This is a genomic window from Corynebacterium yonathiae, assembly GCF_027570195.1.
In the GTDB taxonomy this organism is placed as follows: domain Bacteria; phylum Actinomycetota; class Actinomycetes; order Mycobacteriales; family Mycobacteriaceae; genus Corynebacterium; species Corynebacterium yonathiae.
On sequence record NZ_JAKMUZ010000009.1, the window covers coordinates 1 to 56931 of the forward strand.

Annotated in this window: 55 protein-coding genes (1 of these 55 only partly in view); 35 read left to right on the forward strand and 20 right to left on the reverse strand. The window is 60.6% G+C overall.

The annotated features are described in order from the left end of the window. Positions 1 to 99: 99 nt before the first annotated feature. From obgE to L8V22_RS05705, 16 genes are all read left to right on the forward strand, one after another. On the forward strand, positions 100 to 1632 hold the full coding sequence (gene obgE, locus L8V22_RS05630) for a GTPase ObgE (protein ID WP_238801411.1): 1533 nt from the start codon (positions 100 to 102) through the stop codon (positions 1630 to 1632). A 60-nt stretch (positions 1633 to 1692) separates the two neighbouring features. Then, positions 1693 to 2925 (forward strand): glutamate 5-kinase, encoded by a 1233-nt coding sequence (proB, locus tag L8V22_RS05635; protein WP_238801412.1) that lies wholly within the window; start codon positions 1693 to 1695, stop codon positions 2923 to 2925. Positions 2926 to 2958: 33 nt separating this feature from the next. Continuing rightward, a complete protein-coding gene (locus L8V22_RS05640; protein WP_238801413.1) occupies positions 2959 to 3888 on the forward strand; it encodes a D-isomer specific 2-hydroxyacid dehydrogenase family protein in 930 nt (309 codons plus the stop codon). Then, positions 3888 to 4793 (forward strand): D-isomer specific 2-hydroxyacid dehydrogenase family protein, encoded by a 906-nt coding sequence (locus L8V22_RS05645; RefSeq protein WP_238801414.1) that lies wholly within the window; start codon positions 3888 to 3890, stop codon positions 4791 to 4793. Before L8V22_RS05640 ends, L8V22_RS05645 begins: the two co-directional genes overlap by 1 nt. Beyond that, positions 4793 to 5365, forward strand: a complete 573-nt coding sequence (locus L8V22_RS05650; protein WP_238801415.1) for a DUF1707 SHOCT-like domain-containing protein — start codon at positions 4793 to 4795, stop codon at positions 5363 to 5365. Before L8V22_RS05645 ends, L8V22_RS05650 begins: the two co-directional genes overlap by 1 nt. Positions 5366 to 5376: 11 nt before the next feature. Beyond that, the gene (locus tag L8V22_RS05655) at positions 5377 to 6645 is read left to right on the forward strand and encodes a glutamate-5-semialdehyde dehydrogenase (protein ID WP_238801416.1); all 1269 of its coding nucleotides are present in this window, start codon (positions 5377 to 5379) and stop codon (positions 6643 to 6645) included. Positions 6646 to 6656: 11 nt separating this feature from the next. Further along, complete coding sequence (locus L8V22_RS05660) at positions 6657 to 7613, forward strand: cutinase family protein (protein ID WP_238801417.1); 957 nt, start codon at positions 6657 to 6659, stop codon at positions 7611 to 7613. After that, positions 7610 to 8227, forward strand: coding sequence for a nicotinate-nucleotide adenylyltransferase (gene nadD, locus L8V22_RS05665; protein WP_238801418.1), 618 nt, complete (start codon positions 7610 to 7612; stop codon positions 8225 to 8227). The genes L8V22_RS05660 and nadD overlap by 4 nt, the downstream gene beginning before the upstream one ends. Positions 8228 to 8391: 164 nt before the next feature. After that, positions 8392 to 8835, forward strand: coding sequence for a ribosome silencing factor (gene rsfS / locus L8V22_RS05670; protein WP_179387589.1), 444 nt, complete (start codon positions 8392 to 8394; stop codon positions 8833 to 8835). Between the two features lie 6 nt (positions 8836 to 8841). Next, positions 8842 to 9540 (forward strand): histidine phosphatase family protein, encoded by a 699-nt coding sequence (locus L8V22_RS05675; protein ID WP_238801419.1) that lies wholly within the window; start codon positions 8842 to 8844, stop codon positions 9538 to 9540. Then, on the forward strand, positions 9540 to 10415 hold the full coding sequence (locus tag L8V22_RS05680) for a DegV family protein (protein WP_238801420.1): 876 nt from the start codon (positions 9540 to 9542) through the stop codon (positions 10413 to 10415). Before L8V22_RS05675 ends, L8V22_RS05680 begins: the two co-directional genes overlap by 1 nt. Positions 10416 to 10514: 99 nt before the next feature. Next, entirely contained in the window at positions 10515 to 11207 is a 693-nt protein-coding gene (locus L8V22_RS05685) for a ComEA family DNA-binding protein (protein ID WP_238801421.1), read from the forward strand. Positions 11208 to 11225: 18 nt separating this feature from the next. Further along, on the forward strand, positions 11226 to 12638 hold the full coding sequence (locus L8V22_RS05690; RefSeq protein WP_238801422.1) for a ComEC/Rec2 family competence protein: 1413 nt from the start codon (positions 11226 to 11228) through the stop codon (positions 12636 to 12638). Between the two features lies 1 nt (position 12639). Further along, complete coding sequence (holA, locus tag L8V22_RS05695; RefSeq protein WP_238801423.1) at positions 12640 to 13617, forward strand: DNA polymerase III subunit delta; 978 nt, start codon at positions 12640 to 12642, stop codon at positions 13615 to 13617. 10 nt (positions 13618 to 13627) lie between these two features. Continuing rightward, positions 13628 to 14017 carry an ankyrin repeat domain-containing protein gene (locus L8V22_RS05700; protein WP_238801424.1) on the forward strand — a complete coding sequence of 130 codons (390 nt, stop codon included), beginning with the start codon at positions 13628 to 13630 and terminating at the stop codon, positions 14015 to 14017. Next, positions 14014 to 14661: a LysE family translocator gene (locus tag L8V22_RS05705; RefSeq protein WP_238801425.1), complete on the forward strand. Its 648-nt coding sequence runs from the start codon at positions 14014 to 14016 to the stop codon at positions 14659 to 14661. Before L8V22_RS05700 ends, L8V22_RS05705 begins: the two co-directional genes overlap by 4 nt. On the opposite strand, the gene L8V22_RS05710 is transcribed toward L8V22_RS05705, so the two are convergent. Both L8V22_RS05710 and L8V22_RS05715 read right to left on the reverse strand, forming a co-directional pair. Beyond that, positions 14658 to 16007, reverse strand: a complete 1350-nt coding sequence (locus L8V22_RS05710) for a type II restriction enzyme (protein WP_238801426.1) — start codon at positions 16005 to 16007, stop codon at positions 14658 to 14660. The two genes, L8V22_RS05705 and L8V22_RS05710, sit on opposite strands and share 4 nt — an antisense overlap. Beyond that, a complete protein-coding gene (locus L8V22_RS05715; protein WP_238801427.1) occupies positions 16000 to 16842 on the reverse strand; it encodes a DNA adenine methylase in 843 nt (280 codons plus the stop codon). Before L8V22_RS05715 ends, L8V22_RS05710 begins: the two co-directional genes overlap by 8 nt. A 330-nt stretch (positions 16843 to 17172) precedes the next feature. On the opposite strand from L8V22_RS05715, the gene L8V22_RS05720 reads away from it, so the two are divergent. Next, the gene (locus L8V22_RS05720) at positions 17173 to 17751 is read left to right on the forward strand and encodes a TetR/AcrR family transcriptional regulator (protein ID WP_238801428.1); all 579 of its coding nucleotides are present in this window, start codon (positions 17173 to 17175) and stop codon (positions 17749 to 17751) included. A gap of 260 nt (positions 17752 to 18011) precedes the next feature. Here the strand turns inward: L8V22_RS05720 and rpsT are convergent, their stop codons facing one another. Beyond that, positions 18012 to 18275 (reverse strand): 30S ribosomal protein S20, encoded by a 264-nt coding sequence (gene rpsT, locus L8V22_RS05725; RefSeq protein WP_238801429.1) that lies wholly within the window; start codon positions 18273 to 18275, stop codon positions 18012 to 18014. A gap of 227 nt (positions 18276 to 18502) precedes the next feature. Beyond that, positions 18503 to 19039, reverse strand: coding sequence for a type II toxin-antitoxin system PemK/MazF family toxin (locus tag L8V22_RS05730; RefSeq protein ID WP_238801430.1), 537 nt, complete (start codon positions 19037 to 19039; stop codon positions 18503 to 18505). Between the two features lie 18 nt (positions 19040 to 19057). Between L8V22_RS05730 and lepA the strand changes: the two genes are divergently transcribed. Then, positions 19058 to 20908, forward strand: a complete 1851-nt coding sequence (lepA, locus tag L8V22_RS05735; protein WP_238801431.1) for a translation elongation factor 4 — start codon at positions 19058 to 19060, stop codon at positions 20906 to 20908. A gap of 108 nt (positions 20909 to 21016) precedes the next feature. Here lepA and L8V22_RS05740 read toward each other — a convergent pair whose 3' ends face one another. After that, entirely contained in the window at positions 21017 to 21997 is a 981-nt protein-coding gene (locus L8V22_RS05740; protein ID WP_238801432.1) for an HNH endonuclease signature motif containing protein, read from the reverse strand. 157 nt (positions 21998 to 22154) lie between these two features. Between L8V22_RS05740 and L8V22_RS05745 the strand changes: the two genes are divergently transcribed. The 6 genes from L8V22_RS05745 to L8V22_RS11680 all read left to right on the forward strand — a co-directional run bounded on the left by L8V22_RS05745 (position 22155) and on the right by L8V22_RS11680 (position 27992). Beyond that, entirely contained in the window at positions 22155 to 23531 is a 1377-nt protein-coding gene (locus L8V22_RS05745) for a M20 metallopeptidase family protein (RefSeq protein ID WP_238801433.1), read from the forward strand. Positions 23532 to 23573: 42 nt separating this feature from the next. Next, positions 23574 to 24794, forward strand: a complete 1221-nt coding sequence (locus L8V22_RS05750; RefSeq protein ID WP_238801434.1) for a sensor histidine kinase — start codon at positions 23574 to 23576, stop codon at positions 24792 to 24794. After that, the gene (locus tag L8V22_RS05755; protein WP_238801435.1) at positions 24791 to 25402 is read left to right on the forward strand and encodes a hypothetical protein; all 612 of its coding nucleotides are present in this window, start codon (positions 24791 to 24793) and stop codon (positions 25400 to 25402) included. Before L8V22_RS05750 ends, L8V22_RS05755 begins: the two co-directional genes overlap by 4 nt. Further along, positions 25399 to 26064, forward strand: coding sequence for a response regulator (locus L8V22_RS05760; protein ID WP_238801436.1), 666 nt, complete (start codon positions 25399 to 25401; stop codon positions 26062 to 26064). Before L8V22_RS05755 ends, L8V22_RS05760 begins: the two co-directional genes overlap by 4 nt. 66 nt (positions 26065 to 26130) lie before the next feature. After that, entirely contained in the window at positions 26131 to 27342 is a 1212-nt protein-coding gene (locus tag L8V22_RS05765; RefSeq protein WP_238801437.1) for a sensor histidine kinase, read from the forward strand. Further along, positions 27339 to 27992 carry a response regulator gene (locus L8V22_RS11680; protein WP_238801438.1) on the forward strand — a complete coding sequence of 218 codons (654 nt, stop codon included), beginning with the start codon at positions 27339 to 27341 and terminating at the stop codon, positions 27990 to 27992. Before L8V22_RS05765 ends, L8V22_RS11680 begins: the two co-directional genes overlap by 4 nt. Before the next feature lie 6 nt (positions 27993 to 27998). Here L8V22_RS11680 and L8V22_RS05775 read toward each other — a convergent pair whose 3' ends face one another. After that, complete coding sequence (locus L8V22_RS05775; RefSeq protein ID WP_238801439.1) at positions 27999 to 28379, reverse strand: hypothetical protein; 381 nt, start codon at positions 28377 to 28379, stop codon at positions 27999 to 28001. 169 nt (positions 28380 to 28548) lie between these two features. Between L8V22_RS05775 and L8V22_RS05780 the strand changes: the two genes are divergently transcribed. From L8V22_RS05780 to thpR, 3 genes are all read left to right on the forward strand, one after another. After that, positions 28549 to 29943 (forward strand): YeeE/YedE thiosulfate transporter family protein, encoded by a 1395-nt coding sequence (locus tag L8V22_RS05780; protein WP_238801440.1) that lies wholly within the window; start codon positions 28549 to 28551, stop codon positions 29941 to 29943. 85 nt (positions 29944 to 30028) lie between these two features. Then, entirely contained in the window at positions 30029 to 30151 is a 123-nt protein-coding gene (locus L8V22_RS05785) for a hypothetical protein (protein ID WP_005324145.1), read from the forward strand. 3 nt (positions 30152 to 30154) lie between these two features. Continuing rightward, positions 30155 to 30697 (forward strand): RNA 2',3'-cyclic phosphodiesterase, encoded by a 543-nt coding sequence (gene thpR, locus L8V22_RS05790; RefSeq protein WP_238801441.1) that lies wholly within the window; start codon positions 30155 to 30157, stop codon positions 30695 to 30697. Here thpR and L8V22_RS05795 read toward each other — a convergent pair. The 6 genes from L8V22_RS05795 to L8V22_RS05820 form a co-directional block, all read right to left on the reverse strand. Next, the gene (locus L8V22_RS05795) at positions 30694 to 32385 is read right to left on the reverse strand and encodes an FUSC family protein (protein ID WP_238801442.1); all 1692 of its coding nucleotides are present in this window, start codon (positions 32383 to 32385) and stop codon (positions 30694 to 30696) included. The genes thpR and L8V22_RS05795 overlap by 4 nt on opposite strands. A gap of 67 nt (positions 32386 to 32452) precedes the next feature. Next, the gene (locus L8V22_RS05800) at positions 32453 to 33907 is read right to left on the reverse strand and encodes an ATP-binding cassette domain-containing protein (RefSeq protein ID WP_238801443.1); all 1455 of its coding nucleotides are present in this window, start codon (positions 33905 to 33907) and stop codon (positions 32453 to 32455) included. Next, positions 33904 to 34725: an ABC transporter permease gene (locus L8V22_RS05805; protein ID WP_238801444.1), complete on the reverse strand. Its 822-nt coding sequence runs from the start codon at positions 34723 to 34725 to the stop codon at positions 33904 to 33906. The genes L8V22_RS05800 and L8V22_RS05805 overlap by 4 nt, the downstream gene beginning before the upstream one ends. Then, a complete protein-coding gene (locus L8V22_RS05810) occupies positions 34725 to 35693 on the reverse strand; it encodes an ABC transporter permease (protein ID WP_238801445.1) in 969 nt (322 codons plus the stop codon). Before L8V22_RS05810 ends, L8V22_RS05805 begins: the two co-directional genes overlap by 1 nt. Beyond that, complete coding sequence (locus L8V22_RS05815; protein WP_238801446.1) at positions 35690 to 37276, reverse strand: ABC transporter substrate-binding protein; 1587 nt, start codon at positions 37274 to 37276, stop codon at positions 35690 to 35692. The genes L8V22_RS05810 and L8V22_RS05815 overlap by 4 nt, the downstream gene beginning before the upstream one ends. A 39-nt stretch (positions 37277 to 37315) precedes the next feature. Then, positions 37316 to 38080 carry a GntR family transcriptional regulator gene (locus L8V22_RS05820; protein WP_238801447.1) on the reverse strand — a complete coding sequence of 255 codons (765 nt, stop codon included), beginning with the start codon at positions 38078 to 38080 and terminating at the stop codon, positions 37316 to 37318. Positions 38081 to 38279: 199 nt separating this feature from the next. Here L8V22_RS05820 and L8V22_RS05825 point away from each other — a divergent pair, with 199 nt between their 5' ends. Beyond that, the gene (locus L8V22_RS05825) at positions 38280 to 38816 is read left to right on the forward strand and encodes a hypothetical protein (RefSeq protein WP_238801448.1); all 537 of its coding nucleotides are present in this window, start codon (positions 38280 to 38282) and stop codon (positions 38814 to 38816) included. Here the strand turns inward: L8V22_RS05825 and L8V22_RS05830 are convergent. The 4 genes from L8V22_RS05830 to L8V22_RS05845 form a co-directional block, all read right to left on the reverse strand. Further along, positions 38813 to 39832, reverse strand: coding sequence for an LLM class flavin-dependent oxidoreductase (locus tag L8V22_RS05830; RefSeq protein WP_238801449.1), 1020 nt, complete (start codon positions 39830 to 39832; stop codon positions 38813 to 38815). The two genes, L8V22_RS05825 and L8V22_RS05830, sit on opposite strands and share 4 nt — an antisense overlap. 184 nt (positions 39833 to 40016) lie before the next feature. After that, entirely contained in the window at positions 40017 to 41417 is a 1401-nt protein-coding gene (gene brnQ, locus L8V22_RS05835; RefSeq protein ID WP_238801450.1) for a branched-chain amino acid transport system II carrier protein, read from the reverse strand. Positions 41418 to 41620: 203 nt separating this feature from the next. Further along, complete coding sequence (locus L8V22_RS05840) at positions 41621 to 42751, reverse strand: MalY/PatB family protein (RefSeq protein WP_238801451.1); 1131 nt, start codon at positions 42749 to 42751, stop codon at positions 41621 to 41623. 52 nt (positions 42752 to 42803) lie between these two features. Beyond that, positions 42804 to 44723: an ABC transporter ATP-binding protein gene (locus L8V22_RS05845; RefSeq protein WP_238801452.1), complete on the reverse strand. Its 1920-nt coding sequence runs from the start codon at positions 44721 to 44723 to the stop codon at positions 42804 to 42806. Between the two features lie 189 nt (positions 44724 to 44912). Between L8V22_RS05845 and L8V22_RS05850 the strand changes: the two genes are divergently transcribed. Continuing rightward, complete coding sequence (locus tag L8V22_RS05850; protein ID WP_238801453.1) at positions 44913 to 45461, forward strand: hypothetical protein; 549 nt, start codon at positions 44913 to 44915, stop codon at positions 45459 to 45461. Further along, positions 45458 to 45994, forward strand: coding sequence for an isopentenyl-diphosphate Delta-isomerase (gene idi / locus L8V22_RS05855; protein ID WP_238801454.1), 537 nt, complete (start codon positions 45458 to 45460; stop codon positions 45992 to 45994). Before L8V22_RS05850 ends, idi begins: the two co-directional genes overlap by 4 nt. 18 nt (positions 45995 to 46012) lie before the next feature. Here idi and L8V22_RS05860 read toward each other — a convergent pair whose 3' ends face one another. Then, entirely contained in the window at positions 46013 to 47317 is a 1305-nt protein-coding gene (locus tag L8V22_RS05860) for a carboxylesterase family protein (RefSeq protein WP_238801455.1), read from the reverse strand. A gap of 38 nt (positions 47318 to 47355) precedes the next feature. On the opposite strand from L8V22_RS05860, the gene L8V22_RS05865 reads away from it, so the two are divergent. Continuing rightward, complete coding sequence (locus tag L8V22_RS05865) at positions 47356 to 47571, forward strand: hypothetical protein (protein ID WP_238801456.1); 216 nt, start codon at positions 47356 to 47358, stop codon at positions 47569 to 47571. Next, positions 47564 to 47803: a hypothetical protein gene (locus tag L8V22_RS05870; protein ID WP_238801457.1), complete on the forward strand. Its 240-nt coding sequence runs from the start codon at positions 47564 to 47566 to the stop codon at positions 47801 to 47803. The genes L8V22_RS05865 and L8V22_RS05870 overlap by 8 nt, the downstream gene beginning before the upstream one ends. A gap of 36 nt (positions 47804 to 47839) precedes the next feature. Here the strand turns inward: L8V22_RS05870 and malQ are convergent, their stop codons facing one another. Further along, positions 47840 to 49963 carry a 4-alpha-glucanotransferase gene (malQ, locus tag L8V22_RS05875; RefSeq protein ID WP_238801458.1) on the reverse strand — a complete coding sequence of 708 codons (2124 nt, stop codon included), beginning with the start codon at positions 49961 to 49963 and terminating at the stop codon, positions 47840 to 47842. Between the two features lie 94 nt (positions 49964 to 50057). Here malQ and L8V22_RS05880 point away from each other — a divergent pair, with 94 nt between their 5' ends. The 3 genes from L8V22_RS05880 (at position 50058) to L8V22_RS05890 (ending at position 54438) form a co-directional block, all read left to right on the forward strand. Then, positions 50058 to 51890 (forward strand): AMP-dependent synthetase/ligase, encoded by a 1833-nt coding sequence (locus L8V22_RS05880; RefSeq protein ID WP_238801459.1) that lies wholly within the window; start codon positions 50058 to 50060, stop codon positions 51888 to 51890. Positions 51891 to 52142: 252 nt separating this feature from the next. After that, positions 52143 to 52823: a hypothetical protein gene (locus L8V22_RS05885; RefSeq protein WP_238801460.1), complete on the forward strand. Its 681-nt coding sequence runs from the start codon at positions 52143 to 52145 to the stop codon at positions 52821 to 52823. A 340-nt stretch (positions 52824 to 53163) separates the two neighbouring features. After that, on the forward strand, positions 53164 to 54438 hold the full coding sequence (locus L8V22_RS05890; RefSeq protein ID WP_238801461.1) for a hypothetical protein: 1275 nt from the start codon (positions 53164 to 53166) through the stop codon (positions 54436 to 54438). A gap of 443 nt (positions 54439 to 54881) precedes the next feature. On the opposite strand, the gene L8V22_RS05895 is transcribed toward L8V22_RS05890, so the two are convergent. Together L8V22_RS05895 and L8V22_RS05900 are read right to left on the reverse strand one after the other, a co-directional pair. After that, on the reverse strand, positions 54882 to 55754 hold the full coding sequence (locus L8V22_RS05895; RefSeq protein WP_238801462.1) for a hypothetical protein: 873 nt from the start codon (positions 55752 to 55754) through the stop codon (positions 54882 to 54884). A gap of 237 nt (positions 55755 to 55991) precedes the next feature. Beyond that, on the reverse strand, positions 55992 to 56931 hold the 3' portion of the coding sequence (locus L8V22_RS05900; protein ID WP_238801463.1) for a CNNM domain-containing protein. It continues 119 nt past the right edge of the window; the window shows 940 of its 1059 coding nt (coding positions 120-1059); its start codon lies off the right edge, out of view; it ends in the stop codon at positions 55992 to 55994.

Here is a 56931-nt window from a genome sequence, read left to right on the forward strand (position 1 = left end):
TAGCCCCACACACAAACAACTTGACACGCTCTTGGAGTCCAGCCCAAGATACGCATTACACTGAGTAGGACAACTATTCAATGCACGGAGGATTTGACCATGGCACGTTTTATTGACCGCGTTGTCCTGCACCTACAAGCAGGTGACGGTGGACACGGCTGTGTGTCTGTCCACCGCGAGAAGTTTAAGCCCTTAGGTGGCCCGGATGGCGGCAATGGTGGCCACGGTGGTGACATCATCCTCGAGGTTTCTGAGCAAATCCATACGCTTATGGATTTCCACTACCGCCCGCATATTAAGGCCCAACGCGGCGGAAACGGTGCTGGTGATATGCGCAATGGTGCCCGTGGCGAGAACCTGATTTTGGAGGTTCCGGCGGGCACGGTGGTGCGCACTGAGAAGGGTGAAACTTTGGCGGACCTTACCGTTCCCGGAACCCGGTTCGTGGCCGCAGAAGGCGGGTTTGGTGGTCTGGGTAATGCCGCATTGGCTTCAAAGAACCGCAAGGCACCGGGTTTCGCTCTACAGGGTGAGCCGGGCCAGGCACACGATCTGATCCTCGAGCTGAAATCCATGGCGGATGTAGGGCTGGTGGGCTTTCCATCCGCAGGTAAGTCCTCGCTCATCTCGGTGCTGTCGGCCGCAAAGCCCAAGATCGGTGATTACCCCTTTACTACACTGCAGCCGAATCTCGGCGTGGTAGATATGGGAGATAGCTCCTTTACTATCGCGGACGTACCGGGCCTTATCCCCGGCGCAGCCGATGGCAAGGGGCTCGGGCTAGATTTCTTGCGCCATATTGAGCGCACCGCGGTGCTTGCTCACGTGGTGGATACCGCCACCATTGAGCCCGGCCGTGATCCGGTCTCTGATATTGAGGCGATGGAAAATGAGCTGGCAAAATACCAGGAGGCTTTGCAGGAAGATACTGGTTTAGGAGATTTGCGTGAACGCCCTCGCGTCATCATTTTGAATAAGGCAGATATACCTGAGGCTGAAGAGCTCGCAGAGTTCGTTAAGGATGACCTCAAGGAGAAATTCGGCTGGCCCGTCTTCATTATCTCCGCGGCGGCCCGCAAAGGCCTAGATCCGCTGAAGTATAAGCTGATGGAGATGGTGACCGAGCACCGCAAGGCCCAGCCATTGCCAAAGAAGGATAAGAACCACACCGTTATTCATCCCAAGGCGCAGGGCCATAAGAAGCATACCGGCTCCTTTGCTGATTTCACCGTGAAGGCCGATCCTGAGGTCGAGGGTGGCTTTATTGTTGAGGGCAAGAAGATTGATCGCTGGATTACCCAGACTGACTTTGAAAATGATGAGGCAGTAGGATTCTTGGCTGACCGCTTGGCCAAGGCCGGCGTGGAAGATGAGCTGCGCGAACAGGGGGCTGTGGAAGGCTGCCCGGTGACTATCGGTGGTATTACCTTTGAGTGGGAGCCGATGACCGGCGGTGATCCGACGATGGCTAGCCGCGGTGAAGACGCCCGCCTTAAGGGAACCGCCCGTGCTTCCGCAGCGGAGCGCAAGCGCGCCTCGCAGGCGCGCCGCGGTCTTATTGATGAATACGATTATGGCGATGATGAACAGGTCACTCGCGAGGGCGCTAACCGCGATAGGTGGCAGGGCTAGTTTCCAGATCCCCCTATTCTTGGGGTGTGCTGGAGGGTGGGCTTTGTAAACTCGGTTGGTATGTCTTCTGATGAACAGAAAGAGTCCATCCTTCCACTTCCGGTAGAGCCTTTTGCCGGACCTACCGCTGATACCCCTTTTCCGGAACCTCGCGTTGAAAACCCCACTGCTTCGGGGTTTGAGTCGGATCTTCGTCACGACATCGCGCACGCCAAGCGCGTCGTAGTAAAGATTGGTTCCTCTTCTCTCACGGATGAGAACTTCCGCGTTTCCCAGGAAAAGATTGATCACATCGTTGATGCCGTCCATGCGCGCATGGGGCGCTCCGATGTCATTATCGTCTCTTCCGGTGCGGTTGCCGCCGGTATGGGGCCGCTGGGCCTGCACCAGCGGCCGACCGATTTGGCTACCAAGCAGGCTTCGGCGTCCGTCGGCCAGGTGCACTTGGCCTATGTGTGGGGCCAGTCCTTTGCGCGTTATAAGCGCACCATCGGCCAAGTCCTCTTGACTGCCTCCGATACCGGACACCGCGATCGTGCCCGCAACGCGCAGCGCACCATCGATCGTCTCCGCCAGCTGCGTACCATTCCTATCGTCAACGAGAATGACGCCGTGGCTACCTCGGAGATGCACTTTGGCGATAACGATCGCCTCTCCGCGCTGGTGGCCAACCTGGTGGGTGCTGATGCGCTCTTCCTCTTCTCCGATGTGGATGGCCTGTATGACAAGAACCCGGCCGAGCCGGACGCTAAGTTCATCGATGAAGTGCGCACCGGCAAGGACTTGAAGGGCGTTGTAGCTGGCGATGGCGGCAAGGTGGGCACCGGTGGTATGGCCACCAAGGTCTCTGCAGCCCGCCTTGCAACCCGCGGCGGCATTCCGGTGCTGTTGACCTCCACGGATAATATTGGCCCCGCGCTTGCCGACGCCTCCGTAGGAACCGTCTTCCACACCCGCGAGGAACGCCAGCTTTCCGCCTGGAAGTTCTGGGCACTTTACTGCGCAGATACCGGCGGAGCCGTCCGCCTCGATGAAGGCGCTAAACAAGCCGTGACCGAGGGCGGTAATTCACTGCTGGCCGTGGGCATTACCGATGTGCAAGGCGAGTTCACCAAGGGCGAAATCATCGATATCCTCGGTCCGAATGGCGAGGTCATCGGCCGTGGCGAAGTCCGTTTCGACTCCGAGGAACTGCACGGTATTAAGGGAAAGAAGATGGAAGAACTTCCTGAGGAGCAGCGCCGCTCAGTTGTTCACGCCGATTACCTCTCCAACTTCGCCTCCCGTATTTAAACCCAAGTCCCTGATTCCCCGTATGGTTGGGGCATGAAATATTTCATGGGTCCGGACACCTGGCAGCCGATGGTAGAAGATATCGAGGCTGCCGGGCACGAACGCGTAAATAGCATTGAAGATGCCGAGGTCTATATCAACAATGCGCCCAACCCGCGCCGCATCCCCGAGATGCCGGAGAACATCGGTTGGGTGCAGCATTGTTTTACCGGTGTAAACCAGCTCATTGATGCCGGCGTCATCACCCCAGACGGCGTACCGTGGTGCAATTCCGCCGGCGCTTTTGCCCAGCCGGTGGCCGAATCTGCACTTGGCCTGGCACTTTCACAGGCGCACCACCACAAAGCCTTCGCCCAGGCCGCTTCGTGGTCGGTAGCGCAGGAGCTGGATAAAACCCAGGCGTGGCTTTATAACCAGCAAGGACCGAAGAAGGTAGCGATCTTTGGCGCTGGGGGCATCGGCAAGCAGCTTATTAAGCTTCTTAAACCGTTTGGAGTGCACATTACCGCGGTTAATCGCTCCGGCCGCGCCGTGGAAGGCGCGGGTGAAGTCGTGCCCATGGATCGGGCAGAACACGTGTGGGGCGAGGCGGATTTCATTTTCTGCATCCTGCCGGCGACCAAAGACACCGAGGGGCTTATCGATGCCGCCACGTTCCGCGCGATGAAGCCTTCCGCCATCTTTATCAACGTCGGCCGCGGCAGCACCGTAGTAACTGATGATCTAGTGGCGGCCCTGCGCGATGGCGAGATCGCCGGTGCCGGCTTGGAAGTTATGGATCCCGAACCACTGCCTGATGGCCACCCGCTATATGGCCTGCCTAATTGCACCATGACGCCGCACATGGCTGCTTCCGCGCACGTGGCGCAATATCACCTCGGTGCTATCTTCAACGCCAACGCTGCGGCGTGGGAGAGGGGAGAGGCCATGCCCACCCGTGTCGATGTGGAGGCTGGATACTAATGAAATACGCAATGCTGCCCACCCCGTGGGAGGAAACCTTGCACGCCCTGGATGCGGCGGGCCATGAGCGTGTTGCGCTGGACGACGCCGAAGTCCTCATCTTCAATGGCGGTCCGGATGACTTCCCGCAGCCCCTGCCACCGAGCGTGGGCCTCGTGCAGGTCCCCTTTGCCGGGGTGGACCACCTGCTCGACGTCATGCGTGATACCACCGCCCGCTGGTCCAATGCAGCAGGGCTCTATGATGCCACCGTGGCCGAATCCACTATCGGGCTCCTGCTCGCCCAGCTACACGCGCATAAACGCGTGGGAACCAGCTGGTCTAACCGTGCCGACGTCGAGGCTCATACCAGCTTTCTCTTTGAGGATAAGACGGTAGCGGTGGTGGGCGCTGGGGGCATCGGAAAGCGGCTTATTCGCATGTTGGCAGGTTTTGGTCCGCGCATCATTGCGGTCAATCGCTCCGGCAGCCCAGTGGAGGGTGCCGATGAAACCTTCGCTACCGCGGATATCGAGCGCGTGTGGCCGGCTGCCGATTATTTCGTGGCGCTTGCGCCGCTAACAGAGCAAACACACCAGCTTTTTGATGCTGCTGCCTTCCGCGCCATGCCTGACCACGCAGTGGTAATCAACGTCGGTCGCGGTCCGCTTGTGGACACCGAGGCTTTAGTCGAGGCCTTGCGCGAAGGGCAGATAGCCGGCGCTGGCCTAGATGTAACCGACCCTGAACCTTTGCCCGATGGACACCCGTTGTGGGAAATGCCCAACGTGGTCATTACCCCGCATCTGGCCAATCCGCCTTATTCGGTACGTCGCCGGATAGGGGTGCATACGGTAGGGGTTATAGAGCGTTTTGCTGCCGGTGAGGCTCTTCCCACGGAAGTAAATATCGAGGCAGGTTATTGATGGACACCCCGGATATTCCCGTTGGCGATGCCGAACGCAAAAGGGCCCTAGATGAGCTTGCCCAGCATTTTTCCAATGGGGATTTAAGCGATGTCGAATTCGACCGGCGTGGCAGCGCCATTGCAAGGGCTGCCACTCGCGCCGATATCGACTATCATCTTGCGGATCTGCCGGCGCTTGCACACACTGGCGCGCACGCCGACGAGCAACAGCCCCAGGATAGCGGCCTCGAGGACTCAGGTGAGCTCAACCCCAGCCCTGAAGAACTTGCAGACCTGCGCCGGCGTCACAAGAAAGTGCAGAGGGTCGACGCATTTTCCTGGAGCCTGCTTGTCGCGGTGTGCGTGCTCCACTTCTTTGTCGCTGACGTACCTTATTTTTGGGTGGTTTTTATCGTCTCTTTTGCGCTTTCAGCGGGCGCGCGCCAGGTATTTGATTTGAGCTTCTTCGAAGAAGAGCACCTCATGCTGCTCAAAGGAGAAGAAAAAGAAGAGCGCTGTGCTGCGGCCGAGCGACGCGGCGCAGGAAGGCCGAAGGAAGAAACGGCTGACACGCCCGTGGCCTTTCGTTAAGCTGGTATGACATGAGCAACACTGAACGTGAAGAAGTTCTGTCCAAAGCCCGTTCTGCCAAGGATGTCGCGCCTACAGTGGCGCAGCTGTCCACGCCGCGCAAGAATGAGATCTTGCAGCGCGCAGCCGAAAATCTTATTGCCCACACCGAAGATATTCTTGCCGCCAATAAGCAGGATATCGACGCCGGCCGCGAACGCGGCATGTCCGAGTCCCTTATTGACCGCCTGTCTCTCGACGCCGCACGCGTGGAAGGGATTGCCGGCGGCCTGCGCCAGGTAGCCGGCCTGCAGGACCCAGTAGGGGAGATCCTGCAGGGTCGCACCATGGATAACGGAATCCAGATGAAGCAGGTGCGCGTGCCGCTCGGCGTCATGGGCATGGTTTATGAGGCTCGCCCAAATGTAACCGTGGATGCTTTTGGCCTTGCCATTAAGTCCGGCAACGTGCCGCTGCTGCGCGGTTCCAAATCCGCGCGCAACTCCAACGCCAAGCTGGTAGAAATCTTGCAGAATACCCTTGCCGAGTTTGATTTACCGCGCGAGGCTGTGCAGCTTCTGCCGTGCGAGACGCACGATTCCGTCCAAGACCTCATCACCGCCCGTGGGCTGGTGGACCTGGTTATTCCGCGCGGTGGTGCAAAGCTTATTGAAGCCGTCGTTACCGGCGCCACCGTTCCCGCCATTGAAACTGGCACCGGCAATTGCCACTTCTACGTGGATGCTTCAGCCGACTTGGACAAGGCCATCGACATGGTCATCAACGGCAAGACCCGCCGCACTTCCGTGTGTAACTCCACAGAGTGCGTGCTTATTGACGCCGCATTGGAAGATTCCGCCAAGCTCCGCATCATCGCTGCGCTGCAGGAAGCGGGCGTGACCATTCACGGCGACGTCGCTGAGCTCGAGGCCTTCGGCGTCGAGGATGCCGTGCAGGCTACCGAAGAGGATTGGCGCGAGGAGTCGCTGTCCATGGATATCTGCGCCAAGGTGGTTGACGGCGTCGATGGCGCTATTGCGCACATCACCGAGTTCACCACTGGCCATACCGAGGCCATCGCCGCGCAAGACGCCGATGTCCTAGTGAAATTCGGCAACGAGGTGGATGCCGCAGCGGTGATGCTCAACGCCTCTACCGCCTTCACCGATGGCGAGGTCTACGGCATGGGTGCCGAAATTGGCATTTCCACCCAGAAGCTGCATGCCCGCGGCCCAATGGCGCTGCCGGAGCTCACCTCTTCTAAGTGGATCCTGCAGGGTACCGGTCAGACCCGTCCATAATTCTCCCCGCCATGATTCGATCTGCTTTCTTCCGTGCCGCCGTCGCCCTAAGCGCCTCGGCGGCGCTTGCCGTTTCTATAGCCCCCGCCGCCGCCACCGCGAATGCTGCCCCCGTCGTGCCCCAGGCAGCGGCACAATCCGCCCCATCACCGCAGCCTGCTGGGTGTCCCGAGTTCGTCGTTTTGGCTGCTCGTGGCTCCGACCAGAATGAGGAATACGGCGAGTATTTCGGACCGCAGCAGTATTCGCCGCATGCCGCGCCGTCGAATGGCTATGAAGGGGCAAACCTCTCCGCGCTTTTTCATCTAGTGGAAAAACGCCATCCCGGCACGATGGATAGAGTCCATGTCCTCGCCCTTGACCCCCAGGCATACCCGGCATCAATGAACCTGCCGCCGCTGGCGCAGGAAGGTGAGCAGTTGAATCCGCTCCAGCTTATTCGCCGCCTCGGTGGGGTAGTGATGGAGTATCCGTTGCACGAGCTGGCGTATTCGGTCACCGTTGGTTTTGTACATAGTTTGCGCACCGGCATGGCCAACGCTCCGCGCGTGGTGGAAAAGTATGAGCGCGAAACAGGCTGCCAGCCGCGCTATATTACGGCTGGCTACTCCCAAGGCGCCATTGTCGCTACCAGCGCGGAGCGCTACCTTGCGCAACGAGGCAAGCTCGCGGGGGCAGTTTACCTGGGCAATCCCCTCAGCCGTCCCCACGGTATGGCGGGCTGGCTACCGCAGCATTTGCTCTTACAACCTGCGGCATTGCCGGACTCGCGCCGCCTTAACTATTGCTTGGACGGAGACTTCGTTTGCGACCTGAACCTCGCCTCCGCCCACGACGCGTTGGCTACCAAGGCGGCTCGCCATGCTTCTTATTTTGTAGAGCCCTCGCTTGGCGACGCCGCTTTTGCCGACTCCCTCGCCACTTTGCTTACTCCCTCCTCGGCCGGGGACTATAATCACCACCCATGACTAGCCCACAGCGCATCGGCATCATGGGTGGCACCTTTGACCCCATTCACAATGGTCACTTAGTAGCCGCCAGTGAAGCCGCACATCGCTTTGCCCTCGATACCGTAGTATTCGTACCCACCGGGCAGCCGTGGCAAAAATCCCATCGCGAGGTTACCGCCGCCGAGCACCGCTACTTGATGACGATGGTGGCTACCGCATCTAATCCGCGCTTTACCGTCTCGCGTGTGGATATTGACCGCGAGGGGCCTACATATACCATCGATACACTGCGGGACCTGCGCGAACTTTTTCCAAAAGCGGAGTTTTACTTCATCACCGGGGCCGACTCGCTGGCCTCCATTATGAGCTGGCATAACTGGGAAGAGATGCTGGAGATGGCGCACTTCGTGGGCGTGACCCGCCCCGGCTATGAATTAAGCGCCGATATGCTGCCCGCCGATGCGCAGGAGGATATCGATCTTATTGATATCCCCGCCATGGCCATTTCCTCCACCGCGTGCCGCGAACGCGCCGCCCAAGGGCAGCCCGTGTGGTATCTCGTACCGGACGGGGTAGTGCAGTACATCACCAAGAATAATCTCTACGGTCCCAACCCAGATAAGCCTCTGTAGAAACTTCTGCGGCCTTTCCCAGATTTTGGGCACGGGCCTGCTAAACGTGCAAGAATAGAACTTTAATAGAGATAGTTCATATCGAAGAGATAGTTCATATCGAATGTACTCAGACGCGAAAAGGGAAGTTTTATACATTGTCTACTTCTGATCTTGCCCGTCGCATGGCAGAAACCGCGGCACACGCCGCGCAAGAAAAGTTGGCCACCAATATCGCGGCCATTGATGTCTCCGATGTCCTCGCAATTACCGAGGTCTTCGTGTTGGCTTCTGCGGATAACGAGCGCCAGGTGGGCTCCATCGTGGATGAAGTCGAAGATGAAATGACCAAGCAGGGCTTCGAACCGCAGCGCCGCGAAGGCAACCGCGAAAACCGCTGGGTACTCCTGGACTACGGCAATATCGTTGTCCACGTCCAGCGCAATGACCAGCGCGAGTTCTACGGCTTGGACCGCCTGTACCACGATTGCCCGGCACTGGAGATCGAGGGCATCGAAGCCCCGGAGCGGCCGGGTGAATGGACCAATGGCGTCAACCCACGTGAGGTTGATTCCATCGATGAGCTCCCACTGGCCGATAAGGTCCCGGGTGAGGACGAGGAGCTTTAAACCCGCATGAGCCGCCGCCTGATCCTGATCCGTCACGGACAAACTACCTATAACGCCACCGGCCGCATGCAGGGCCACTTGGACACCGAGCTGTCTGAGCTGGGCTATGAGCAGGCCCGCGCTGCCGCGCGCCTGCTCCAGGATCAGGGCGTGTCCAAAATCGTTGCCTCCGATCTCATTCGTGCGAAGGAAACCGCGCGCGTCGTTGCCGAAGCCCTCGGCGTGGACTTCAGCACGGATGCCCGCCTGCGCGAAACTCACTTGGGCCAGTGGCAGGGCAGAACCTCTGCCGAGGTAGACGCCGAGTTTCCAGGCGCGCGTGCTATTTGGCGCCACGACCCCACTTGGGCGCCGCCGGAGGGTGAATCCCGCGTGGATGTGGCCGAGCGTGCTCGCCCCGTTATTGATGAGCTCATGGCTGACTTCGGCGGCTGGGACCAGGGCCCCGTTCTCATCGTGGCCCATGGGGGTGCCATTTCAGCGCTTACTTGCCACCTGCTTGGCCTCGACCATGCGCAGTACGGGATCCTATCGGGGCTGAAGAATACCCACTGGTCGCAGCTGACCGCTCGCCCAGACTTTAACCCGGAAACGCCGCTGTCCTCGCTAGACTTCACCCCAGATAATGTGGGCCGCGCCCAGTGGTATTTCGACGGCTGGAATATGGGCGGCGAAGTCACCGGGGATGGCGGGGCGGATATCTAGTGGCGGTCCGCGTCATTACAGATTCCTCCGCGGGCCTGCCGCCGGAGCTAGCAGAGCAGCTATCCATCACCGTCATTGACCTCCACTTCATGGAACGCCACGGCAAGGATGGCCTAGAGCAATCTACCTCGGGGTTAAGCGCGCTGGAGCTGGCCGCCGCCTATGGCCGCGAAATGGAGCGCGCCCAGGATGATGGTGTGGTGGCCATACATTTATCTAAAGAGCTATCTTCTACTTATTCCGCAGCGGTGTCTGCTTCGGGCGTTTTCCCGCAGACTGTGCGGGTAATTGACTCCGGTTCGGCCGGTATGGCTATGGGTGCGGCCGCGATGTCCGCGGCTAAATTGGCCTCCCGCGGCGCCAGCTTGGAGGAGTGCTATGTCGCAGCTATCGACACCCTCAAGCGCGCGGCCACCTGGGTGTATCTGCATTCTACGGAGGACCTGCGCCGCTCTGGGCGCCTTTCCCCGGCCACGGCCATGCTTTCTACGGCGCTTTTGGCCACCAAGCCGATTATGTCCATTACTCGAGGCAAACTGGAGCTAGTGGGCAAGACCCGCACCCAGACCAAGGCCTTTACCAAGCTGGTGGACCTCATCGCCTCCCGCGCGGACGGGGAACCGGCCTTCGTCGCCATCCAGCACAATCACGCCGAAGGCGCGGCCGCCAAGCTGGAGGCGCTCCTTGAAGCGGCCCTGCCGCAGGGCTCGTCCTTTATCTGCACCGCGCTTAACGACGTCCTCTCCGTCCACGTCGGCTCCTCCGCCATCGGCGTATCTGCGGTGTTTAGCTCGGAGCCTCCCGCCGAGCCAGCGCATCCTCACACGCGTGGTCGACCACGCGCCTTCCCACCGCGCCGTTCTGTGGATAACTAGACCCAGTGCGCCGGGTTCGTTGACGTCCACAACAAGTTATCCACAGCCCGCCGCCGCTGTATCTACCGCCTAATGGCCTACGCATTTATTCTCAGCGCCATGGCGGCACCAAAGATCAGCGAACGACTCCGCGAATTTACCCAACCCACCGGCGAGGAAGAGCTCCTCGCCGTCGATTATCCTCGCCCGCGACTGCGCATCAGCCCGTGGCAAGCCTGCGCCGTGGCGGTCATCCTCGTCGTCGGTGTGGTGGTCTGGCTCGGCATCAGTGCACGTTCCGATAAATCCTCCGGCATGCCCGAGCCTGCGGCACTGAGCGGTGCGCCCGGCGCCGCCCCTAGCGAGGAACCTAGCGAAATCATCGTCTCGGTCATCGGCGAAGTAGCTGAGCCCGGCTTGAAGACCCTCGAGCCCGGCGCGCGCGTCGCCGATGCTCTCGACGCCGCCCAACCGCTCCCCGGCGCAGAGACCATGGCGCTCAACCATGCCCAGCGGCTTTCCGACGGCCAGCAGCTCCACGTCCTTCCCTCCGGCGCCGCCCCGCCTCCTGCACCCAGCGAACCCGGCCCAGCCGCCGCCAGCACCAGCGGGAGCGGCACCAGCGGCGTGAGCTTGAATAACGCCACCGCCGAGGAACTCACCGAGCTTAAAGGCGTTGGCGAGGTCACCGCGCAAGCCATAGTGGCCTACCGCGACGAGCACGGCGGCTTTAAGGATGTCGAGGAGCTCCTCGAGGTCTCCGGAATTGGACCAGCGAAGCTGGCGCAGCTCAAAGACCAGGTACAGCTCTAACCAGAGTTCGAGCGTGCGATGCGAGAATTACGCCTCGTCCCCGGCGCGGCCACCGCCTGGCTGGCTGTCATTGCCGTGCTGCTCGGCAGCCGTGGCTGGGCAATCTTCCTCATTGGGGCGGCCGTCGTGTTGTGCCTGTGTATGCGGCAATGGGGTCAAGCGCTTTTCTGCGGAACGGTCGCCACGGCTGCGGCGCTGGTTGCCGCAGCGCGCCAAGCCCGCGCCGCCGCCTTCGACCTCGGCACCGAAGTCACCGGCCGCCTGACCACCACGCCGACGCAGACCAGCACGGGTGGCTGGCTGCTAAAGCTCAAGGTGCCAGGGTATCCGACCCAGCTGCCGGTCTTTAGCTCGGAACCGGTCCCAGCCGTCGCGGGCGCTGAGCTCACGGCTAGGGTGGAGGTGGGGGAGTCGGATAGGGCGGGCGTCGGAAAGCTTAGTGCCAACGCCACGGATGTGCGGGTAACCGGTGAGCCTGCGGGCCTAGCCGGTTGGGCGGCCGAGGTGGCCGAGAATTTTCGCGCGCTAGTCCTCGATACCGTCGGGCCCTCCAGCCAGGGGCTCATACCCGGCATGGTACTCGGCGATACCGCGCTGCAAAGCGCCGCCGAGCGCGACCTGTATATCGCGACGGGGCTTTCGCACTTAAGCGCAGTATCCGGCGCTAATGTGGCCATCGTCTGCTCCGCGGCGGCCGTTGTCTGCGCCGCATTCGCGCTCGGGCCGCGCGCCCGCGTGGCCGCCTCTCTGTGCGCGCTGGCCACCTACGTTTTGCTCGTGGGGTTGGAACCCTCCGTCCAGCGCGCGGCCGTTGCCGGGGTAGTCGGCCTGCTCGCCGTTCTTAATTCCACGCGCATGGAGCCCATCCATGCTTTAAGCCTCGGCATTATCGCGCTACTCTTTGTGGATTCTGATCTCGCTGTGCATTTTGGCTTCGCCCTTTCCTGCGCGGCGACGCTCGGCATCGTGGCGCTTAGCCCGCTCATCTACAAGCACTTAGCCACAACCGGCTGGCCCGCCATCTTCCTGCGCGCGGTTGCTGTGGCCATTGCCGCCGATATCGTTACCCTCCCGCTAGTCGCACTCATGTCCGGTGAGGTCTCCGTGGTCTCCGTGCTGGCCAATATCCTGGTTGAGCCGGCCACCGTGTCGATTACCATCGTGGGGCTAATCGCCGCCATCTTCGCCCAGCTCGGTCCGCTCGACGTACTAGGTGCCGGCCTGCTCCGCCTCGTTGAGCCTTTCTCCTGGTGGATTAATACCATCGCCCACGGCGTGGCCCACCTGCCGGTGGTCACCATACCCGCCAGCCCACTTTTTACGCTGCTTGCCTACGCCTGGATCATCGCCGGCCTCCTCTATCACCGCCCTTGGCTTACCTTGGCGCTGACGCTGGCGGGCATCGCCTGGCTCGGCGTGGCCGCAGGCTAGAATGGCGGGCATGCCTCCAGTACACCTCATCCTCGGCGATGATGAATTCCTCACCGAACGCGCCCGCCTGCAGATCCAGCGCGCCGCGGCCGAGGAGAGTGGACCCACCGGTGCTCGCCCCGAGCTGACCAAGCTCAAGGCTTCTGAGGTCTCCGAGGGAGAAATCCTCGAGGCAACGAGCCCGTCACTATTCGGCGATAACCGCGTCATCGTCATCAGCGATTGCGAGCGAGCCGGCAAGGAAGTAATAGATATTCTGCTGCGCGCCTGCGCCAATCCCGCGCCGGGCATGACCATGGTCATCATCTACTCCGTGACGGCCAAGACGCTGAAGAAAAAGAAGAAGCAACCCGAGCTTGTGGCCAAGCTGCGCAAGATTGCCGAGGTCCACGAGGTCTTCTCGCTCTATCCCAATGAGCTGGGACAGTGGGCCACCCGCGAGTTTTCCAGCCATGGCGTGCGACCCACCCCGGACGTTATCCACGCCGTGCTCGAGGGTGTGGGCTCTGACCTGCGCGAGCTGGCCTCTGCTATCTCCCAGTTAGTTTCCGATACCGGCGGCAACGTCACTCGCGAGGCCGTGCAGAACTACTACGTCGGTGTGGCAGAGGTAGCCAATTGGGACATTGCCGACGCCGCTGTTGCCGGCCGCGTCGAAGCCGCCGTGTCCACCTGCCGACGCGCCCTTCAACTTGGTGCCAGCCCCGTAGCGATTGCCGCCGCGCTGGCCAATAAGGTCGGCGCCGTCGCTCGCCTGTACTCCGCGCGCGGGGACCAGTACTCGTTGGCTAGCCAAACCGGCTTGGCGCCCTACGTAGTAAAGATGACCCAGCCGGTGGCTCGCCGCTGGTCCGCCGATAATGTCACCAAGGCCGTCATCCTGGTCTCGGAGCTCGATGCCGCCGTCAAAGGCCAGGGCGGTGAGCCCGAATTCGCCATAGAGGCGGCCGTCAAACGAGTCGCGGAACTGGCGCGATAAGCTAGAAGCTATGTCTGAGACGCAAGTGCAAGAATTCGCCGGTCGGCTCTTCGACATGGCCCGCGAGGGCAATGTGGACCTCCTCGCTTATATCGACCACGGCGTAAATATCGACCTCGTCAACCAGGATGGCCAGTCCTTTATTATGCTCGCCGCCTATCATGGCCACGCCGAGCTGGTTACCGCACTTGCCCGCGCCGGCGCGGACGTCAATCTGCTCAATGACCGCGGCCAATCGCCCCTGGCCGGAGCCATCTTCAAGAAGGAAGACGCGGTCATCGACGCCCTCCTGGCCGCCCACGCCGATCCCACCGCCGGTCAGCCCTCCGCGGTGGATTCCGCCCGCTTGTTTGGCCGAGAGGACCTTCTCCCGCGCCTGGGAAGCGAGGCACGGGAGTGACCTGGACGTCCTTTTTTACCCTTCTTCTCATGAATTTGGTGGGCGTTGCCTCACCCGGACCGGACATTATCTTGGTGACCCGTTACGCCACCCGATCGCGTCGCCACGCTGTCGCTGCGGCCGCCGGTATCCAAATCGGCGTGCTTTTTTGGTGCGCCGCCACTGTTTTCGGTGCCGCCGCGCTGCTGACGGCTTTTCCGGAAATTTTGGGAGCGGTTCAGGCCGTTGGCGGCTGCTTCCTGGTGTTTATGGGCTCGCGCGCGCTGCGCAGCGGCATCGCCCAACGTGCTAACCCGCCGGTTGACCTAGAAGACGCCGCCGCCAAGCTGGGCCGCCTGCGCACCGCTTTCAAAGTCGGCCTAGCCACGAATATGTCCAACCCGAAAATCGTGCTCTTCCTCGCCGCGATGATTGCCCCGCTGCTGCCGGCCAGCCCGCCCATCTGGTTGGCCCTTGGGCTCACACTTTCGCTGTCGCTATCGGCTTTCCTTTTCTTCCTGGTCGTCGCCACAGTTATTTCCACCCACGCCGTGCGTCGCAAGCTCATCGCCGCCGGTCCGTGGATCGACATCGGCTCTGGCCTCTTTTTCATTATCGCCGGCATCGTCCTCATCGTGACTGGCGGGCAGAACCTCTTGGCCTAAAACAGGCGCGGGGTACCCTCGGCCACCGTATCGAGCACCCACTGGGTCCAGCGAGCAACGGTGGAGGCGCGCCGTCGGGACGTCGCCAAGCTCAGGCCCAGCCCGTCCATCCCCGCAATAATCTCCGCGGTGCTGGCGACTGTGCCGCGGGCTAGGCTCAGCTCAAGCACCTCGCGGAAAACCCGCCGCGCCGCCAGCGCCCGTATGAGTGCCGCATTCCGGGCGTCGCGCTGCGGCTGCTCGATAACCCGCCGCCCGCGCTCGGTGGGCTCCCAGGCTTCCTCCACGGGCTCCGCCAGCCCCAGGTAGCGCGCGGCGTTGGCATAATAATCCGCCTGCCGTGGGTCAAAGTCATAGCGCTGAGTAATCTCTGCCTTGCTCAGCGGCTGCAGCGCAATGAGTTCCAGCAGGTTAACCACCCGCTCAAAGCTATTGGCCTGTGGAAAGGGCACTGCCGGCTCGGCCTCGGGTTCTACCGCGCGCACAATGTCCAGCGCCGCCTGCGCATCCAGGTGGGAGGCCGACAGTGCGTAGCGGGCGCTATCGACTAGCACAATGCTGCGAAAATCCGCCGGGTCCCGAAATTCATAGCGGTACAGGTGGAAAATGCCATTGGAATAGACCAGATAAACCGGCACCACATTCTTGGCCAGGCGCTGTTGGAAGCGGCGGTAGGGAAAATATAGCTGCCGGATATTGAAATCATCTGATAGGTGGTTCTTCGCCTCTACCAGCACTAGGTGTTCGAGCGATTCGAAGCCACCGTCGATTTCCATCTGCGCGCGGTCTACCGCTACATCCACGCCCAAGTCCGGCAGCCGCACCTCTAACTCGCGCGTGGACATGCGTCCCGCTACCGTGGCCTGCAATGGTCCGCATCCCAGGAAGTCCTCTAGCATCCCGCTTGCCGACGCCCCATTGAGCGCTACCGCCTCCGAGCTCACCCCCTCCAACGAGAGGGTATCTAGCCCCGCCGGCAGCTCCAGCGTGCGTACCTCGCCGCGGAACGCTTCTGGAAACCTTTCGTACAGGTTGAACCGGCCCACTAAGTATTCGCTGCGGCTGACCGGCACGATGCCGAGCCGCAGGCGCTGAAAGATCCACGGCCTAGAGGTAGAAAAATCATGCTTGGCCATGAGCCGCGGCTGCCTGGCCGAGATCCTTTCCAATTCCCGGGCGCTAATGAAAAAATATCCGCGCCGCTCCAGCTCCTTGCCGTATTCCCCCGCCAGGATGCGTAGCCAGCCCCAGTCATTGACGCCGAGTTTCACCGAGTCCGGCACGTTGAAGCATGCCCGCAGCTTTTGATGCTCGCATTCCGCGTGCGGTTCCGTCCCGCTACTCACCGCTGACCTCGTAATTGCGCACCAGTACCTCATCGACCTTGCCACGCTTCGAACCCACCGAATTAATCGCCCGCGTCGCCCCCACAATGCCTACTTCATAGTCCGCATAAAGGTCTCGGATGAATTCGGTAGCCGAATTCGACAAGAGGAACTTTACCCCACGCCTATCCAAGTCATCGCAGACCTCTTTGAGACGCTCTTGCTCCCCGCGGTCAAAGCCGCCTTTTTGATAACCGGTAAACGAACTCGTCACGTTCACCGGGTCATAGGGCGGGTCGAAGTAAACAAAATCGCCCTCGCTTGCTTCTGCTACCGCCGCAGCGAAATCCCCTTGAGAGAAGGTGACATCATTATCCGCAAAATAGCCGTGTACCGCGCGCAACGTTTCCTCATCGCAGATGGTGGGGTTTTTATAGCGCCCAAACGGTGCATTAAATTGGCCGGCCGCATTTACGCGATACAGGCCGTTATAGCAGGTGCGGTTGAGATACAAAGTCCGTGCGGCACGCTCGAGAGGGGAGAGGCTGGCAAACCGCCGGGCGTCTCGGTCCACTGCGCGCAGTGCATAGAAAAACTCCGCCTCATTAGGGTAGCTCGCAAGTTCCTCAATGAGCTTGTCGACGCCGCCGCGCACCACTTCATATAAGTTAATAAGCTCACCATTGAGGTCGTTGACTCGTGCGCTGGCCGGTTCGAGAGAGAAAAGCACAGCGCCGCCACCGATGAAGGGTTCATAAAAACGCCGCGGGGCATCCGCCGGCAGGGCGGCGTGGATATGCGGCAGGAGCTGGCGTTTCCCGCCCGCCCATTTCACCAGTGGCTTAACGTTTTTCATCGGTGATTCATCTTAGCCGCCACACCGGACACAAGCACCATCGGGCTTTCGAACGCACGAGCGGGTAGATGGGGTGCACGGCCAAGTGGGGGTCAGGCAGTGTTGTCTAACGTCACAGTTTCTTCAAATAGTGCCGTGACGGGCGCAAATGCGCAGCCACGCCGGTGGGGAACCCTTCCGGTGCGAATGGTGGTTTCCTTAGTCGAATATTAAATAATAGAATCGCCCCAAAATCTCTTAGTTTGTAGGCAAAATTATATTTCCGCACTATGTCTTAGGGAAAGAAACGATACTGAAACTTTGAGAGCGTCGGGACAGAAAGGGGCATTTATGCCGCGTATATCAAAGATCCGAGTCGCTGCGCTCAAACTCGTCATCGAAAAAGGGTATGACGGGTTTACTATGGAGGAGCTCGCCCACAAAGTAGGCGTTTCTCGCCGCACCCTTTTTAATTACATTAAGGACAAAGAATCGGCAGTTTTGGGCCCCGAAATTTCAAAGGAAGTAGAGCTTCAATTCCAGAATTTCGCCGCCGGCCTGCCGACCGGAAGCCTGCGCGAAGATTTTAAAATCATGGTCATGGCTGAATTCAACCGCGCCGTCGGCGATGAATTCTTCCCCGAAATCTCCCAGCTAACGGCCCAGGCGCTAGCGGAGGATACGAAGCTGCGCAACCTGTACTACCAGCGTGATAGTCGCATGATCCAGCGCTTTCGCCAGGCCGTGCAAGCCCGCGAGGGCTGGAAGTCCTCCGATCCTCGTCTGACACCGACCGTCAACATCATCCACACCCAGTTCCTGACCGCCTTCGAGACCTTCATGGAAACCCGCGGCGGCACTTCGCTTACCGACGCCTTCCATAACGCCGGCGCCATTTTCGAAGACTACTTCAACGACGAACTGGCCTAGGCGTCCCCGGCTCAGCTTCCTGCCTTAGCTCTCCGCCTCCGCCCGCGCCTCGTTGCCTTCCAAGCCCCCACCTCTGCGCTCGGTCGGCTTTGCGTTCGGCTGCCTCGGCGCTCGACCGTTCTGGCAGCGGAACTGGTCTGGTGGTGCAACTGCTTGGTGGCGGAACTAGCCTGGCCGAGACGCTGACGCAGCCCGTTTTGGTAAAGAAAATCCCCCGGGGTGCTCCGTAGAGCTTGACCGGGGGAGAAGTGCAATGGCTCTTAGTCCATCTTATTGAACGCGGAAGCCATGCCGGACTTCTTATTGGCTGCAGTGTTGCGGTGGAAGACACCCTTGGACACGGACTTATCCAGGGCGCGGGATGCCACGCGCAGCTGCTTCTCAGCAGCGGCCTTATCGCCAGCGGCAACGGTCTCGCGGAACTTGCGGATCTCGGTACGGACGGCAGAGCGAATGCCCTTGTTGCGGCGGCGTGCCTTCTCGTTGGTGATAACGCGCTTCTGCTTGGACTTGATATTTGCCATGAAAAATACCTCTTAGTAATCGAAAGTGATTGACGTAGAAACCGACCTACTCGGACTACTCCCGCGGCCAGCAATTTCTAGCGCGCTCGGCGCTGGTATTCGAAAGGCGAACCCAAGGTCCTGCCCGCCCCGACCAACGCGCCCGGCAAGTAAGTAACCAACACACAATAGCAGTACCGAACCCGACCTGCCAAAACCCTCACTACGGCGATCTGGCCGTGCTGCGGCTACGCCCAGTGATAGCGCGCCCGTAGCCTATTCGCGATTCGTTCGAACCTGCGTTCTGGGAAAAGCGTGCCCTGGCGGCGCACCTGTTCCTCGGAAACTTCGAGTAGGCGGTCGAGTCGCACCCAGCAGTCGCACCCGGATTCGTCCCATTCGCCGGCGCCGATTTCTAACCAGGCGTCGTCAAGCGCATGCTTCGGGTTGGGGGAGATAAGCAACCCCATTACCGTGGTGCGGGTCCGGCCAACGACCAAAATGGCGCGCTCGCGCGGCGGGGCCTGCTTGCCCTCGGCCGGCACCCACACCCAGACCACTTCGCCGGAATCGGCTTGGCCGTCCATATCGGGGGTGAAAAATATAGAGCGGGGGTGGGAGGCGGTGGCCTCGATCCGGATATCGGCGGCCTTGCGCGGCTCGTGGAATTCATCCGACCTATCCAACCCCAACCGAGAATTGATGCGGGTCAGGCCGGTGTCTATGGGCTCGCGCTCGCTGATTCCCAGCGCTTGGCGCAGACGGGTGAGCATGGCGCTTTTCATGTCGACTATTGTAGACGTATGTCTGAAAACTTTGCGGCCACGACGTTTACGGATCCCGCCCGAATCCGAAACTTCTGCATTATTGCTCACATCGACCACGGCAAGTCGACGCTGGCGGACCGCATCCTGCAGCTATCCAAGGTGGTTGCGGAGCGCGATATGCGTGACCAGTTCCTCGATAATATGGATATCGAACGCGAGCGCGGTATTACCATTAAGGCGCAGAACGTACGCCTGCCCTGGGTGCCCCAGTCCGGCTCGGACGAAGGGGAGCAGATCGTCCTCCAGATGATCGACACTCCTGGTCACGTGGACTTCACCTATGAGGTCTCCCGCGCCCTTGAGGCATGTGAGGGCGCCATCCTGCTTGTCGACGCCGCTCAGGGCATCGAAGCCCAAACCCTCGCCAATCTCTACCTGGCGATGGAAAACGACCTGGAAATCATCCCGGTCCTCAATAAAATCGACCTGCCGGCCGCCGACCCGGAAAAATACGCGTTGGAAATCGCCAATATCATCGGCTGCGAGCCGGAGGAGGTGCTGCGCGTTTCCGGCAAGACCGGCGAGGGCGTGGTCGAGCTGCTAGATAAAGTCTGCGAGCTGGTGCCGCCGCCGTCCTCCGAGTTCGACGCGGATGCGCCGGCCCGCGCCATGATTTTTGACTCCGTCTATGACACCTACCGCGGCGTTGTGACCTATATTCGCATGGTGGATGGCAAGCTCACCCCGCGCCAGAAGGTCACGATGATGTCGACCAACGCCAACCACGAGCTACTCGAAATCGGCATCGTGTCACCCACGATGCAAAAATGTGAGGGCTTGGGGCCCGGCGAGGTGGGCTACCTGATTACCGGCGTGAAGGATGTCCGTGAGACCAAGGTCGGCGATACCGTCACCTGGTCCAATGGCGGCGCTGAGACTCCGCTCAAGGGCTATAAGGACCCGGACCCGATGGTCTACTCCGGTCTTTTCCCTATTTCCCAGGCTGACTTCCCAGACCTCCGCGATGCGCTGGAAAAGCTGCAGCTTAACGACGCCTCCCTTACCTTCGAGCCCGAAACCTCCGTCGCCCTCGGCTTTGGTTTTCGCTGCGGGTTCTTGGGCCTATTGCACATGGAAATTACCCGCGACCGCTTGGAGCGCGAGTTCGGCCTCGATTTGATTTCTACCGCGCCGTCGGTGACCTACCGCGTGGTGGCCGAAGACGGCGAAGAAAAGTGGGTTCACAACCCGTCTGACTGGCCCGAAGGCAAACTCACCGAGGTTTATGAGCCGGTGGTGAAGATGACCGTCATCGTGCCCGAGCAATTCGTCGGCCCCACCATGGAACTTTGCCAGTCCAAGCGCGGCCAGATGGGCGGCATGGATTACCTCTCTGAGGACCGCGTAGAGCTGCGCTACACCATGCCGCTGGGCGAAATCATCTTTGATTTCTTCGACATGCTCAAGTCCCGTACCAAGGGCTACGCCTCGCTGAACTACGAGGAGGCCGGCGAGCAGCTCGCAGACCTGGTCAAGGTCGATATCCTGCTCAACGGCGACCCAGTCGACGCCTTCTCCGCCATCGTCCACCGGGATTCCGCCCAGTGGTACGGCAATAAGATGACCAAGAAGCTTAAAGAGCTCATCCCGCGCCAGCAGTTCGAGGTGCCGGTGCAGGCGGCCATTGGCTCAAAGATCATCGCCCGCGAAAACATCCGGGCCATGCGCAAGGACGTGCTAGCCAAGTGCTACGGCGGCGATATTTCCCGTAAGCGCAAGCTGTTGGAGAAGCAGAAGGCCGGTAAGAAGCGCATGAAGACCTTGGGCTCCGTCTCGGTGCCGCAGGAGGCTTTCGTGGCCGCGCTGTCTACCGACGCCGACGATTAAAACACCACCTACGCACGCCGAACCCGCCTCACAGCCGCGGCTAGGTTGTGAGGTCGGTCAGCGTAATCGAGTAGTGTTTGGCTGAGTGATTTGGGCAGGTAACTTGGCCTATCGGGCCCACGGCGGGATCCACGTTATGCGTCCCCGTCTTCGCTCCAGTCGGCCGCGTACCGGCGGCGCGTTCGGGTCGTCGTCGTTGACGCCGTTGTGATACGGACACGCCACACTGAGATTCGCCATATTGGTCTCGCCGCCGTGTTTCCACGCCTGCAGGTGGTGAATCTGGCACTTATCAGCCGGATAGTTGCACTCGGCCCACGGGCAGGTGGGGTTTTCCGCACCTGCCATCAGTCGCTGCTTATCGGAGGCATGCCGCGAGGTGTGATACAGGTTCACCGGCCCCTCATAGGGATGGACGAGGGTGACGAGTCCGCATTCGGCAAGGCGCTTTTCCACCAGTTTGGCGCCACTGATTTCGGCCCCATTGGTCAACCGCAGCGTGATTTCCTCGCCTCCACCAGAAAGGATTTCATCTAATTCATCGAGCTGGATGATGATATTCGTCGTCGACGCAGGCCGGGCCGTGGCCTCACCGCGGAAGAAGATATTGCTTACGGAATCGAGCGGCTTGTCCTCGTTAATGCTGGCGTGCAGGTCAGCGATGAAATCAGAATCACCGGTGATGGAAAGAGTCGACGGACCGCCCTTGCGCCGGGTTACCCGAACCCCCTTCTCCGGTTGCCGCGGCGGATACATCTCCTTTAACCGCGTGCGAGCAAGGCGCTCCACATCCTGGTCAGTGGCACACAACTCCGAGCGCAGCGCCCACGCGTCCCGCTTGGATTTGGTGCGGGAGACGTATTTTTCGATGATCTTCAACGTCGCTAAGCAGTGCTTAGTTGCCCGGCACGAACGCTGCCGGCGGGTGAAGGGAGTGGGGCCAAAGTAGACGTCGGCAAGCGCAAGCAGGCTACGGGTCTCCTGCCGGGGCAGGCCCAGGCGCAGATCCGCCTCGCGCACGCCGGAGACCTCGCCGAGAAGCTCCATCGGCGAGGCGAGTTGGCGGGCGTAGTCCTGCAAGCGGGTCATGCCGGTGAGCCTAAGGTACCCCGCAAGACCGGGGTAGCTCACCCGAGCCAGCCTGTGGATAACTCGCCCCACCCGTCACACCAACCCCGAACCCGCCCGGCGGCCTGTGGATAACCTGCGGTACCCTCGAATGCGAAAGCGAGAAAAGGAGCTCCCCATGACTGACCCGACCAAGCGCATTCGCCCCACCAACCCCGGACGCCTGGCCGCCCCACGCCAGGCCCAGCAGCTGCCGCCCCTACCGGTGACGCGGGCACGCATCGGGGAGCGGATTGCCACCGAGGTCTTCCAGGAAATGGGCGAGGAGATGCTCGAAGAGCTGCAGAATTTTCGCCGCGACCTGCACCGCAACCCAGAGATTGGCCTGGATCTGCCGCGCACGCAAAAGAAGGTCTTGGAAGCGCTCGAGGGCCTGCCGCTGGAGATTCACGTGGGCCAGGACCTGAGCTCAGTGGTCGCCGTGCTGCGCGGCGGCCAACGCGGCGAGCGGCCGGTGTCGGTGCTTTTGCGCGCGGACATGGACGCCCTCGAAGTGCGTGAGCAGACCGGCAGCCCGTTCGCGTCGACGAATGGGTATATGCACGCCTGCGGCCACGATCTGCACACCGCTGGTCTGGTGGGCGCGGCGCGGATTCTGTGCGAGCATCGCGAGGAGCTGCACGGCGACGTTACGTTTATGTTCCAGCCCGGCGAGGAGGGGCCGGGCGGCGCGCTGCCGATGATTGAGGAAGGCGTGCTTGACGCCGCTGGCCGACGCCCCATTGCCGCCTACGGCCTGCACGTTGGCCCCCAGGACCGCGGCACGTTCCACTATGTGCCTGGCCCGATGATGGCCAGCTCGTCCAACCTGACCATCACGGTGCTGGGCAAGGGCGGGCACGGCTCCCGCCCGCACGATGCTATTGACCCAGTAGCGGCGCTGGCGGAGATCCAAATGTCGCTGCAGACCGCACTGACCCGCCGCTTCGATGCGCTCGAACCCATCGTGATTACCGTGACCAACCTGTGGGCGGGCGATGGCGCGTATAACGCCATCCCGGAACGCGCGGCCTTGGGTGCTACGGTGCGCGTGCTGCGCGATGAGAAGATCGACGCCGTGCGGCAGATGATTACGGAGGTCTCCAGCTCCGTTGCTGCTTCCCACCGGTGTACCGCGCAGGTGGATTTCGAGGTTTTGTACCCGACCACCAAGACGAATCCGCGGGAAAATCAGTTCGCCGCTACCTTGTGGAGCCAGATGTTTGGCACCGAAAACGTCCAGCCTTTTGATGCCCCGATGATGGCCTCTGAAGACTTCGGCTATGTCCTTGCGCAGGTGCCGGGCACGTTTATGTGGATGGGCACGGCCAATCCGGAAAAGCCCGAAAATCAGCGCGAGTGGAACCACTCGCCAATGATGCGTTTCGATGATTCGGTGCTGGGAATGCAGGCCGCAGCGTTGGCGGCCGTGGCATTTGAGCGCCTGGCCACCGAAAACGAGCATCCGTCTGCGCAGACGAAGGCCATGCGCGACGCTGCCGGGGTGCAAAAATAATTCATCCCTAGGGATTATGGCCATGGGCTTAAGCTTTAGGTCATGATCAGAACGAAGTGGAGCACGGCGGGAATTGTTGCCGCTTGTGCGGTGGCGAATTGGCTCATCGGCGTGGTGCTGATGAACCTCGACATTGAGGAGTATTCGCCGTCGTTTGCGGAGTACGGGCCCTATATCTGCACCGGTTTTGCGGTGGGGGTGGTGACGATTATCGCCCTGCCCTTTGCGTTAGAGCACCAGCCGCGCGAGCTTTCCGACGTCGACTATGCCGGCTCCACCCGTAGCTTCATCGCTGGCTGTATCGTGCTGCTGGGGTCGAGCTCCTATTTTGGTGCAGCTAGTGGAGTCGTGGCTTTCATTTCCATGGTCTCGCGCCGCTCGACTTCGCGCTCGGTGGCCGCAGTGGCGTGCTTCGTGGCGGCGTTTGCGATTGATGCGTTCTTCAACCCCTATATGGCCTGGGACGATATCGGATGGGTTGGTGCCATCTTCGTTGTGGTCGTGATGGTCGCGGGGTTATTGGTGGGACAAAAGCGCGCCAATTTGCGCGAAAAGCGGTGGCGGGTGGAGCAAGAAGCCCGGATGAATCGCGAAGAGATGCGTGCCAAGGTAGAGCGCGCGCGGCAAGAAGAGCGCGAGAGTATCGCGCGCGACATGCACGATACGCTCTCGCATCGGCTGAGCCTTGTGGCCATTCATGCGGGTGCGCTGAGCTATCCGCGTGAAGGCGTGCCGGCCGAGTTCACAGACGCAGCGCGCACCATCCGCACGGAGGCCCAGAACGCGGTAGAAGATTTGCGCACCGTCTTAAGCGCCTTGCGCGAAGACCTTTCCGAGGATCCGCGCACCACCTTAGAAGAGCTAGTCGCGACCGCGCGTGAGGCCGGCACGCAGGTGACCGTGACCTACGCGGACGGTGCCGGCCCGGATGTTTTTACTGGGCTATCCACGATGGCGCAGCACGCCGTGCACCGCGCAGTACAGGAGGGCCTGACCAATGCACGCAAGCACGCCGCTGACCAGCCGGTGAGCATTACGGTGCGCGAGGTGGCCGGTGAGGTGGGCATCGAGATGCGCAACCCACTACCGGCGGCACCGGCCGGGGATCGCGCAGGTGCCAGCGCCGGCGGCTACGGGCTGGTGGGACTGCGCGAGCGTGTGGAGCTATCCGGCGGGCGCATGAATGTTCACGTCGGCGAAGAAGGTGAGGAATTTAGCTGGAGCATCCAGCTACCACTGGCGCACAAGGAGGCCACGCAATGAGCGAGATGAGTTGGCACCTGCGCCATCCCGATTACGGGCTCATGCGCATTGACCTAGAAGAAACCACGACCCGCGAGGGCTGGACAGGAAAATACTTAGATTCTAAGCGCAGCCTTTTTACCTCCACGGTCAACGGCACTACGCGCAAGCTCAGCTACACCGATACCGATGACTCGGCCTATAGCGTGGAATTCCTGCGCGGAAATAGCGATGATAATGCGCCCGAAGACGCAGATCGCATCGAGCTGGTGGAGCGCCGTGGCTATATCGTGCCACAGTTTCGCGGGCAAGGAGCGAGGGTGATGTTTGCAGCGGTGGGGAAGGTGGACGTCGATAAGCGCCTGCATCGGGTGAACCTGTGGACATTGCTTTTGCAGACTGCGCTGACATTCATTGCGGCCACGCTTGTCATCGACTTTTTCCCCAAATTATTCGAAAAAATGACCGATATTGTCGTGCCCTCGTTCCTCAATGGCGTAGTGACAGGCCATGCCAATATAGTGCCGATAGCGCTGGCGATTCTTGTGGCGCTTACAGTGGCGTATACGCCCGTTGCGTCGCAGTTCTGGCGCGCGCGGTGGAACCAACCAGTAGGAAAGGAAGCATGATGGCAGATGCACTGCGCGTGGTGCTGGTTGATGACGAGGACCTAGTCCGCAGCGGGCTGCGCCTGTTGCTGTCTAATGCACCCGATATCGAGGTCGTGGCCGAGGCGAGCAATGGCCGGGAGGCGGTGGCAACCGTGCTCGATGCGCAGCCCGACGTGGTGTTGATGGATATCCGCATGCCGGTCATGGATGGCATCGCGGCTGTGGAGAAGATTCTGTCGGTCCATGCCGTGCCGATAATCATGCTTACGGCCTTTGATACCGATTCCTTCATTTTGCGGGCCCTGCGCGCCGGGGCGGCTGGGTTCTTGCTCAAGTCAACGCCGCCGGAATCGCTCATGGCGGCCGTGCGTGCGGCCGCGGCGGGGCAGCCGCTGTTGAGCCCGCAGGTCGTTGACAAGCTGGTAGGCATGCAAAGCCCCGCGCTTTCCGACGCCCATTCACACCACACCCGCACCGCTCGCACCCGGCTTTCCACTTTGAGCTCGCGCGAGCGGGAAATCGCCGGGCTGGTAGCCCAGGGTTTGAATAATCAAGACATCGCCGACCAACTGGTGGTGTCCATGGCGACGGTGAAATCGCATATGCAGCATATTTTGAAAAAGATCGGCGGTACCAGCCGCGTGCACATCGCAATCATGGTCTTAGAGGCGCGTGGCTAAGGCTGGAGAATCCTCCCTGCGGGGGATACCGCGCCGGCGGCAGGCCGGCTTAGACTGGTGCGCGTTATGAAGTTGTTCCGAAAATCCGACGAGATGCTCCAGCGCCCGCTGTGGCAGAAGATTCTCATCGCTTTAATCGTTGTCGTCGGCGACGTGCTGGTCACGTTGATGAGACTTGCGGAAAATGATGCCTCAGAGATTCGGATCCTTGTTACAGCCGCGGTGATGGTCGTTACCTGGGCGCTTTTGCCTTTGGCTTTGCGCCATGCCGTTGGGGAGCGTGACCCGCGCAGCACGCAGCCCGGCCCGCGCAGCGCGTTGGTAGCCGCAACCATTATTTCGGCGACGGTGACGATTGCTGAGTACCGTCCTTCGGTAATGATAGCGGCGTTTTCTGCGGCCTCGCGCCGCAGCCGGTTGTGGATCGCGCTGGTATGCACGGCCATGGTGGCCTCGAAACTAGTCGACACTGATTTTTCCGGTGCTAAAGGTGCAGATATTCCGTTTCAGATGGGTTATTACGGCAGCGCGCTTATCCCGGCGCTGGTCGTACTGGTTGTTGGGTTGGTTCGCTCGAACCAGAAGGAGCGCACGATTGCGCTGCAGGCGCAGGCGGAGCTCACGCATGAGGAAATGGCCACGCGGGAGAACTTTGCGCGGCAGGAAGAACGCGACCGGATCGCGCGGGATATGCACGATACGCTCTCGCACAGGCTGAGCATGATTGCGGTCTATGCCGGCGGGTTGGCCTACCGCAAAGACCTAGATCCGGAAGAGACGCGGCAATCTGCGCGCACGATTCGCGATGAAGCCGAGGCCGCCGTGGGGGATCTGCGTGAGGCGCTGCACTCGCTGCGCAGCGAGGGGCGCATCGATCCGCGCGAGGGCGTGGAATCGCTGGTGGAGCGTTCCCGCCAGGCGGGCATGGACGTGGAAGTGCGCTACCAGGCGGGCGCGGGGCCGCAATCGCTGGAGGAGCTGAGCACCATGGCCGGCCACGCGCTCAACCGCGCGGTCCAGGAGGGCCTGACCAACGCCCGTAAGCACGCACCCGGGCAGCCGGTCACCATCACCATCGCTACGCTTGCCGACGCCCTGTCTATCACCATGTCTAACCCCACCGCCCAGACTGGGGAAAAGGCAGGCATGCACAGTGGTGGGTACGGGATCGTCGGCATGCGCGAGCGCGCTAGCGTGGTGGGCGGATCATTACAGGTACAGGACGGGGAAGAAAGCTTCTCGTGGACGCTGCGCCTGCCAAGGAAGGAAGAAAAGTGAGTGAAATTCGGGTGGTGCTCGTCGATGATGAGCCGCTGCTGCGCCACGGCCTGCGCATGATCTTGGAAGGCGCGCCGGGCATTAGCGTCATTGGCGAGGCCGGCAACGGCAAGGAAGGCATCGAACTTATCCTGGCCGAAGAGCCTGATGTGGTGCTGATGGATATCCGCATGCCGGTCATGGACGGCATCGAGGCGACGGCGCAGCTGCACTCGCTCGCCGGCGCGCGCGATATCCCGGTGGTGATGCTCACTGCTTTTGATACCGACGAGTTCATCCTGCACGCCCTACGCGCTGGGGCAGTGGGATTTTTGTTGAAGACGACGGCGCCGGAGGCGCTGGTGGCGTCGGTAAGAGCAGCGGCCCAAGGCCAGCAACAGTTAAGCCCGAAGGTGCTAGAAAACCTGGTGGGGCTGGCGGACACCCCGCCGCAGCCGGAACAGGAGATGATTCAGCCCAGCAAATTGGCCGAGCTGAGCGAGCGCGAAAATGAAATTGCCCAGCTGGTGGCCCAAGGCCTGAGCAATGCCGAGATTGCCGAGCAGCTATTCATCTCGCTGACCACGGTCAAGACGCACATGAAGCACATCCTGGCCAAGATCGATGGCACCAACCGGGTGCACATCGCCATTGCAGTGCTTGGCGGCTAGGTGAGACTAGGCGCGGCGGAAGATGGCGGAGAGTAGGCCGATAAGCGCAATGGCGCCGACAATGATGGAGGCCGCCGGCCAGTATTGCGGGAAGTACTTGAGTGTGTAGCCAAAGACCTGGCCGTCGTCAAAGTGCTGCCATAGCGCTACGGGCATCCACCACAGCTTGGTCAGAGTGAGCAGCGCGCCTACGAGGCCTGCGGCAACGCGGCTGCCCCCGCGGAGGAAGAGGCTGGCCGCGACCAGCACGATGCCGGCGATGGTCAACGCGAAAAGCAGGGGAGTTTCGGTACCCAGCGGAGAGCCGCGCAGCAGGAACTCATGGTCAATTTCGTGTTGTTCGATGAGGGTATAACCATCGAGTACTACGTCATCTGGGATTCCCATTATTTCTCCTTGTTTGTACCCGGAGCGGCAGCGGCGCCTTAGGTGGCGTAGGGAGGGCCGACTGAAAGGCGGACAGTTGCCACCTTAGAACCGGGTTGTACATCTATTATAGACACATCTGTCTTTGGGGGCGTAGTCTGAGGCCTTTGACTCGATACAAGGAGACAGTGTGATTATTACCGGACTTCTCACCGGCATCGTCTTCGGTGCCGTGTTGCAGCGTGGGCGCTTCTGCGTGACCGGCATGCTGCGCGATATTTTCCTCAATAAGACTTGGCGCGGTTTTACCGCTCTGCTCATTTTGATCTCGGTCCATGCCTTTGGCCTTACCCTGTTGACCGGCGCTGACGTGCTCTCTCCGGAGATTGCTGATTTCAAACCGGTAGCCGTCATTGTGGGTGGTTTCATCTTTGGCCTTGGCATCATCTTGTCTGGCGGCTGCGCCTCCGGAACGTGGTACCGCTCTGCTGAGGGCCTGGTCGGCTCGTGGATTGCGCTGCTGTTTTATGGGCTATCAGCCGCGGCCATGAAGTCTGGTCCGCTCGAGGCGGCGAATGATTGGTTCAAGCAGTGGAGCCTGCCAGTAACCACCATCCACGACGCGCTACATATCTCCCCGTGGATTCTGGTCGCGGTTGTGTGGGTAGTGACCTTCCTGCTGTGGCGCCACTACCGCGCCAAGGACGCCGGCCGCCCGAAGGTGGACCTAGGCCAGCCGTGGTACGCCAAGCCACTGAACATGAACATCGCAGCCGTTGCTGTGGGCATTATTGGCACGGTGGGCTTTGTACTTTCTGCCGACGCCGGCCGCAACGGCGGCCTCGGCATCACCACTCCAACTGCGGATATCGTGCGATGGACCGCCACCGGTGATTCCGCCCGCATGAATTGGGGCACCCTGCTGGTCATCGGTCTGTTGGTAGGTGCGTTTATCGCCGCAAAGACCGCCGGTGAATTCCGGGTGCGCGTTCCGGATGCGCAGACTGCGACCCGCGCTATTTGGGGCGGCATCATGATGGGTGTTGGCGCGTCGTTGGCTGGCGGCTGCACCGTGGGCAATGGCATGGTGGAGACCTCCTTGTTTAGCTTCCAAGGCTGGGTATCGCTGTTCTTTATGGCGCTAGGCGTCGGTGCGGGCGCACGCCTATGGCTCAAACCGAAGAAGTCGCAGGGCCACCAGCCGCAGCAGCCGCAAAACTATTCCACCGCGGAGTCCGTCGATAACGCTGTAGTCTCTGCCGAGGACAAGGTCCTGCCCAGCTTTACCACGGCAACTGGGGCGGTAGCGCTTAAGACCAAGCCGCAGACCAAGGAAAAGGCCCGCGCCCTGGGCGGTGGGCGCTACGCGCTCGATACCCTTGGCGCGGTCTGCCCGTTCCCGTTAATTGAGGCCAAGCAGGTCATGGCTGAGTTAGAGCCGGGGGAGGCCCTGGTCATTGACTTTGACTGCACGCAGGCCACCGAATCCATTCCGCAGTGGGCAGCTGATGAAGGCCATGAGGTTCGTGATTTCCACCGCTTGGGCGATGCGGGCTGGCAGGTCACGGTAGTCAAGACCGGATAATTACATCATTGTCAGCTACTATGAGGAGGCAGAAGAATCGAGCGTGATTCTTATGCCTCCTTTGTGGTTTGAAAGAAGTTTTCTCATGCCCGAGTTTGATGATAATTCCACCGCTGTTGCCGATATTTTGCATGCCTTCGCCGTCTTTGAACGCGAGGAAGAACACGTGCTAGACGCGGAACTGCGCCTTAACGTGTATGCCAGCTAGGCCATGATTCGCGTCTTTGCCGCGCTGCTGCCTTCTGCCACCGCGCGCGAGCATTTGGTGCATACGCTGCGGCCTATCTATGCGGCAACCACCAATGAGTTGCGCTGGACGGACCCGGATAATTGGCATGTGACCATGGCCTTTTATGGTGATCAGCCCAATGATGCCGCGGCCGTGCGTGAGCACCTCGCCCACGCGGTGGCTGGGCGCTCGGCGGTGAATGTGCACTTGAGCGGCGCTGGAAGTTTTGAGCAGCGCACCCTGTGGTTAGGCGTCGGCGGCCAGGTGCGCGGAGTGCGGGAGTTGATGGCGGATTGCCAGCTTGCCGATGTCCCCTTTAATCACCATCGCCCCCACCTGACCGTCGCGCGTGCCGGTCGGCGCACCCGCGAGCCGTGGGCGTTGGCGGATTTTACGCGCGCCCTATCGGTGTATCGGGGACCGGAATTTTGCGTGGACCGGGTCTGCCTTATGCAATCGCACCTGGGTGAGGGCCGCGGCGGTGGGCCGCGCTACGAGGTACTAGAGGAATATCCCTTGTTCTAGGTGGCGCGGGCGGCGCGGATTTCCCGCACGAGGGTGTCGAGCTTCTCGCGGGTGGCGGTGCGGTCTGGGTGGGTGGTGCAAAAATCTAGTAGGAAGTATCCAGCGTGCTGCACAGCAATGTGGCGGGCCCAGAATTGGCGCACGGCATCTGGGTTATCGGCAGCGAGGGACTGGATGGCGCGGCGCTCCGAGAGCAGCTCGTATTGCAGGTCGCGACGCGCGGATAAAGCGGAATCCGGGGTATTGACAAAGAGCAGTCCGAGCAGGGTAGCCATGGATTCCATCGCGCGGACTTGCAAGCGGGCCTGATTGCGTACGGGGGCACTGCGCTGCCATAGCCACAGCACCGCGGTGGCGATGAGGATGGACAAGAGGATTTCGCCGCAGCGAGCTTGGATAGTGGGCCACAGGGGCCGGGTGGCGGAATTGCCCATCAGCAGGGCCAAGGGTGTGGAGAAGATGACGCAGATGGCGTAGTTTTTCGCCACGAAGATTTCGGCGCAGAATTGGCAGGCAGCCAGCGCGAGCAGGAGGGTCCAGCCACTGATACCAAAGTAGTGGAGGATGGAAAAGAGCAGCACGCCTACAACGGAGCCGAGCATGCGGTGGATGCCGCGGACGGTGCCCGGCACGTGGTCAGGCCCCCATTGCAACATGAGGAAGGCAGAGACCACACCCCAGTCCGGTCGGTCGAAGCCGAGGCTAAGGCCCACGAGCATGGTAATGATCGCCGAAAGAACCACCTTTTGGGTGGTGACCATGGCATGCGAATCCCGCACCGCAGCGCGGTAAAGCCTATATCGGCCGGTGGGGCGGGTGTGCGGGATAGCCGTGCGATTTGGGTCGACGTCGGTGACATGATCGGTAAGCTGGTCCGAATCGGAGCCGAGGTCGAGGGCGCGGTTATGCGCCACGATGGTGTGCTGGGCCGCAAGGGTGCGCTCCACTAGGTGGGCTCCTTTGGAGTCGATGATGCGGCCACCGCGGATAATGTGGGCGTCGGAAAGCGCCTGCCAAGCAGCAAAAAGCGCGGTCTGCGCTTGGTGGTGGCGTGCTAAGGAATCGTCGCGATCATTGTGGAATGCATCCGCGGCCTTCTCCAAGGTAGTGACCGCGCGGCGTTCGGGGCCGTGGGCGTCGATGAGTGCCGGCGCCATGCCCAGCGCGAGGCTGGCTAGCATGCCGGTCAGCGCCCAAAAAAGCAGCTGGCCCACGGTGACATCGGTGCGTGCCAACATGACCGAGCCGCCGCCGACCATGACGAGGAAGAAGGTGCCCGGCGGCGGCAGGCGCAGGGCATTTTGGGCAAAGCCACACACGGCCGCCAACGCCGTGGTGTAAAGACCAGCCAGCAGCAGCCACCAATGGCCGTGACCCGGTGCAAAAATGAGTTGGCCTACCAGCACGCCCACGGCCGCAACGCTAATAAGCGCGGTGCCTGCGGTGAGCATGACGCGCGGGCGGGTGCGATAGGGATGGCCCTCGCCAAAGATAACGGTAAATGCGCCGGTGGAAATGAGCAGGATGGCGTAGTCGTGGCCGGTAAGCAGCGCGATGGCGCCGGGAATGAGAATCGCCAATCCTGCGCGCAGGGCACTGGGCCAGCGCACCGAAGCGCTATTAAACGCGGTGAGCAGCTGGGTAGTGCTAGGGCGCTGCGGGAGGGGATAGTCAAGCTGGGCGGCCACGGAGCAGCAAGATCCTTTCTAGGCGGAGTTATCTGACCCGACTACCTTACGCCCTCCAGCGCCCGCTTCACATCTCGGCGGCCGCGATAAGCCGGCGCGTGTAGTCCGTGCTGGGGGAGGACCATACGGCCTCGGTAGGGCCGTGCTCGATGAGACGGCCGCGGTCGAGGACGGCGACGCTATCGCACAGGTGGCGCACCACCGCTAGATCGTGGGTGACAAAGAGCAAAGTGAGCCCTCGCTTATCGATGACCCCCGCCAGCAGCTCCAGCACTTGGGCGCGAACCGACATATCGAGCGCAGAAACGGCTTCATCGGCCAGCAAGATATCTGGCTCGCCGCACAGCGCGCGGGCGATGGAAATGCGCTGGCGTTGGCCGCCGGAAAATTCATGCGGGAAGCGGTCGAGGCTATCTGCCGGAAGCCCGACCTCTTCGAGCGCGCCCGCGACGCGGGAGCGCTTTTCGGCCTTGTTTGGGTTGCCCGGCATAGCTTCTGCGATGGATTTCCAGATCTTTAGCCGCGGATTGAGAGAGCCCTGCGGGTCTTGGAAGACCATCTGAACCCGGCCGCCGACGGTGACCTCGCCGCTTGTCGGCTGGTCGAGTCCGGCGATGAGCTTGAGCAGGCTGGTTTTGCCCGAGCCGGAGCCGCCCACGATGCCGAGGCGCTCGCCGCGGTGCACGCGCAAGTCGATGCCATCGAGTGCGGCGTTAGTGCCGTGCACCTTGCTTACCCTCTGGAGCGTGACCAGGCCATCTTCCGCTGCGGCCGGGGAAAAGCTCATCTCCGGGGGCTGTGAGGAAGCGATGAGCTTGCGGGTATAGGGATGCTCGGGTTGGGCAAGAATCCGCTCGGTAGGGCCCGACTCCACCACTGCGCCGTGGTGCATTACTAAAACTCGGGGGCACATGCGGCGGATGACCCCCAAGTCGTGGGTGATGAAGATCAGCGCGGTGCCGCGGGCCTCGGTCACCCGCTCAATGACGTGCAACACGCCATCCTGCGTGGTGGCATCCAGCGCGGTGGTCGGTTCATCGCAGATGAGCAGATCGGGGCGGCCGGCCATGGCCATGGCAATGAGCACGCGCTGGCGCTGGCCGCCGGAAAGCTGGTGGGGAAACCGGGTGGCGATATCGGCATCAAGCTCTACTTCTTCGAGCGCGGTTGCGGCATCGCGCACCCCGGCTTGAGATAGTTGCTTGCCCACGCGCATGAGCGGATCTAGTGCGCTCATTGGCTCTTGGAAGACCATGGCCATGGTCGTTCCGCGCAGGGGGCGGACGCGGGCATCGCCTGCGCCTATCACCTCGTGGCCATCCACGGTGACGGAGCCGCTCGCGCGAACTCCATCGGGTAAAAGCCCCATAATGGACAGTGCCGTGAGCGATTTACCGGAGCCGGATTCACCCATGATGCCGAGCTTCTCGCCGGCCGCGAGCTCGAAGTTAAGCGGCCCCAAAAGGGCAGTGGTGGATCCGGCGGCGGTGACCGCCAGGCCATTTACTTTGAGCAGGCTCATCGCGCGGATCCTTTCAGGCGGGGATCGAGGAGGTCACGGAGGGCGTCGCCAAGCAGGTTAAATCCCAGCACTGTTGCCGCAATGGCCAGGCCGGGCCAGAAGGCCTGCAGGGGAGCGGTGCCCAGAAGTGACTGGGAATCTTGCAGCATCCGGCCCCACGAGGCGGCCGGTGGGGCGGTGCCCAAGCCTAGATAGGACAGGCCCGCCTCGGCCAGGATGGCAAGCGCGAAATATACCGAGGCCTGCACGATGAGCAGACCGGCAAGATTGGACAGAATATGGCGCCACGCTACCTTCCAGCCTGGCACCGCGGAAATGCGCGCGGAGGAAATATAGTCCTGCGTGATGACCTGCAACGTACCTGAACGCGCGACGCGGGCGAAGGAAGGAATGCCGGCGATGCCGATGGCAACCATGGCCGTAAGCGTTGAAGGCCCCCAGACCGCGCCGGCAATAATCGCCAAAAGCAGCGCGGGGAAGGCAAGCAGCAAATCTGCACCGCGCATCACTATCGCATCGGCCCACGTGCCACGGCGCATGCCAGCGAGAATGCCGAGTGGCACGCCGACCACGGCAGCGATTCCCACCGCCACTAGGCCGACGAAGACCGTAATCTGGGCACCTGCCATGATGCGGGAAGCGGTATCGCGGCCAAAGCGATCCGTGCCGAGGAGATGCTCGGCGCTGGGGCCGGCAAGCCGCACATCCGGGTGCGCCAGGGTCGGGTCATATGGCGTCCACACCAGAGAAATCACTGCCACCAGCACCGTGGCGGCGACGAGGATGGCTCCCAGCCAGCCAGAAAAACGCAGCTTCATTATTTCTCACCTGCCGTGATGCGCGGATCGATGAATCGGTAGGCAACATCCGTGAGGGCATTGACCACCAAGGCGAAGGCGACGAGGAGCATGACCAAGGTCTGCACCGTGGTCAGATCGCGCACCGCCACCGCATCCAGCAGCATCGAACCTATGCCGGGGATGACAAAGACGGACTCAATTACTACGGCGCCTACGACCATCGTGGTTAGCTGTACGCCGGCCACGGTAAGCACCGGCAGCGCCGCATTGCGCAGGCCGTGGCGCTTCAGCGCCTGCCACGGGGATTGCCCCAGCGCACGGGCGGTACGGATATAGTCCTGATGCAGTACATCGAGCACAGCCGAGCGCACATAGCGCGTCAGCATCGCACCTTGCACCACGGCCAGCGCGATGACCGGCAAGATGAGGTGGCGCATAAACTCGCCTGCGCCCTGGTTCGGCGGCACCCAACCATTGGCCGGCAACCAGCCTAGGTGAACGGCAAAGATGGCCACCAAGATGATGCCGAGCAGGAAGCTGGGCACCGCAATGCCCAACTGCGTACCGGCAGAAACCACATCCGCGCCGCGGGTACGGTTGCGCAGTGCCAACCACATTCCCACCGGGATGGCCCCGGCCAGTGCGAGCAGCATCGCTAAACCAATCAGGATGAGCGTGACCTGGGCGCGGTCCAGCACCAGCGGCGTAATATCTTGTTGCGAGGACAATGACTGCCCAAAACTGCCGGTAAATAGGCCTTTTATCCACTCCCAATATTGAGTGAGCAGCGGGCGATCCAGGCCCAGCTCAGAGCTGAGCTTGCCGACGGTCTCTTCGGTCGCATTCACTCCCAGCGCCACCCGCGCCGGGTTGCCCGGCACCGCGCGCATGAGCGCGAAGATGATGATGGAGGCGGCTAAAAGCGTTAACGCAACCCGCAGCAGCGGGCGCACGATGGCTCGCCCGGCAATGCGAAGGGAAGTCATCGGGCCTCCTTTGCGGTGGTATCTGTGGTGTTATCCGCAGAGTCTGTGCTGGCAGTAGCGTCTGCGGAGCTCAGATCGCGCAAAATCAGCGCGTCCGTGATCTGATCAGGATGCAGCCCGCGCACGCCTGTGCGGGTGAGCACGATATTGGGCATATTCATCAAGGTCAGCGCGCCGGCATCAGCCATGATCTGGTCCACGGCTTGTGCCATGAGCTTGGGATAGTCTTGCTCTGGCGCGGAGTCGGCCTGGGCCAAAAGCTCGCGGGTGCGCGGCGAATCGTAGTTGAGGTAATAGTCCGGATCGCCGAATAGGGTCGGCACATCGCGCGGCTCTACGTGGGAGATGAGCGACATTTGATAATCTTTGGCGCCCATGACCTGGCCCAACCATACGGCTGGGAACTCGGCGGATTCTAGCTTCACCTTAAAACCAACTTCGGTGAGCTGCGAGTACAGCAGCTCAGCGACGGTCTGGGCATAGGGCAGCGTCGGTGTAGTCAGCGTGATTTCGGCCCCTTCTGCGCCGGCCTCTTCGAGCAACTGGCGGGCCTTATCCGGGTTGTAGTCGTAGTAGTGCTTGCCTTGGAACCATGGATCTGTAGGTGGGATTGGTGCACCACCGGTATCTTTGGCTAGCCCATTCCACAAAATGTCATTGGCCGCCTTGCGGTCTACGGCATAGGCGACTGCCTGGCGCACGCGCGGATCATCAAAGGGAGCTCGGGCATTATTCATGGATAACAACACCTCACCATTGGTGGTGCCGACCTCGGTAACGATGCCGTCCTTGACGTCGTCGAGAAGCTCTGGGTTTTGCACGCCCCAGACCACATCCACGCCGCCGGCCTGCAGCGCATTGACCGAGGAAATGGTATCTGGGAAATAGCGCACGGTGACATCGTGCGCGGCGGGCTTTCCCCAATAATTTTTGCGGACCTTGAGCTCTACAAATTCCGAAGGTGCAAAGCGGAAAACCTCAAAGGGGCCGGTACCTACCGGTTGGGCGGCGAGGTTATCCATGCCATTAGGCGTCATCATCGCGCCGGTGGCTGTGCCCATGGACCAGAGCCAGCCATTCGACGGCTGTTTAAGGCGCACCTTTAGTGTGTGATCATCGATTGCCGTGGCCTTATCTACCGGATCCATGGCGGCAGAGATGCCGTTGGTCCATTTTTCGCGCACATAATTGATGGAAAAAGCAGCGCTTTCGGCCGTGAAGGCATCGCCATTGGAAAAGGTGACGCCTTCGCGCAGGTGGAAGGTATAGCTGCGGGCGTCGTCGCTGATCTCCCACGAAGTGGCGAGCCCTGGGGTGATAGAACCATCCTCATCGATGCGCACGAGAGTCTCATAAACATTGTCCATGAGTACAGCGGGGATGGCGGCCCCACCGGTAGTGGTGAAATCCAGCGAGGTGGCCGCCGAGGTGGAGGCTACGGTAAGGGGAGAAGAAGCGGAGTTGCTTTCTACTTGGGAGGTATCAACCACCGCGGTATGGCCTGCCGAGCACGCTGAGACAGTTCCTACAGCGGCCGCCATGGCGAGGCTACCCAGCGCTTTGCCGGCGCGAAATCTTCTCATAGAAAGCAGGGTAGCCGGTGGGGATAGCTGCCGTGAAACTTATGCAAAATTTCCTGGTGTGGGGATAACTTCTAGGGGTGACACGCCCCCGCGTACGCTATTCATAGCCAGCTTCATGCGGTCTGCACGATAGAGGTACACCGCCAATTCCACTGGTTCGCCGGAGTGGTTGGATATTTCCATTTGGAGTCGCCACAGTGGGGTGCCGGTGGCTACTCCAAGTGCCTCGGCATCCTCGGCACTGGCTTCTTCCAACGTGAGTTCGCGGCGCACATTATCAAAGTCCACGCCGCACTCGCGCAGGCGCGCGTGAATAGAGCCGGTATCCGCGTCGAAGTCTAGGATGTGCTTTCCCACCACCATGGGGAAATACATGCGCTCGATGGCAATGGGTTGGTCCTCGGTATAGCGCACGCGGTGGACAAAGACCACATTTTGTTCTGGGTCTACACGCAGAAAACGAGTGATTTCCCGCGGGGCGCGGCGGCGAGCCAACCACAGGGTATGTTGCTGTGGATCCACGTCATATTCGCTAAGCCAGCTGGAGATGGAATAGATGGATTCAAAAAGCTCTGCCTGGGTAGAGGCTAGAACGGTGGAGCGGCGCCCGCGGCCGGAGGAAACCAGCCCTTTGGCCCGCAAAGCCGCAACCGCTTGGCGCACGGGTCCGCGGGAAGAAGAAAACTTCTCGCATAAATCTGCTTCACTAGGCAGAAAATCGCCTGGCTGCAGCACGCCAGAGCTGATCTGATCTCGCAGGTAATCAGCGATCTTTCTATGCTGCTGTTTATCGCGTGGGCTCATTCAACTTTTGTCCTTAGTCTCTCCGGGGCTTTTCGCAGCGGAGCGAAACACAATAATGCTATTCCATTTTTCTAAGGCGCGCTAATGAAGCAACGCCACTTAGAAACTACGCTCTATTCGGGCGAAAAGGCACTAAATAAAATCACGCGCCGCTCCATCAGCACTAGGTTGATGGGGGAGCGCGCTAGGCTAAGTTTTCGTGGACGAGAGCACCGAAACCATTGAAGTACGCGAAGCCGGTGGAACCGCGCGCCTGGGCAAGGCGGTGACGGTGGCTGGCATCATCGCCGTCGCGCTACTGGTAATCGGTGGGGTGCTCATTTATTCGGCGCTGCAGGAACAAGCCGGTACGCGCTTGCATGCCGTCTACCTCATTGCCGCGCTCATGCCCTTAGGTGGGGCGCTGTGCGCGATGCTGGCGGTGGTAGCCTCCGCGCGGCGCCGAGCTCGTGCGCTGCTGCGCATCGGCGAGGATATTTCCCTGCCCTTCCAGCGGACCAGCTTTCCGGCCGCTGAGCTAGAGCGCATGCAGTTCTATTCGCTCGAGCCGGGCCAAAATTTCCTGGCCCTGATTCCGCGTGGGGTACGCGTTTCCACCTTGGACGAAGCGCAGCAGTATTCGGTGCGACTGCCGGAACAGGCGAACCTGGGACCGCGGGAACTTGAGGAAAAACTCCGGGAACGGTTCCCCGAGGTCCCCATTGACCACCTAGGCCACGTAAGGGCCGAGGGCTAGCTCGGGGTTCCGGCCACGCGTTCCGGATCGAGCTGCCAACCCTGCGCGAGCAGCTGCATATTCTGGATTACCTCCTCGTGCGAGCTGGACTGCAAAGAAACCATCAGCTCATCAGCCTTAGCGTGCTCTTGGAAGGTATCGAGGTAGTTTGCCACCTCATCGGCGGTGCCCACGGCAGAGTACTTCAGCATATCTAGGATCTGCTGGCCCTGGTAAGAGCCGATGATCTGCTCTACCTGCTCATCAGTGAGATGCTTGCCGCGGCCGGCGAAGGCCTTAACGCGGTTGAAACATACGCGCTCGTATTCCTCCTGTGCCTTTTGGGTGGTCTCGGCGGCGGTGACGTTGACGCCGGCGATGAGATATGGCTCGCTGAAGCGCTCGGAAGGCTGGAAGTGCTCGCGGTAGTAGGCGGTAGCTTGCTCGAGGTGCTGCGGGGCAAAGTGAGAAGCAAAGGCATAAGGTAGGCCGAGCTTGGCGGCTAGCGAAGCGCCGAACATGGACGAGCCCAAAATATAGATCGGTACGTTGGTATTGGCACCTGGAACGGCGCTGACCCCCGGGATATAAGACTTGCCCTCGAGATAGGAGTTGAGCTCTTTGACATCTTCGGGGAAGCGTTCGGCAGAGTGGGCGTCGCGGCGCAGGGCGCGGCCCAGGGTATTCATATCTGTGCCGGGTGCGCGGCCTACGCCCAAGTCGATGCGCTTGGGATACATCTCCTCCAAAGTGCCGAATTGCTCGGCGATGACATAAGGGGAGTGGTTGGGCAGCATCACTCCGCCGGAGCCTAATCGAATGTGCTCGGTCTTCGCACCAATGTGGGCGATGAGCACGGCCGGAGAAGAAGACATGATGGACTTCATATTGTGGTGCTCGGTGTACCACATGCGAGAATAGCCCAGCTTTTCTGCTTCCTGTGCCAACTGCACGGAGCGGGCGATGGATTGTGCTGGGGTCTCGCCTTCATAAATGGTGCAAAAGTCCAAGACGGAAAGATGAGCGCGTTCGGTCACGGGGAGCCTTCCTTTTGCTTTCGGTAAATCCTGTCTAAGTTCTCTTCTTCCAACGGTACGCGCCGCCTGACTATTCCGGGCGGGTCTTACCGCATCGCGGCCGGGCGCTGTTGACATAAAGAAATCCCCTCGCCTCGGCACCGCGGTGAGGTGCGGAGAGGGAGGGGAAGGTAGGAATGAGAGACTAAGCCTCAACGAGGGCATCGGCCTCCGCGGGCTCTGCCGCCGATGGGTTGGCGGCCTCGTGCTTCTCGCCGGCCTTGGTAGCGATATCAACAACGAGGCCGATGACTGCGGCGATGGCGGTGGGAACGATCCAGCCCAAGTCTACGGATTGGCCGGGCGCCAGGCTCAAGAAAGGATCGAGTGCGTCGGTGCCCCAGCCTTGGGCGGAAATGACGGATAGTGCCGACCACAGCACCGAGACCCACAGTGCCAAGCGGTAGGTCCAATAAAAGACCACGGACTTTTTCACCACTGGCTGGATCAGGGTGAGGACGATAAGGGAAATGGCCGGTGGGTACAGGAAGGTAATGAAGGGAACCGCGATGGACAGCACTGTATCTAGACCCTGGAAGGCGAAGAGGATGGACAGCGCGGTAAAGAGGCAGGCCCAGACGTGGTACTTCACCTTAGGTACAAGCATCTCGAAGAAGGCAGAGGTGGAGGTGATGAGACCCACCGCGGTAGTCATGCAGGCCAGAATGACGATGGCGGAGAAGACGACCTGGCCGATGGTGCCCATGGTGAGATTTGCGGCGTCGGCAAGCAGCGGCGCTCCTGACTCATAGGACTGGCCATTAGGAATGGTTTGGCCTACCCATGCCAAGCCGAGGTAGATGGCGGCCAGTAGGCCGCCGGCAACCAGCGCGGCGGTAATGGTGCCGTTAATCAGGGACTTCTTGGTCTGAAAGCCCTTGGAGCGCAAAGAGCCGACAATCACGATAGAAAAGGCCAGACCCGCGATGGCATCCATGGTGTTATAGCCCTCAAAAAGGCCGGTGACCATGGGGGAAGAAGTATAGTCTGCAGTAGGGGTCTGCGGATCGCGGGGATTGTTGAAGGCTGCCAGGGCGATGAGGAACACCAACAACGCCACCAAAGCCGGGGTGAGGAACTTACCCAAGGTATCGATAATGGAATTTGGTTTCCAAGACAGCGCTAGGGCGATAAGGAAAAAGACCACATTGAAGATGCCATTGGCCATGGTTCCCTCCCAGCCCAATAGTGGGGTGATGGCGGTTTCCATGGAAACGGCGCCGGTGCGCGGCAGGGCGTAGAAGGCGCCGATGGCAAGGTAGGCCATTACAGAAAAGACGAGGCCGAAAAACGCGCCGCCGTTGGAACTTAGATCGCGCACGGAGCGGCCGGAAATGGAGACGGCAACAATGGCTAGGACTGGAAGGAGCACGCCGGCGGCCAGGAAGCCGAGGACGGCGGGCCAAAAATTGGTGCCGGCCGAAACGCCCACCATGGGCGGGAAGATGAGGTTGCCGGCGCCGAAGAACATCGAAAACAGCATCAACGACGCAATTACGATGGTGGCGCCGGGCTTAGAGGTGCTTGACGCAACTGGGGTAGCCATTGTGGCTCCTTAATTTTCCATGTACAGCTAAAATGCGAGGTGCTTTCCCATTCCGCCGAGGGGTGGTGGCGGAACGGGGTGCGCCTTCGCGGTTCGAGGTGGCGGGTCACGCCTGTTCGTGTAATGAGACATTACCGCCCACATGGTGAGAAATCAAAGTGTGGGGGTGACGCAGGCTACATGGTGGCTCCAGCTGATGGGGCTTAATCGAGAGCCGCAAAGGCGCGCTCCATGCGGTCGATTGCCTCCTCCAAAATCTCGCGTGAGGTAGAGAAATTCAACCGCGCATGGCCCGGACCGCCGGTGCCAAAGGTATCGCCCTCATTGAGCGCGACCTTCGCATTCTCCCGCAACCACTTGGCTGGCTGCGGATTGCCGCCGATGGCGGTATCGGAAAAATCCAACCACAGCAGGTAGGTGGCCTCTGGTTTGCTGGTCTTTAAGCCCGGGATGCGCTGAGGTAGCTCCTCCACCAACCAATCGCGGGTCTGGCGCAGGTAGGCTATCTCTTCATCGAGGAAGTCGCCGCACTCGCGGTAGGCGGTCTCGGCAGCCAGCACGCCTAGCGTGCCCGTGCCGTCCTTGGCCACGCCTGTCAGGCCATTCCACGTGTGTACATCGGCCGTGTTGGAAAAGATCATCTGCGCGCACTTCAGACCGGCTGTATTAAAAGCCTTAGAAGTAGCGGTTACCGTAATGGTGCGCTCTGCAGCCGCCGCGCTAAGCGACGCCACCGGGATATGCCGTCCCTCATAAACCAGTGGGGCATGGATTTCATCGGCCAGGATGCGCGCATCATATTTTTCTGCCAGTTCTACCAGGCCGGTGAGGTAGTCCTCGTCCAAGACGCGGCCGAGCGGGTTATAGGGGTTGGCTAGCAAAATAGAGCCAGCGCCCTGTTGGAAGGCGCGCTCAATATCCTCGAGCTCCAGGCTGGTTTCGATCTTTTCGCGGCCAGCGGTGCGCGGCAGCTCTAACAGCGGTGGGTAGGAAGGCACTGGCACGATGACCGGAGAGTCTTCGCGGGTAAAGTACTGCACGCTAAGCAACAGGCCGCGCACCACATCGCCGATCCAGAAAATATGATCCGAGTTGGGGCGCCAGCCATAGCGCGTGTCATAAAAATCAGCCACAGCCTCGCGCAGCCCCGAGGCCTTGGGGGCTGGGGTATAGCCAAAGGTTTCCTTGTCCACCAAGTCCTCCAGCGCCTTTTTTATGGCGGGCGCAGTGGGGAAGTCTGATTCCGCAATCCAGAGCGGCAACACATCTTCTTCGAAGACGGTCCACTTGCGGGTTCCGCGGGCTTGCAACTCTTCTAAGCTAGGAAACTCCATGGACATAACCATAACGCGAAGCCCGCGGTCACCCTAGTGCTGTTATGCGCTTTTATTCATCTTCCTTTTCGGACCAGTTGGATTCCTCTGGGTCTTCCACGTCCTCGGCCTCGTCGGAGACATGGCTGGAGACAAAGCCATACTTTTTCAACCGGCGGCGGTCCGCCGCTGAGGTGGACTGGGTGAGCTTGAGCAGTTCAGCATAAATGCCGCCGGACTGCGCCAGCTCGGCTGGCGAGCCCATCTCATCGATGCGGCCGCGGTCCAAGGTGATGATGGTATCGACGTCCGCAATGGTGGACAGGCGGTGGGCAATAATCAGCGTGGTGCGGTCCTTCATCAGCTCATCCAAACCGGCCTGCACGGCACGCTCGGACTTGGTATCTAGCGCCGAGGTGGCCTCATCCAGTACCAGGATGGGGGCGTCTTTAAGCATGGCGCGCGCCACGGAAACGCGCTGCTTCTGCCCACCAGAGAGCTTCAGGCCGCGCTCACCAATGACGGTGTCATAACCATCGGGGAAAGCCTGGATGAAGTCATGGGCGTTGGCCCGCTTAGCGACGTCTACGATTTCCTCCTCCGTCGCCCCCGGCTTGCCATAAGCAATGTTCTCGCGAATGGTGCCGGAGAAAAGATAAGACTCCTGGAAGACCACGCCCACCGAGGCGCGCAGGCGCGAGGCAGTGAGATCGTCTACCCGGTGGCCTAGCACATCGAGGTGCCCCGCTGAGGGGTGGTATAGGCCCAAAAGCAGGTTCACCAAGGTTGACTTGCCGCCGCCGGACTCGCCCACGAGCGCTACCTTATGGCCCTCTGCGGCCGCAAAGGAAATATCCTCCACCACGGGTTTTTCCTCCTCATAGGCGAATGAGACGTGGTCAAAGGAGAAGACCGGCGCGCCGGGCGTGGGCTCAAGCGGGCGTACCGGGGTGAGATCGAGCTGCGGCGTGTGGGATCCCGTAGTAGCTGCCACCAGTTCGCGCGGGGCGGTGGGCTCGAGTTCTTCTTCCATGACCTGGAAGTAGTCCTTGGACCCAGCGATGGCGCGTTGGGCGGTATCGACAATCCAGCTCATCATAAAGACTGGCTGCTTCGCACTGGAGACCATCTGCAGCAGCATGACCATATCGCCCAAGGAAAAATGCCCCTCAAGGGTGCGCCAGAAGATCACGCCGTAGATACCTAGGAAGATAAACGCCATGGCCAGGCCGCGGAAGGTATCCATCATGTGCCACCAGCGGGACTGCGGCTTAGTGGTATCCACCACGGCGCGGTAGCGCGTTGCAAAGTGGAAGAGCTCGCGGGTTTCGCTCACGAAGGACTTGGCCACCTTGACCTGGCCGATTACCTCCGCAAAGCGACCATTGGCCACGTCGATATTCTCGTTTTTGACAGCCTCAAACTTCTGCCAGCGCTTCGAGGTCAGCGCGGTAAGCCACATATATACGGGGAAGAGCAGTGCCAGTAGGATGGCCAGTGGCCAGTAGAACCACGCGGTAATGGCTAGTACCGCGAGGGTCTGAATGATCATCGTGAAGAAGTTATTGGCAAAGGACTGGACGAACTGCGTGATATTGGCAATCGAACGATCTAGCCGGGCAATGATCGTGCCGGTGACCTGATTATCGTAATAGCCTTGGGGGAGGGCAAGCAGCTTGGCAAAGTAACGCGTGGACAAAATCTCGCGCAGGCGTGAGACCATGACATCGCCGATATAGCCGCCGATATTGCGGAATAGGGCATTGGCGGCGTCGGCAAGAAAAAGCGCCACTGCCAATAACAACACCGTGCGCAGTGCATTGCCCACTGGGGCGTCGTTCTGCAGGGCTTCGACGATGGTATCGGTAGCGTGGCGCGTCAAAAAGGGCGAGATCAGGGCAAGGATCGCGGTCACTGTGGCGGCCAGGAGCACGCCCAGATAATAGGGCCACAGGGCGGAGGCACTGCGGGTGATGCGCAAAATAGAATTCATAAAAAGACCACACTCAATTCGAAACGGCGGGTAGTGCGCGGAATTGGGGATAAGGGGGAGAGATTTAAACGATTGCCCAGTATGCCACATGCGGCGTTAACGAGCGTAAATGCTTAAGTTCAAGGAGGTTTAGGCTAAGGTACTTGTGCAGAAATACAACAATCTTCGCGTGCAAAGGATTCTTCCACGGTGAAAATTTCCCACACACTCGGCGCGGGCGTAGTCAGCGTACTCGCCGTGACTCTGACCGGATGTAGCGTTCTCCAGCCGGAAGAGACAGGGCTGGGGGACAATATCACCGTCTCCAGCTTCGAAGAGGCCCCGTATGAGGCCAAAGACACCGACGACAAAGAAGTCACCTCCAACCTGGCCGAGCCTGTAGAGGATAAGGGCTTAGGCGTGAGCTGGGAGCTACAGGGTGTGTATACCGATAGCAATTCCGGCGGCACCGTAGTGACCATCTTGCTCAAGAATGAAAACGACGTGCCTCTGCCTGTCGACGCCTTTGAGGAGCCCACCCTAGAACGCGCCGACGGCAACGGCGGCTGGGCCAAGATCAAATCCTTGCCCTATGACGAACAATCTGCCCCAGGCGTAGCGCCCCCAGGACTCGATCACCCGTTGGGCGCGGGCGCATCTGTCAACCTGCAGTATCGCTATGACGTCACGCCTGGCAACCTGTGGAATGCACGCCTACATATAGGCAACGTGACCTGGGTAGGAGACCTTAATCTATGACGGAACTTGTAGTCTTGGCCTCTGCCGCGGGGGAACCCATCGGCACCGCTTCCAAGGCCGAAGTTCATACCACCGATACCCCGCTGCACTTTGCCTTTTCCGCTTGGCTAACCTGCGGCAATAAGGTACTGGTCACTCGCCGCGCGCTGAGCAAACAAACCTGGCCTGGCGTGTGGACCAATGCCTTTTGCGGCCATCCCGCCCCCGGTGAGGAGACCGTGGATGCGGTGCTGCGCCGCGCCTCCTTTGAGCTCGGCATCGCGCCCGCTGATCTATCCGCACCGCGGCTTATCCTGCCGGACTTTTCCTATCGCGCGGTGGATTCCTCCGGCACGGTAGAAAATGAAATTTGTCCGGTCTATACCGTCGAGCTTGCCCCCGATGCGCAATGGGAGCCCAATCCCGACGAAGTAGATTCCTACCAGTGGGTTGAACCGGCACGGCTTTTTGCCGCCGCCGATGCCATGCCCGGAGTCTTTAGCCCGTGGATGATTGATGAGTTAGCGGACGAAAAGCTGCGCGCCGCGCTATAGCTTCAACTTCGGCGCCTGCTACAGCTCAAGTTCGTCGTCGGTATAGAAGGCCGCGGCTACATAATCCAAGGTGGCATAGGCTAGGCGGCGCTCTCCCGTATCGAGGTCAAATTCCAGCACCTGGTGGTCATCGCCGTAGCATGGGAACCCAGCCTCGCCGGTGGTGGCATAGTGGCGCAGCCATTCATTGAGCTCGCCAGCGGGCGCGTTGGCGGCCGCCTCATTGTCGGTGCCACCAAAAATCGGGTCTAGCTCGTCACAGTGCACTGCGGGCGCATCGGTGCGGGTAAATTCCATCATCCACGTGGGACCAGGAGCATCCTCGGCTACCTGGGCGGTCCATCGGCGCACGGCGGCATCACCGATGAGCCGGCCCATCGGCCGCTGCGGATCGACGTAGTGCGCCAGCTGCCGCCATTGCTTGAAACGATCGTGCGATATCCCAAACTTGGGCGAGAGGTAGCGAGTAATAAAGCCGGCCAGCGCCATTTTGTCTATGCGCTGGGCAGCGGGCATGTCATAGAACTCATCGCGGGTAGACGTCACCACGATGGGGATGTCCGCCAATTCTTCGGCACGTAGGGGTGCCGGTCCCAAGGCGACGTCAAAGCGATACTTTTTACGGAACTTGGCATACCCCTTGGCCAGCGATTCTGGATCCAGCTTCTCTAATGCCTGGCGCGTGACCGGCACGCCGAGGGCTCGGCGCAGGTCAGTGACGCGGTGCTCGAAGCGGTCGCGCGGGAATGCCGGTGACAGCGCCAGCACGCGGCGGAAACCGCCCCGGAAGTGATCGCGGCGTGCGAGCCACAAGCTTATTGCCGCCCCAGCGGATTGGCCTACCAAAGTGATATTGGTTTTATCGCCACCAAAGGCCTCGATATTGTGCTGCAGCCACTCCAAAGCTAAGAGGCAGTCATCGATGCCGCGGTAGCGGTCCGCCTCATCGCCGTCAAAGCGGGCGAAACCAGCCAACCCCACCCGATAACCCACGTTGACCTGGATTACACCGTGGCGGGCATTCTTCGTCCCCGAAAGCCGTGGATCCTCGTGTGACCCGTGCTCGTAGCGCCCGCCGTGAATATAGACCACCACAGGGCAGTCGTTGGCATCGGCAGGAGTGGTAATGGACAAAGCAATATCTTCTGGGTGCGGCTCGCGGGCGTCCTGATCGACGCTGCGATCATATGGCTCGGCAGGAGAGTAGGGGCTGGGGATGCTGCAATAGCGCACCGAATGGAAATAGTGCAGGCCATCGCGGCGCACGCCGGTGATCCGGCCGGAAGCGGTGGCGACGGTAACAGGAATCTGGGCGCTCGACATGTCAGCCAGACTACCGCGAGCAAGTAGGATAAGTAGCCATGGAGTGGTTGACGAGCTTGGGCAGCACGCTATCGCAATTGTTGGTACAGGCGCCCGTGTGGATTCAGATGGTCATCGTAGTCGCCATCGCCGTGCCGCTCATGGTGGTCGTAGCTTGGTGCCTAATGTGGATGGTCGACCGCGTAGCCAATCGCGCCGCCAGAGCGATTTCCCAGCGGCGCAGCCACAGCACTAAAGTAGACCACCATGGCTGAGGAATATAACGAGCGTGCACGGCAGGAGCGCGCCGAGCTGCGCGCCAACCCCCGTGAGGGCCTGTGGGATCCTGAAGCCAAGCGTAGCGCCCAATCTTCCACCCCAACAACCACGCCTGGCACCCATCCAGTAAGGCGCAAGCGCGCCCTGCCCAAATCCCGGGTCTCGCTCACATTGTGGACGATGATTGCGCTGGTTATCGTCGTCGCGCTGATCGGCCTGTGGACCTAAACCTGCTCCACCCCGCACCAGCGCCTAATCCCAGCGCTAGCCCTTCCGGCTGGTGGCCTCTAAGCGCTGGAAGAACTCCAGACTAGGAAGATCCTCAATGAGCAGGGGAGCGCCGTTGGTATCACACAGCGGCACGCACCAATTGGGATAAAGATCGTGCGTGGTACCCGGCTGATTCTGCGCATGGACATCACCCACCATGTCCACCAAGCTGGTGCAAGCGAGAGCCGAAGGTGTGCCCGCGATATAACGGTGCAGGGCCACGCTGATGTCTTCCTCCTCGCCGCGCAAGGAGCGCTCGGCAGGATCTACGAGGTAATCGCGCTGTGGCAATAGGCCTTGGCCTGCTACCGCACCCAAAACGCGGGCCTGCCACTCGATGTCATCGCGCTGCTCATCATCCACTGAGCGGGTCAGCACGCCTAAGCGCGCGCGAAGCGAAATATGATCACCGCGCAGGTAGGCCAAGGTGGGCGGCAGATCATGCGTATTGACTGAGGACAGCGCCAGCTGGCGGTATTTCTCCTGCGGCAGCGGGGAGTAGTCATCATCGTCGCGTTCAAACCACACGATGGAGGTGCCCAGCACCGCCTTCTGAGCGAGCACGTCTTGTACCCACGGCTCTACAGTGCCGAGGTCTTCACCAATGACCACGGCACCAGCGCGTTGCGCCTCCAAGGCCAAGATGCCCACCATGGCCTCAAAATCATAAGAGACATAGGTACCCGTTAGCGGGCTAGCCATGCGCGGGATCCAGTACAGGCGGAAAAGGCCCAGGATATGGTCGACGCGCACGCCCCCGGCATGGCGCAGCACGGTGGAAAGCATCTCGCGCCACGGACCGTAGCCCGCCGCCGCTAGACGCTGCGGGTGCCACGGCGGCTGTGACCAATCCTGGCCCTGCTGGTTATAGTCATCCGGCGGGGCACCCACCGAGCACTGCGGGGCTAGGTATTCGTCGAGGTTCACCGCATCGGCACCACTCGGGTGCACGCCCACCGCCAGGTCAGTGACCAGGCCTAGGCGCATGCCAGCATCGAGCGCACGCTCCTGCGCGGCGGCCAGCTGCTCATCGCACAGGAACTGCAGCCAGGAATAAAAGCGGGTGAGCTTTTCCATATCCAGGTCTTCGGCATGGCGCTGGCCCGATTGCGCCGCGGCGTCTTGTTGCGCGCACCAGGCTGCGAAATCGTGCAGGCCGCGACCCTCCTCGCGGGCGAAGCGTACGAAGGCCTCTTCGCGCTCCGGGGTGGGCTGGTAATTGAAGAGCTCACGCAGCACCTGCAGCTTGGCCTCAAAAATAGTGTCACGGTCAATCTCCTCAGCGCTGCGGTTGCGCTGGCGAAACTCTTCGGCCAGTTCGCGCACATCATCTTGTAAGTCTTCCGGCAACAGCTTGAGCTCCGGGATGGACTCGATGTGCAGGTACAACGGGTTGATAAAACGCCGCGTGGTGGGCAGGTACGGCGAATCCTCCACCGGCGGCAGCGGCTCGGCCGCATGTAGCGGATTGACCAGCAAGAAATCCGCGTGCGGGGCGAGTGTTTCAGCCAGTTGGCCTAGGTCCTGGAAATCGCCAATGCCCCACGAGGACTCTGAGCGCACCGAATAAAGCTGTGCCATCACGCCGCTAATCGGGTGCTCGACAAACTCATCGGCCGTGGTGAGGCGCGCCGGGGTAATAATCAGCGAGCAGGCATGCTTGCCGATGCCCTCTGACTCCAGCACCAGCTCGTGATAGCCCAGCGGCAGATCGCCAGGGATATGGAAGCTGGCCTCGCCCCATAGCGTGCCATCGACGTCTGCGTCTGGGGCGTCGTTGCGATCTTGGTAGACCTCGCGGGTGCCGCCTTCTTCCAACTCGATGTGTACGTTGGCGGCGTCGCCGGCATGTACATGGACAACGAACCCGCGCTCCTGACCCTGGGGTGCGACGACGCAGTGGGGAAGGGGCTGAGAGGAGCGGGTGAGGTAGTCGTCGTAAAGCAGCTGTGTTAACGCAGCATCGTCTGGGTGATCAGGGACGGCCACGCCCAAGGCTCGCAGGGCATAGGCAATAGTGTCTTCAGCAACGTGGACGGGGTAACCAGACTGGGAGGTATAGCTGGTGGCCACGCCGTGGCGCTGAGCGAGTTCTTCAAGCAAGTCGCGGGTAGTCACAGGCCACATTGTGCCACGGGGACAACGCGCCTGCTGGGAAACGGATTGGTACAGTAGGCGGAGATTAATTAAAAGCTGTTCGAAAGGACACCGCGTGACCCTGCAAGAAGTGCATACCCCGGCGCAATTTACTATCGAGCCGGGCGAAACCTGCCTGACCGCCCTGATGGACACTGCGAAGAAGCGTCCGCACGGCGTCATGTTTACCCGCCCAGCCAACTACGAGTGGGTCAATGTAACAGGCAAAGAATTCATCGATGAGGTCTTTGAAGTAGCCCAAGGGCTTATCGCCCTTGGCGTGCAGCAGGGGGACCGCGTCGCTCTCATCTCTGCCACCCGCTATGAATGGTCCCTTTTGGATTTTGCCATCTGGGCCGCGGGTGCTGCCTCCGTGCCGGTCTATCCATCTTCTTCTGCCTCCCAGGTGCGCTGGATTATTGAGGACTCCGGCGCAGTGCTGGCCATTACCGAAACCCGCGAGCACTCCGAGCTGGTAGAAAACCTGGTCTTGCAAGAAGACGGTGAGCCCAACCTCAAGGGCTCTCCTTCGCAGCTGCGCCGCGTGCTAGAAATCAACTCCTCGGCCATTGACACCTTGAAGTTTGAGGGCCGCGGCGTGGCCGCCGAGGAGGTCTACGCGCGCATCAAGGCCACTTCCACCGATGATCTGGCTTCCTTGGTCTATACCTCGGGTACCACCGGCCGTCCCAAAGGCTGCATCCTGACCCACCGCAATTGGCTGGCCCAGACCCGCGGCTTGTGCACCAATCCCATTGGTGTCTTTGCCGTCCCCGGCAGCCATACCTTGACCTTCCTGCCGCTGGCGCACGTCTTTGCCCGCGCGGTATCCATTGCGGTGGCCATGCGCGGTGCCTCCCAGAACCACTGGTCAGATTTTTCTACCATTTCCATGGAGTTCGCCCGTTCCCGCCCGAACGTCATTTTGGGCGTGCCACGCGTCTTTGAAAAGGTACGCAATTCCGCTGCTGAAAAAGCGGCCGATTCTGGCATCAAGGCCCTGCTGTTTGAGCAGTCCGAGAAGGTAGCCATCGAGTACTCCAAGGCTTTGGATAAGCCGGAGGGCCCAGACCGCCTGCTGAAGGCCAAGCACAAGGTCTTTGACAAGCTGGTGTATTCCACCATCCGCAAGGGCGTGGGTGGCAACGTCAACTACTGCATTACCGGCGGCTCCGCTATGGGCCATGACTTGCTGCACTGGTACCGCGGCATCGGTATCCCGGTTTATGAGGGCTATGGCCTCACCGAGGTCGCCGCTGCGGCTGCAGTGGACTTTGTGGACCAGTCCATCGGCACGGTCGGCCCGCCCATGGGTGGCGTGACCTTCCGCATTAACGATGAAGGCGAAATCTGCATCAAGGGCGATATCGTCTTCCACGGCTACTGGAATAACCCGGAGGCAACGGCTGAAGCCCTCGAGGATGGGTGGTACAACACCGGTGACTTGGGCGAGATTGATGAAGACGGCAAGCTCGTTATTACGGGCCGCAAGAAGGACCTGATTGTCACGGCCGGCGGCAAGAATGTTTCGCCTGGCCCGATGGAGGATATCCTGCGCGGGCACCCGCTTATCTCCCAAGCCATGGTGGTAGGCGATGGCAAGCCCTTCGTTGGCGTGCTGCTGACCCTGGATCCGGATATTTTGAAGCGCTGGAAGCTCGACCACAACATTCCGGAAAACCGCTCCATGCGTGAGCTGGCCACCGACCCCACCCTGCGCGCGGAGCTGCAGGATGCCATCAACCAAGTCAATGCCACCGTCTCCCACGCGGAGGGCATCAAGAAGTTCTACATCCTTGAATCCGACCTCACCGAGGAAGAAAATGAGTTAACCCCCACGATGAAGGTCAAGCGCAACGTGGTAGCGCAGCGTTATGCCGCGGCCATTGAGCATTTGTACAAGCGCTAATCTGCGCGGTGGGTACACCCGAGGAAATATCCTCGGGTGTTTCTTTTTGCCCTGCTTGGCGACGCCCCTTGTGCAGCTCACCCGTTCGCCATTGGCTTTGGATGAGCCAACCTGCCATAAACCTGTGAATGGCTTCGGAGTGTCGCGCGCCCGCGGCGGCGGATCTCGCATAGAGTCGTGAAGCGTTACAGCAAACCTCAACCTCTACTAGAGGTTAGAAATGAGACCGTGGAAGGGAGTGGCTCGAAGCCAATGCATAAAATCGCCGCCGAGCTGCGCCACCGCGAGCTTACGCAAGAGATTTATAATATCGGCGACGAAGTCGCAGAATATCTCGAGCACCTCATTGAAGCCATCGAGGATTGGGACGAAGAGCTGTGCATGGATTGCCTAGCCGAGCTAGGCGATATCGTTGAAGATGCCCGCGTTGATTCCGGCCGGTGCGTAGGAGAGCTGATGGGCCTGCGCCAAGCATTGGTTTCCGGCGTGCGCTCCGGCACCATTTCCGCTACTTCTTCCGGCGTTAACGACGTGGAAGAACCGGAACAACTTACCCCGCGCCTGCTAGATGAGCGATTCCCCATCTCCAAGCCCATTGTGGTTCACGAGCTGGCCGAGTCTTTGCGCTGCCGCACCCAGGCCGTAGCGGACTACCTGCGCGAGGTGGTTGAGTACGTGCTCGCGCAAACCGACGCCGTAGCCCGCAACCTCGACATGGTCTCCTTGCCGCATCTGTACAAGCGTACTGGCGAGTCTGCTCTCATCGCGGTGCAAGCGTGGAAGCACACGGTGCTCGATACCCATCCAGCCTATGTGCGCACCATGCGTGGGTATAACCCGCCACAGTTCTTGGAAGAACGCGCCCGGGTGGCAGCGGTGGTGGAAAAGGTTCGCGCCAAGCGTGAAGCGGCCCGCCGGGCTACAACTGCATAAACCAAAGGCTTCCTTGTTTTAGACAAGGGGATTTTCACGGCCACCGAGATTCCCTCTCTCGGTGGCCGTTGAAGTTTTCCGCGTTGGGTGCCCCAATTCGGGTAAGGATTTAGGGAAATTTTAGGTTAACAACCGTTCTATACGTTTATCGTTATGCCTGTTCAGCTAAATAAGGGGCGTATCCTGAAGTGTTGTTGCTGAGTCCACCTTAAAATTTAAGTAAAATTACTCTTAGTGCGCTGTAAGGTAATTTCCGTCCACGCGAACGCCGTGCCCTAGCACCCTCCACACACGGCGCGCGCAATTTCATTCTTCAACTACATCCACAGGGAGTAAATTCATGGGAGCACGTCGAACTTCTCGCCTCATTGCCAGCGCAGTGGCCGTAGCCACTTTCTCTTCCATTACCGTTGTCCCTAGCGCAGTCGCTGCCGAAGACACCACCTTCGTCGAGGAAAAGACCACCGACGATACCGTAAGCCTCAACGGCATCGAATTCGATGAGGACGGCAACCTGCTCGAGGAAAACAATGCCGGCGATAAGGCGATGGAAGAGCTCAACGCGGAGGAAGATGCCGCCGATTCCATCACCCCGTATGCCGTAGACGGTGCCGAGGAAACCGCCGAGGCTCCGGCCTCCGAGGAGTCTGCAAAGCCGACTTCCCTGGAAGAACTCGCACAGACGGAGGCCTCCAATGGCGACGTCAACGTCAAGGTGGTCAAGGATGAACAGAAGGACAAGCTCGTTTGTGAGGTGACTGATGCCCCTGACAAGCAGGGCAACATGCTCGACCTCAAGCTTGCCTTGGCCAAGGCTTTCTATGATGGTGGCGAAAAGATAATCAAGACCGTCTGGGAAATTATCCCGGTTGTCGGCGACCTGGTTCCGGCCGATTTCATCGACAAGATCTCCGGTAAGACTTGGGACGGTATTGCCAAGCTGGTCAAGGAAGGCGAGAAGGACAAGACTGTTACTTGGGATCTCTCCCGCGCCCAGGGCATGGCCATCGGACGCATCGATAACGCTGATGCCGATGTTGATATGAATAACCCGGATGCCGCTAAGAACACCGTTTCTGGACTGCTCAAGTTCGTAGACGGTACTTTTGGCAAGGGCGCCAAGCTCATCCTGAAGCTCTTTAATGCAGCCGTTACCATCGCGGGCTTGGTTCCAGGTGCGAGCGTCGCTGGCGACCTGAAGCTGAGCAAGGACCAGCAGAAGAGCATCGAAGAATCCCTGAACAACATCTCCACCGCAGCTTCCGATCTGGCGGCCGTCAACGCTCCGGCCGGCCAGCTGTGCTCCGACATGCTCAACGGCAAGAAGACCAAGGAGCAGCCTGCTGAGGTCAATCCTTCGGAGGAACCTTCCTCCGAGGACACCACTTCCGAAGCTCCGGCTTCCGAGGAAGCTACCTCTGAAGAGGCCACCCCTTCCGAGTCCGCGCAGGAAACCTCCACCGAAGAGTCCTCTGCTGAGGAAACTTCCACTGAAGAGCCGACTTTTGAGGAATCCGAAGAATCCGAGGAGCCAACCGCAGAGGAAACTACTCCTGAGGAGTCCACCGAGCCTACCTCTACCGAGGCCGCGGTTATTCCAGGAAAGAATGACTAGGACGGCGTAGACGGTAAGGATGGCCAGGATGGTCGTGACGGCCGCGATGGCCGTGATGGTAAGGACGCGGACCTATCTTCCGTAGCAGGCTTCTCCTTCCTGGCTGCATTCGTAGGTGGTGGCACGGTGCTGGGCATCCTGTCCACCATTGATTACCTCTACACCCACGGTATGCTGCCGAAGAGCAGCGTTTCATGGCGCATCAACCAGTAAGGCCTTTCTCTTAGGCCCCTAGCTGGAATCATCGGAGCCTCCCAGAGTCTGTGCTCGGGGAGGCTTCTTCGTTTTGCAGTCACAGTCGCGTCGCACCCCGCGAGAAAATTTCTCGCACCCTCCCTTCGCGCTCACCGGCGCAGCAGAATTTGTCGCGACAGTGCTCCCGGTGAGCGCGAAGGGCAGGGGAGGGGACCAGTCAGAGGTGGCGGTGGGTATAAACCGCGGACTTAAACGGAACGGGCGGCTTTCTGCCTGGCAGAAATGGTAGCGGTGAGGTCGGCAAGGAAACGGTCGGGGTGGTCGACGAGCTGCCGCGGGGTATAACAAAAGACGGTGAATCCCGCCTCTCGCAGGAGCTGGTGACGCTTGCGCTGGTGGCGCAGGGCCTTCGCCGGGACGATGTCGATGAGGTAGGCGTTATTGATACACAGAGCGGTGGTGATGCCGGGCAGGGCAGTGAACTGCGTCTTGAAGAAGATGGGCCACGGAAACTCAGCGTCGATGATGAGGGCGCGGGCGAGGGACTCATATGGCGAGCGGGAAAGCTCAGAGGCGTGGTGTATTACGGCGCGGATAATACGGCTATTGCGCACTCGGCCCATGCGGGAGAATTCTTCGGTGAGGTCTGCCTGGCTCACACCGGCGCGCAGCGCCGAGTCTGCGGCGATGAGGCCATCGCGGAAGCCGTGGTAGCGGGCGACGTCAATGACCGCGCGGGCCTTGGAAACGCAACGGATGCCGTCTACGAGGACAGGTTCAGGAAGGGAAGCTTTGCGGTAGATGCGCTCGGGGTGGCGGCGATTCTTGTGGGGAAGCGTATTGGTGGGAAGGGCCATTTCTATCTTTTCCTCGGCCGTGGCGATGACACACAGGCCATGCACTCGAGCAGCGGACTTGGAGATGAGCACTGCGGTGTAGGCGCTGCGGGCGGCAGCGATGGCGCGCAGGCGCAATTGGGAAGGAAAATCGAGGCCGTGGTAGTGATCACGCCGTACTGCGATGCGCGGTGCCAGTTTGAGGTAGGTGCCGTTTTTCAGGTCGGTCCAAAAGGTGGGGTGATTGGCGCGGATGGAGTTGATATTGGTCAGTGGTGTTGTCATGCCTCTAAGGAAAAGGCACGCTGCCGGCCGGTGCGAGCCAGTGGCGGCCGGGGCTGTGGATAACGAGGCGGCTAGATGAGCAAGTGGGCAATGTGGCAGGTGGGATAAGTATCGGCCGTAGTTGTCCACAGTCGGATAGATTGCACTTGCGCGCAGGCATGAAAAGCGAGGGCAGGAAAACAGAAAAGCCCGTGCCCGCCAAGATGAAGCGGGACACGGGCGGGAAAGCAGCAGAAACTAGACGGCTGGGGGAGGGGTGACCTTGTCTAGTTGCTCGGTAATCTGCGGCCACAGCTGGCCCATGATGTCATCCCAGGTGAGGATCCACACGGCATTGTCCTTATCGGCCTTGCCCACCATGACAAGCTGCTCGTTGCGGGCTCGCATATGATCCAAGGTCTTTTGCACGGTGGTGGAAGAAGATACGGATAGCGCGGGGCGGGAGAACTCGAGGACTGGGGTCTCTGGGTCTGCCAGCAAGGTATCGCGCACGTGGACGACGCGGGGAACGCGGGAGTCCTTGGGAAAGACCAGCACGCGCATGATGTTCTTGCGCACGACGAGGTCCTGGAGGTCGGCCACGGTGGCGTCGGAAGGCAGGGGCACTACCTCCGAGCCGTGAGCGCGAGCCATGGCGCCAACGGTGGAGTTTTCCAACTCGATGACATCGGAAATCTGGTTGGCGGACTCATCGTCTAAAGCGCCGGTTTCGCGGGAGTGCTCGACCAAGGTGCGCAGGGTCTCGGCATCATAGCCTGCCGCCCCGGCACGGTCGACGGGCTCTTCGCCAGCCATGGACACCATCTTATTGGCCATGCTGTTTATCCACTTCAGCAGCGGGCGGAAGATCCACACGAAGCCGCGTGCGGGAACGGCGATGACCTGTAGGGCGGTTTCCGGGTGGGTAATTGCCCAGGACTTCGGCGCCATTTCACCTAGCACAAGGTGAAGGAAGGTGACTACGAAGAGCGCGAGGAGGAAGCTGACGACGTCGGCAATGCCCAGCGGTAGTCCCGCGGCCTCCAGAGGCGCCATGAGCAGGTGATGTACCCACGGTTTGGTCACTGCGCCCAGCACGAAGGTGGCGGCGGTAATGCCCAACTGTGCGCCGGCGAGCATGATGGTCAGCTCGTTGAGCGAGCGCAGACCGGCACGCGCGGTGTGGGAGTTTTCCGCA

What these genes read in the sequence shown, in the direction of transcription:
- L8V22_RS05700 (WP_238801424.1), top strand. Translation starts at nt 13,628, where the DNA reads ATGTCTGAGACGCAAGTGCAAGAATTCGCCGGTCGGCTCTTCGACATG.
- thpR (WP_238801441.1), top strand. Translation starts at nt 30,155, where the DNA reads ATGATTCGCGTCTTTGCCGCGCTGCTGCCTTCTGCCACCGCGCGCGAG.
- L8V22_RS05720 (WP_238801428.1), top strand. Translation starts at nt 17,173, where the DNA reads ATGCCGCGTATATCAAAGATCCGAGTCGCTGCGCTCAAACTCGTCATC.
- L8V22_RS05845 (WP_238801452.1), bottom strand. Translation starts at nt 44,723, where the DNA reads ATGAATTCTATTTTGCGCATCACCCGCAGTGCCTCCGCCCTGTGGCCC.
- L8V22_RS05890 (WP_238801461.1), top strand. Translation starts at nt 53,164, where the DNA reads ATGGGAGCACGTCGAACTTCTCGCCTCATTGCCAGCGCAGTGGCCGTA.
- L8V22_RS05730 (WP_238801430.1), bottom strand. Translation starts at nt 19,039, where the DNA reads ATGAAAAGCGCCATGCTCACCCGTCTGCGCCAAGCGCTGGGAATCAGC.
- L8V22_RS05840 (WP_238801451.1), bottom strand. Translation starts at nt 42,751, where the DNA reads ATGGAGTTTCCTAGCTTAGAAGAGTTGCAAGCCCGCGGAACCCGCAAG.
- rpsT (WP_238801429.1), bottom strand. Translation starts at nt 18,275, where the DNA reads ATGGCAAATATCAAGTCCAAGCAGAAGCGCGTTATCACCAACGAGAAG.
- rsfS (WP_179387589.1), top strand. Translation starts at nt 8,392, where the DNA reads ATGGCAGAAACCGCGGCACACGCCGCGCAAGAAAAGTTGGCCACCAAT.
- L8V22_RS05750 (WP_238801434.1), top strand. Translation starts at nt 23,574, where the DNA reads ATGATCAGAACGAAGTGGAGCACGGCGGGAATTGTTGCCGCTTGTGCG.
- brnQ (WP_238801450.1), bottom strand. Translation starts at nt 41,417, where the DNA reads ATGGCTACCCCAGTTGCGTCAAGCACCTCTAAGCCCGGCGCCACCATC.
- L8V22_RS05660 (WP_238801417.1), top strand. Translation starts at nt 6,657, where the DNA reads ATGATTCGATCTGCTTTCTTCCGTGCCGCCGTCGCCCTAAGCGCCTCG.
- L8V22_RS05650 (WP_238801415.1), top strand. Translation starts at nt 4,793, where the DNA reads ATGGACACCCCGGATATTCCCGTTGGCGATGCCGAACGCAAAAGGGCC.
- L8V22_RS05820 (WP_238801447.1), bottom strand. Translation starts at nt 38,080, where the DNA reads ATGAGCCCACGCGATAAACAGCAGCATAGAAAGATCGCTGATTACCTG.
- L8V22_RS05675 (WP_238801419.1), top strand. Translation starts at nt 8,842, where the DNA reads ATGAGCCGCCGCCTGATCCTGATCCGTCACGGACAAACTACCTATAAC.
- holA (WP_238801423.1), top strand. Translation starts at nt 12,640, where the DNA reads ATGGCGGGCATGCCTCCAGTACACCTCATCCTCGGCGATGATGAATTC.
- L8V22_RS05755 (WP_238801435.1), top strand. Translation starts at nt 24,791, where the DNA reads ATGAGCGAGATGAGTTGGCACCTGCGCCATCCCGATTACGGGCTCATG.
- L8V22_RS05765 (WP_238801437.1), top strand. Translation starts at nt 26,131, where the DNA reads ATGAAGTTGTTCCGAAAATCCGACGAGATGCTCCAGCGCCCGCTGTGG.
- L8V22_RS05810 (WP_238801445.1), bottom strand. Translation starts at nt 35,693, where the DNA reads ATGACTTCCCTTCGCATTGCCGGGCGAGCCATCGTGCGCCCGCTGCTG.
- L8V22_RS05865 (WP_238801456.1), top strand. Translation starts at nt 47,356, where the DNA reads ATGGAGTGGTTGACGAGCTTGGGCAGCACGCTATCGCAATTGTTGGTA.
- idi (WP_238801454.1), top strand. Translation starts at nt 45,458, where the DNA reads ATGACGGAACTTGTAGTCTTGGCCTCTGCCGCGGGGGAACCCATCGGC.
- L8V22_RS05640 (WP_238801413.1), top strand. Translation starts at nt 2,959, where the DNA reads ATGAAATATTTCATGGGTCCGGACACCTGGCAGCCGATGGTAGAAGAT.
- L8V22_RS05800 (WP_238801443.1), bottom strand. Translation starts at nt 33,907, where the DNA reads ATGAGCCTGCTCAAAGTAAATGGCCTGGCGGTCACCGCCGCCGGATCC.
- L8V22_RS05655 (WP_238801416.1), top strand. Translation starts at nt 5,377, where the DNA reads ATGAGCAACACTGAACGTGAAGAAGTTCTGTCCAAAGCCCGTTCTGCC.
- L8V22_RS05745 (WP_238801433.1), top strand. Translation starts at nt 22,155, where the DNA reads ATGACTGACCCGACCAAGCGCATTCGCCCCACCAACCCCGGACGCCTG.
- nadD (WP_238801418.1), top strand. Translation starts at nt 7,610, where the DNA reads ATGACTAGCCCACAGCGCATCGGCATCATGGGTGGCACCTTTGACCCC.
- L8V22_RS05860 (WP_238801455.1), bottom strand. Translation starts at nt 47,317, where the DNA reads ATGTCGAGCGCCCAGATTCCTGTTACCGTCGCCACCGCTTCCGGCCGG.
- L8V22_RS05870 (WP_238801457.1), top strand. Translation starts at nt 47,564, where the DNA reads ATGGCTGAGGAATATAACGAGCGTGCACGGCAGGAGCGCGCCGAGCTG.
- L8V22_RS05805 (WP_238801444.1), bottom strand. Translation starts at nt 34,725, where the DNA reads ATGAAGCTGCGTTTTTCTGGCTGGCTGGGAGCCATCCTCGTCGCCGCC.
- L8V22_RS05740 (WP_238801432.1), bottom strand. Translation starts at nt 21,997, where the DNA reads ATGACCCGCTTGCAGGACTACGCCCGCCAACTCGCCTCGCCGATGGAG.
- L8V22_RS05885 (WP_238801460.1), top strand. Translation starts at nt 52,143, where the DNA reads ATGCATAAAATCGCCGCCGAGCTGCGCCACCGCGAGCTTACGCAAGAG.
- L8V22_RS05690 (WP_238801422.1), top strand. Translation starts at nt 11,226, where the DNA reads ATGCGAGAATTACGCCTCGTCCCCGGCGCGGCCACCGCCTGGCTGGCT.
- L8V22_RS05645 (WP_238801414.1), top strand. Translation starts at nt 3,888, where the DNA reads ATGAAATACGCAATGCTGCCCACCCCGTGGGAGGAAACCTTGCACGCC.
- L8V22_RS05775 (WP_238801439.1), bottom strand. Translation starts at nt 28,379, where the DNA reads ATGGGAATCCCAGATGACGTAGTACTCGATGGTTATACCCTCATCGAA.
- L8V22_RS05685 (WP_238801421.1), top strand. Translation starts at nt 10,515, where the DNA reads ATGGCGGCACCAAAGATCAGCGAACGACTCCGCGAATTTACCCAACCC.
- L8V22_RS05785 (WP_005324145.1), top strand. Translation starts at nt 30,029, where the DNA reads ATGCCCGAGTTTGATGATAATTCCACCGCTGTTGCCGATATTTTGCAT.
- L8V22_RS05760 (WP_238801436.1), top strand. Translation starts at nt 25,399, where the DNA reads ATGATGGCAGATGCACTGCGCGTGGTGCTGGTTGATGACGAGGACCTA.
- L8V22_RS05895 (WP_238801462.1), bottom strand. Translation starts at nt 55,754, where the DNA reads ATGACAACACCACTGACCAATATCAACTCCATCCGCGCCAATCACCCC.
- L8V22_RS05715 (WP_238801427.1), bottom strand. Translation starts at nt 16,842, where the DNA reads ATGAAAAACGTTAAGCCACTGGTGAAATGGGCGGGCGGGAAACGCCAG.
- L8V22_RS05815 (WP_238801446.1), bottom strand. Translation starts at nt 37,276, where the DNA reads ATGAGAAGATTTCGCGCCGGCAAAGCGCTGGGTAGCCTCGCCATGGCG.
- proB (WP_238801412.1), top strand. Translation starts at nt 1,693, where the DNA reads ATGTCTTCTGATGAACAGAAAGAGTCCATCCTTCCACTTCCGGTAGAG.
- lepA (WP_238801431.1), top strand. Translation starts at nt 19,058, where the DNA reads ATGTCTGAAAACTTTGCGGCCACGACGTTTACGGATCCCGCCCGAATC.
- obgE (WP_238801411.1), top strand. Translation starts at nt 100, where the DNA reads ATGGCACGTTTTATTGACCGCGTTGTCCTGCACCTACAAGCAGGTGAC.